Source organism: Halomonas qaidamensis, assembly GCF_025917315.1.
In the GTDB taxonomy this organism is placed as follows: Bacteria; Pseudomonadota; Gammaproteobacteria; order Pseudomonadales; family Halomonadaceae; genus Vreelandella; species Vreelandella qaidamensis.
This window is the reverse complement of the sequence record NZ_CP080627.1, coordinates 1,326,444-1,384,114: the sequence shown is the minus strand read 5'-3', so window position 1 is coordinate 1,384,114 and position 57,671 is coordinate 1,326,444. Positions and strand designations below refer to the sequence as shown.

The 57,671-nt window shown below is 51.5% G+C and carries 52 protein-coding genes (2 of these 52 cut by a window edge); 20 read left to right on the top strand and 32 right to left on the bottom strand.

The window, feature by feature from the left end; genetic code table 11:
• Together aceE and aceF are read left to right on the top strand one after the other, a co-directional pair.
• A protein-coding gene (gene aceE, locus K1Y77_RS06465) for a pyruvate dehydrogenase (acetyl-transferring), homodimeric type (protein ID WP_264430915.1) crosses the window boundary here: on the top strand, window positions 1-1,255 show its 3' portion. The gene continues 1,418 nt to the left of window position 1, outside the view; 1,255 of the gene's 2,673 nt are visible here — the last part of the coding sequence; its start codon lies off the left edge, out of view; it ends in the stop codon at window positions 1,253-1,255.
• A 58-nt stretch (window positions 1,256-1,313) separates the two neighbouring features.
• On the top strand, window positions 1,314-3,026 hold the full coding sequence (gene aceF / locus K1Y77_RS06460; RefSeq protein WP_264430913.1) for a dihydrolipoyllysine-residue acetyltransferase: 1,713 nt from the start codon (window positions 1,314-1,316) through the stop codon (window positions 3,024-3,026).
• Window positions 3,027-3,150: 124 nt separating this feature from the next.
• Here the strand turns inward: aceF and K1Y77_RS06455 are convergent, their stop codons facing one another.
• The 8 genes from K1Y77_RS06455 to uraH all read right to left on the bottom strand — a co-directional run bounded on the left by K1Y77_RS06455 (window position 3,151) and on the right by uraH (window position 12,070).
• Window positions 3,151-3,882 (bottom strand): GntR family transcriptional regulator, encoded by a 732-nt coding sequence (locus K1Y77_RS06455; protein ID WP_264430912.1) that lies wholly within the window; start codon window positions 3,880-3,882, stop codon window positions 3,151-3,153.
• A gap of 123 nt (window positions 3,883-4,005) precedes the next feature.
• Complete coding sequence (locus K1Y77_RS06450) at window positions 4,006-5,328, bottom strand: glycerate kinase type-2 family protein (protein WP_264430910.1); 1,323 nt, start codon at window positions 5,326-5,328, stop codon at window positions 4,006-4,008.
• A 115-nt stretch (window positions 5,329-5,443) separates the two neighbouring features.
• Window positions 5,444-6,328: a 2-hydroxy-3-oxopropionate reductase gene (locus tag K1Y77_RS06445; protein WP_264018441.1), complete on the bottom strand. Its 885-nt coding sequence runs from the start codon at window positions 6,326-6,328 to the stop codon at window positions 5,444-5,446.
• A 109-nt stretch (window positions 6,329-6,437) separates the two neighbouring features.
• Window positions 6,438-7,214, bottom strand: coding sequence for a hydroxypyruvate isomerase (hyi, locus tag K1Y77_RS06440; protein WP_264430907.1), 777 nt, complete (start codon window positions 7,212-7,214; stop codon window positions 6,438-6,440).
• A gap of 68 nt (window positions 7,215-7,282) precedes the next feature.
• The gene (gcl, locus tag K1Y77_RS06435) at window positions 7,283-9,070 is read right to left on the bottom strand and encodes a glyoxylate carboligase (protein ID WP_030068973.1); all 1,788 of its coding nucleotides are present in this window, start codon (window positions 9,068-9,070) and stop codon (window positions 7,283-7,285) included.
• A gap of 353 nt (window positions 9,071-9,423) precedes the next feature.
• Window positions 9,424-10,221, bottom strand: coding sequence for an IclR family transcriptional regulator (locus K1Y77_RS06430; protein ID WP_264430904.1), 798 nt, complete (start codon window positions 10,219-10,221; stop codon window positions 9,424-9,426).
• 194 nt (window positions 10,222-10,415) lie between these two features.
• A complete protein-coding gene (locus K1Y77_RS06425; protein ID WP_264430903.1) occupies window positions 10,416-11,615 on the bottom strand; it encodes a urate hydroxylase PuuD in 1,200 nt (399 codons plus the stop codon).
• Window positions 11,616-11,707: 92 nt separating this feature from the next.
• Window positions 11,708-12,070, bottom strand: a complete 363-nt coding sequence (gene uraH, locus K1Y77_RS06420; protein ID WP_264430901.1) for a hydroxyisourate hydrolase — start codon at window positions 12,068-12,070, stop codon at window positions 11,708-11,710.
• Between the two features lie 515 nt (window positions 12,071-12,585).
• Here uraH and K1Y77_RS06415 point away from each other — a divergent pair.
• From K1Y77_RS06415 to K1Y77_RS06400, 4 genes are all read left to right on the top strand, one after another.
• The gene (locus tag K1Y77_RS06415; RefSeq protein ID WP_264430900.1) at window positions 12,586-14,040 is read left to right on the top strand and encodes a uracil-xanthine permease family protein; all 1,455 of its coding nucleotides are present in this window, start codon (window positions 12,586-12,588) and stop codon (window positions 14,038-14,040) included.
• Between the two features lie 138 nt (window positions 14,041-14,178).
• Window positions 14,179-15,816: a methyl-accepting chemotaxis protein gene (locus K1Y77_RS06410; protein WP_264430898.1), complete on the top strand. Its 1,638-nt coding sequence runs from the start codon at window positions 14,179-14,181 to the stop codon at window positions 15,814-15,816.
• A gap of 77 nt (window positions 15,817-15,893) precedes the next feature.
• On the top strand, window positions 15,894-16,970 hold the full coding sequence (locus K1Y77_RS06405) for a PA0069 family radical SAM protein (RefSeq protein ID WP_264430896.1): 1,077 nt from the start codon (window positions 15,894-15,896) through the stop codon (window positions 16,968-16,970).
• A 43-nt stretch (window positions 16,971-17,013) separates the two neighbouring features.
• Window positions 17,014-17,310, top strand: a complete 297-nt coding sequence (locus tag K1Y77_RS06400; RefSeq protein WP_030068959.1) for a winged helix-turn-helix domain-containing protein — start codon at window positions 17,014-17,016, stop codon at window positions 17,308-17,310.
• An 8-nt stretch (window positions 17,311-17,318) separates the two neighbouring features.
• On the opposite strand, the gene K1Y77_RS06395 is transcribed toward K1Y77_RS06400, so the two are convergent.
• The 4 genes from K1Y77_RS06395 to coxB are packed head-to-tail and all read right to left on the bottom strand — an operon-like array spanning window position 17,319 to window position 23,477.
• Window positions 17,319-19,511: a heavy metal translocating P-type ATPase gene (locus tag K1Y77_RS06395; RefSeq protein WP_264430895.1), complete on the bottom strand. Its 2,193-nt coding sequence runs from the start codon at window positions 19,509-19,511 to the stop codon at window positions 17,319-17,321.
• A gap of 23 nt (window positions 19,512-19,534) precedes the next feature.
• The gene (locus tag K1Y77_RS06390; RefSeq protein ID WP_264018450.1) at window positions 19,535-19,891 is read right to left on the bottom strand and encodes a hypothetical protein; all 357 of its coding nucleotides are present in this window, start codon (window positions 19,889-19,891) and stop codon (window positions 19,535-19,537) included.
• Window positions 19,891-22,416: a cytochrome c oxidase subunit I gene (ctaD, locus tag K1Y77_RS06385; protein WP_030068951.1), complete on the bottom strand. Its 2,526-nt coding sequence runs from the start codon at window positions 22,414-22,416 to the stop codon at window positions 19,891-19,893. The genes K1Y77_RS06390 and ctaD overlap by 1 nt, the downstream gene beginning before the upstream one ends.
• Window positions 22,413-23,477 (bottom strand): cytochrome c oxidase subunit II, encoded by a 1,065-nt coding sequence (gene coxB, locus K1Y77_RS06380; protein ID WP_264018452.1) that lies wholly within the window; start codon window positions 23,475-23,477, stop codon window positions 22,413-22,415. Before coxB ends, ctaD begins: the two co-directional genes overlap by 4 nt.
• A gap of 68 nt (window positions 23,478-23,545) precedes the next feature.
• On the opposite strand from coxB, the gene K1Y77_RS06375 reads away from it, so the two are divergent.
• Window positions 23,546-24,013: a DUF2231 domain-containing protein gene (locus K1Y77_RS06375; RefSeq protein ID WP_264430890.1), complete on the top strand. Its 468-nt coding sequence runs from the start codon at window positions 23,546-23,548 to the stop codon at window positions 24,011-24,013.
• Window positions 24,014-24,053: 40 nt separating this feature from the next.
• Here the strand turns inward: K1Y77_RS06375 and K1Y77_RS06370 are convergent, their stop codons facing one another.
• The 8 genes from K1Y77_RS06370 to K1Y77_RS06335 form a co-directional block, all read right to left on the bottom strand.
• The gene (locus K1Y77_RS06370; RefSeq protein WP_264018455.1) at window positions 24,054-24,479 is read right to left on the bottom strand and encodes a CopD family protein; all 426 of its coding nucleotides are present in this window, start codon (window positions 24,477-24,479) and stop codon (window positions 24,054-24,056) included.
• 141 nt (window positions 24,480-24,620) lie between these two features.
• On the bottom strand, window positions 24,621-25,487 hold the full coding sequence (locus tag K1Y77_RS06365) for a DUF2797 domain-containing protein (RefSeq protein WP_264430888.1): 867 nt from the start codon (window positions 25,485-25,487) through the stop codon (window positions 24,621-24,623).
• Entirely contained in the window at window positions 25,471-25,755 is a 285-nt protein-coding gene (locus tag K1Y77_RS06360; RefSeq protein ID WP_030068939.1) for a YeaC family protein, read from the bottom strand. Before K1Y77_RS06360 ends, K1Y77_RS06365 begins: the two co-directional genes overlap by 17 nt.
• An 11-nt stretch (window positions 25,756-25,766) precedes the next feature.
• Window positions 25,767-26,618 carry a rhomboid family intramembrane serine protease gene (locus K1Y77_RS06355; RefSeq protein ID WP_264430886.1) on the bottom strand — a complete coding sequence of 284 codons (852 nt, stop codon included), beginning with the start codon at window positions 26,616-26,618 and terminating at the stop codon, window positions 25,767-25,769.
• Between the two features lie 207 nt (window positions 26,619-26,825).
• Entirely contained in the window at window positions 26,826-27,812 is a 987-nt protein-coding gene (locus tag K1Y77_RS06350; RefSeq protein ID WP_030068934.1) for a metallophosphoesterase, read from the bottom strand.
• A gap of 1 nt (window position 27,813) precedes the next feature.
• The gene (locus K1Y77_RS06345) at window positions 27,814-28,806 is read right to left on the bottom strand and encodes an NAD(+) kinase (RefSeq protein WP_264018456.1); all 993 of its coding nucleotides are present in this window, start codon (window positions 28,804-28,806) and stop codon (window positions 27,814-27,816) included.
• A gap of 116 nt (window positions 28,807-28,922) precedes the next feature.
• Window positions 28,923-29,792 carry a carboxylate/amino acid/amine transporter gene (locus K1Y77_RS06340; protein ID WP_030068930.1) on the bottom strand — a complete coding sequence of 290 codons (870 nt, stop codon included), beginning with the start codon at window positions 29,790-29,792 and terminating at the stop codon, window positions 28,923-28,925.
• A gap of 85 nt (window positions 29,793-29,877) precedes the next feature.
• Window positions 29,878-30,408, bottom strand: a complete 531-nt coding sequence (locus K1Y77_RS06335; protein ID WP_030068928.1) for a YqaE/Pmp3 family membrane protein — start codon at window positions 30,406-30,408, stop codon at window positions 29,878-29,880.
• A gap of 195 nt (window positions 30,409-30,603) precedes the next feature.
• Between K1Y77_RS06335 and K1Y77_RS06330 the strand changes: the two genes are divergently transcribed.
• From K1Y77_RS06330 to K1Y77_RS06295, 8 genes are all read left to right on the top strand, one after another.
• Window positions 30,604-31,011 (top strand): CBS domain-containing protein, encoded by a 408-nt coding sequence (locus K1Y77_RS06330; RefSeq protein WP_030068926.1) that lies wholly within the window; start codon window positions 30,604-30,606, stop codon window positions 31,009-31,011.
• A 395-nt stretch (window positions 31,012-31,406) separates the two neighbouring features.
• Complete coding sequence (locus tag K1Y77_RS06325; RefSeq protein WP_030068924.1) at window positions 31,407-31,766, top strand: hypothetical protein; 360 nt, start codon at window positions 31,407-31,409, stop codon at window positions 31,764-31,766.
• 26 nt (window positions 31,767-31,792) lie between these two features.
• Entirely contained in the window at window positions 31,793-32,692 is a 900-nt protein-coding gene (locus K1Y77_RS06320; protein ID WP_264018458.1) for an AraC family transcriptional regulator, read from the top strand.
• A gap of 242 nt (window positions 32,693-32,934) precedes the next feature.
• Window positions 32,935-36,126, top strand: a complete 3,192-nt coding sequence (gene putA / locus K1Y77_RS06315; protein ID WP_264430883.1) for a bifunctional proline dehydrogenase/L-glutamate gamma-semialdehyde dehydrogenase PutA — start codon at window positions 32,935-32,937, stop codon at window positions 36,124-36,126.
• 296 nt (window positions 36,127-36,422) lie between these two features.
• Window positions 36,423-37,913 (top strand): sodium/proline symporter PutP, encoded by a 1,491-nt coding sequence (gene putP / locus K1Y77_RS06310; protein ID WP_030068916.1) that lies wholly within the window; start codon window positions 36,423-36,425, stop codon window positions 37,911-37,913.
• Window positions 37,914-38,049: 136 nt separating this feature from the next.
• Window positions 38,050-41,715, top strand: coding sequence for a bifunctional proline dehydrogenase/L-glutamate gamma-semialdehyde dehydrogenase PutA (putA, locus tag K1Y77_RS06305; RefSeq protein WP_264430881.1), 3,666 nt, complete (start codon window positions 38,050-38,052; stop codon window positions 41,713-41,715).
• Between the two features lie 150 nt (window positions 41,716-41,865).
• The gene (putP, locus tag K1Y77_RS06300) at window positions 41,866-43,356 is read left to right on the top strand and encodes a sodium/proline symporter PutP (protein WP_030068911.1); all 1,491 of its coding nucleotides are present in this window, start codon (window positions 41,866-41,868) and stop codon (window positions 43,354-43,356) included.
• Window positions 43,357-43,651: 295 nt separating this feature from the next.
• Window positions 43,652-44,278, top strand: a complete 627-nt coding sequence (locus K1Y77_RS06295) for an OmpW/AlkL family protein (RefSeq protein WP_030068909.1) — start codon at window positions 43,652-43,654, stop codon at window positions 44,276-44,278.
• 156 nt (window positions 44,279-44,434) lie between these two features.
• On the opposite strand, the gene K1Y77_RS06290 is transcribed toward K1Y77_RS06295, so the two are convergent.
• Window positions 44,435-44,767 (bottom strand): YqcC family protein, encoded by a 333-nt coding sequence (locus tag K1Y77_RS06290; protein WP_030068907.1) that lies wholly within the window; start codon window positions 44,765-44,767, stop codon window positions 44,435-44,437.
• Between the two features lie 285 nt (window positions 44,768-45,052).
• On the opposite strand from K1Y77_RS06290, the gene K1Y77_RS06285 reads away from it, so the two are divergent.
• From K1Y77_RS06285 to K1Y77_RS06270, 4 genes are all read left to right on the top strand, one after another.
• Entirely contained in the window at window positions 45,053-46,105 is a 1,053-nt protein-coding gene (locus K1Y77_RS06285) for a DUF3549 family protein (RefSeq protein WP_264430878.1), read from the top strand.
• 86 nt (window positions 46,106-46,191) lie between these two features.
• Complete coding sequence (locus K1Y77_RS06280; RefSeq protein ID WP_030068904.1) at window positions 46,192-46,632, top strand: ATP-dependent zinc protease family protein; 441 nt, start codon at window positions 46,192-46,194, stop codon at window positions 46,630-46,632.
• A 46-nt stretch (window positions 46,633-46,678) separates the two neighbouring features.
• Window positions 46,679-47,587 (top strand): 30S ribosomal protein S6--L-glutamate ligase, encoded by a 909-nt coding sequence (rimK, locus tag K1Y77_RS06275; protein WP_009724955.1) that lies wholly within the window; start codon window positions 46,679-46,681, stop codon window positions 47,585-47,587.
• A gap of 87 nt (window positions 47,588-47,674) precedes the next feature.
• Window positions 47,675-48,121 (top strand): hypothetical protein, encoded by a 447-nt coding sequence (locus tag K1Y77_RS06270; protein ID WP_030068901.1) that lies wholly within the window; start codon window positions 47,675-47,677, stop codon window positions 48,119-48,121.
• A gap of 1 nt (window position 48,122) precedes the next feature.
• Here K1Y77_RS06270 and K1Y77_RS06265 read toward each other — a convergent pair whose 3' ends face one another.
• From K1Y77_RS06265 to K1Y77_RS06215, 11 genes are all read right to left on the bottom strand, one after another.
• Window positions 48,123-48,902 carry a SanA/YdcF family protein gene (locus tag K1Y77_RS06265; protein ID WP_030068899.1) on the bottom strand — a complete coding sequence of 260 codons (780 nt, stop codon included), beginning with the start codon at window positions 48,900-48,902 and terminating at the stop codon, window positions 48,123-48,125.
• An 18-nt stretch (window positions 48,903-48,920) separates the two neighbouring features.
• The gene (gene sufT, locus K1Y77_RS06260) at window positions 48,921-49,490 is read right to left on the bottom strand and encodes a putative Fe-S cluster assembly protein SufT (RefSeq protein ID WP_030068896.1); all 570 of its coding nucleotides are present in this window, start codon (window positions 49,488-49,490) and stop codon (window positions 48,921-48,923) included.
• 22 nt (window positions 49,491-49,512) lie between these two features.
• Window positions 49,513-50,778: a cysteine desulfurase gene (locus tag K1Y77_RS06255; RefSeq protein ID WP_264430874.1), complete on the bottom strand. Its 1,266-nt coding sequence runs from the start codon at window positions 50,776-50,778 to the stop codon at window positions 49,513-49,515.
• A 32-nt stretch (window positions 50,779-50,810) separates the two neighbouring features.
• Window positions 50,811-52,151 carry a Fe-S cluster assembly protein SufD gene (gene sufD, locus K1Y77_RS06250; protein ID WP_264018465.1) on the bottom strand — a complete coding sequence of 447 codons (1,341 nt, stop codon included), beginning with the start codon at window positions 52,149-52,151 and terminating at the stop codon, window positions 50,811-50,813.
• Window positions 52,148-52,897: a Fe-S cluster assembly ATPase SufC gene (gene sufC / locus K1Y77_RS06245; protein WP_030068890.1), complete on the bottom strand. Its 750-nt coding sequence runs from the start codon at window positions 52,895-52,897 to the stop codon at window positions 52,148-52,150. The genes sufD and sufC overlap by 4 nt, the downstream gene beginning before the upstream one ends.
• A 69-nt stretch (window positions 52,898-52,966) precedes the next feature.
• Complete coding sequence (gene sufB, locus K1Y77_RS06240; protein ID WP_030068888.1) at window positions 52,967-54,409, bottom strand: Fe-S cluster assembly protein SufB; 1,443 nt, start codon at window positions 54,407-54,409, stop codon at window positions 52,967-52,969.
• Window positions 54,410-54,480: 71 nt separating this feature from the next.
• Window positions 54,481-54,939, bottom strand: a complete 459-nt coding sequence (locus K1Y77_RS06235) for an SUF system Fe-S cluster assembly regulator (protein WP_009724947.1) — start codon at window positions 54,937-54,939, stop codon at window positions 54,481-54,483.
• Between the two features lie 269 nt (window positions 54,940-55,208).
• The gene (locus tag K1Y77_RS06230; RefSeq protein ID WP_030068884.1) at window positions 55,209-55,550 is read right to left on the bottom strand and encodes a zinc ribbon domain-containing protein YjdM; all 342 of its coding nucleotides are present in this window, start codon (window positions 55,548-55,550) and stop codon (window positions 55,209-55,211) included.
• A gap of 87 nt (window positions 55,551-55,637) precedes the next feature.
• Window positions 55,638-56,114 carry a YbhB/YbcL family Raf kinase inhibitor-like protein gene (locus tag K1Y77_RS06225; RefSeq protein ID WP_030068882.1) on the bottom strand — a complete coding sequence of 159 codons (477 nt, stop codon included), beginning with the start codon at window positions 56,112-56,114 and terminating at the stop codon, window positions 55,638-55,640.
• Between the two features lie 69 nt (window positions 56,115-56,183).
• Entirely contained in the window at window positions 56,184-56,741 is a 558-nt protein-coding gene (locus K1Y77_RS06220; RefSeq protein WP_264430870.1) for a hypothetical protein, read from the bottom strand.
• A 28-nt stretch (window positions 56,742-56,769) separates the two neighbouring features.
• Window positions 56,770-57,144 (bottom strand): thiol-disulfide oxidoreductase DCC family protein, encoded by a 375-nt coding sequence (locus tag K1Y77_RS06215; RefSeq protein WP_030068877.1) that lies wholly within the window; start codon window positions 57,142-57,144, stop codon window positions 56,770-56,772.
• Between the two features lie 80 nt (window positions 57,145-57,224).
• Here K1Y77_RS06215 and K1Y77_RS06210 point away from each other — a divergent pair, with 80 nt between their 5' ends.
• Window positions 57,225-57,671: the 5' portion of a flavodoxin family protein gene (locus K1Y77_RS06210; RefSeq protein ID WP_264430867.1), read on the top strand. It continues 15 nt past the right edge of the window; only the first 447 of its 462 coding nucleotides appear in the window; its start codon is at window positions 57,225-57,227; its stop codon lies beyond the right edge, outside the window.

Genomic DNA, 57,671 nt, shown 5'->3' with positions numbered 1-57,671 from the left:
GCTGGAAATCCCCAGCCTAGAAGACAAAACCTTTGCCTCGCAAATGGGCGGTTCCAAAGGGCGCGAAGTCTCGACCACCATGGCGTTTGTGCGCGTTCTCAACGGCTTGGTGAAGGATAAGAAGCTTGGCAAGCACGTGGTGCCGATTATTCCAGACGAAGCACGTACCTTCGGCATGGAAGGCATGTTCCGCCAGTTGGGCATTTACACCTCCGAAGGGCAGAAGTACGAGCCGGTCGATAAAGGCCAGATCATGTACTACCGCGAGGACCAGAAAGGTCAGGTCCTCGAAGAGGGGATTAGTGAGGCCGGCGCGATGTCCGCGTGGATTGCCGCCGCGACGTCCTACAGCAACAACAACGTCACCCTGCTGCCGTTCTACATCTACTACTCGATGTTCGGCTTCCAGCGCATTGGTGATTTGGCCTGGGCCGCCGGTGACCTACAAGCCCGCGGCTTTATGGTCGGCGGCACCGCTGGGCGTACCACGCTCAACGGCGAAGGTCTGCAGCACCAGGATGGCCACAGCTTGATTCAAGCCTCCACCATCCCCAACTGCCGCAGCTATGACCCCACCTATGCCCACGAAGTGGCGGTCATCCTCCAGGATGGTCTGAAGCGCATGTTCACCGACAAAGAGAACTGCTTCTACTACCTGACGGTGATGAACGAAAACTACGAGCATCCGGTCATCGACAACGTGCCTACCGACGATATCGTCAAAGGCATGTACCTGCTCAACGAAACGCAGGGCAATAAAGGCCGCGTACAGCTGATGGGCTCCGGCACCATTCTGCGCGAAGTCGAAGCCGCCGCAGAACTGCTGGCCAACGACTGGGGCATTGGCGCGGATATCTGGAGCGTCACCAGTTTTAACGAACTGCGCCGCGAAGCACTACTGCTGGAGCGTGAAGCCTTCTTAAACCCGGACGTTGAGGCCACCAAGCCCCACGTCACGAAGTGCCTGGAAGGTCGTGACGGTCCGGTGATTGCCTCCACCGACTACATGAAGCTCTACGCTGACCAGGTACGTGCCTGGGTGCCGAGCGAGTACACCGTGCTGGGTACAGACGGCTTCGGCCGTTCCGACACCCGCGAGAAGCTGCGCTACTTCTTTGAAGTAGACCGCTACTTCGTCACCGTCGCGGCGCTGCGTGCGCTGGCAGACCGCGGTGAGCTTGATCGTAAGCATGTCGGCGAAGCGCTGAAGAAATATGGCATCGATGCCAACAAGCCGAACCCGCTGACCAGCTAAACCGCTGCCCGGCGGGCAGATGCCCGCCGGCTCGATCCGATTTGGAAGGAGCGCGACCTTGAGTAGCGAAATCATCAAAGTTCCCGATATCGGTGGCGATACCGATGTCGAAATCATCGAGATTGCGGTGTCAGAAGGCGACGTCATTGAAGCGGAAGACACCCTAATCACCCTGGAATCTGACAAAGCCAGCATGGACGTCCCGGCCCCGAAAGGCGGCAAGGTGCTCAAAGTGCTGGTCAAAGAAGGCGATACCGTCTCGGAAGGTGACGACATCGTTGAGCTGGAGGTTGAAGGCGGTAGCGATGCCAAGCCGGAAGCAGCGGCTGACAGCTCCTCCGACGAAGCCCCCGCACCGAAGCAGGAAGACGCCCCCGCACCGGCAGCGAAGAAAGCCGGTGGCGGTAAACAAACGGTCGATATTAAAGTGCCGGACTTGGGTGGTTCAGACAACGTTGAGATCATCGAAGTGGCAGTCAGCGCCGGCGATGACGTCAACGCCGAAGACACTCTGATCACCCTCGAGTCGGATAAAGCCTCGATGGATGTACCCAGCCCGCACGGCGGTAAGATCGTTGCGCTCACGGTGAAAGAAGGCGATACCGTCTCGGAAGGCGACGTGATCGGCCAGATGGAAATCGCGGACGAAGGCGGTGATGCATCGGCTGAAGAAGAAGACGCGCCGCAAGCCGCTAGCCAAGCCAGCAGCGCGCCGGAAGAAGAGTCTGCCGTTGAAGAACCTGTCGCTGAAGAACCTGTCGCTAAAGAGCCAGCAAAACAAGCTTCTTCTCCTGAAGGCTCCCCGAGTCCGGAAGCACAAATCGCTGATAATCAGCCACGGGATAGTCAGCTGGTGCACGCAGGCCCCGCCGTTCGGATGCTGGCCCGTGAACTAAATGTCGATCTTCGTCTTGTTAAGCCTAGTGGCCCGAAAGACCGGGTGCTGAAAGAAGATGTACAGGCCTACGTGAAGCAGGCCATTGCCAACCAAGGTAAAGCACAAACAGCGACTTCCCCAGCAGCGAGTGGTGGTGCTGGCATTCCCGCGATCCCAGAAGTCGACTTCAGTCAGTTTGGCGAGATAGAAGAAAAGCCGATGGGCCGCCTGCTTAAGATGGGCGCGACCAATCTGCACCGCAGCTGGCTCAATGTACCTCACGTGACGCAGTTCGATGAGGCCGACATTACCGAGCTTGAAAGCTTCCGTAAAGCTATGAAAGCCGAGGCCGAAGCCCAAGGCGCCAAGCTGACACCGTTGCCGTTTATGGTTAAAGCCTGTGCCTTTGCACTGCGTAAGTTCCCCCAGTTTAACGTCAGCCTCAAAGGCGACGGCGAAACGCTGGTATGGAAAAACTACGTGCATATTGGGATTGCCGTGGATACGCCTGATGGTCTGATGGTGCCGGTAGTGCGCAATGCCGATAAAAAATCCTTGATTGAGATTGCCAAGGAGATGGCGGAGCTAGGTAAGAAAGCGCAAACCAAGAAGCTTAAGCGTGATGAGATGACCGGTGGCTGCTTCACCATTTCGAGCCTTGGCTCAATTGGTGGAACCGCGTTCACGCCGATCGTTAATGCGCCGGAAGTGGCGATCTTGGGGGTGTCGAAAGCGCAGATGAAACCGGTATGGGATGGCAGTACCTTCCAGCCGCGTCTGATGATGCCGTTGTCGCTCTCCTACGATCACCGCGCAATTAACGGTGCGGATGCCGCCCGCTTTACGGCCTTCCTGGCCGATGTATTGACGGACATTCGCCGATTACTGCTGTAATCGTCTCTAAGTAAGCTACAAGCGGCGCCCAATGGGCGCCGCTTTTTTGAGACATCAGTTTGGAGGATTGAAATCTATTTTATTCGCGAAAACCCAGGGTTACCGAAAGCCTAGGGTTAGCGAATCACGCCCTAACAGATTTACCGCCTAGAATAGTCATCAAATCGTCGTTTTCTGGCTCTTTAGACGACAGCACCAGCAAAGACTCTAGGCTATTAAGGTGAGTGTATATCGCCTGCTTAGCCGCCTCAGCATCACCACTCGCCAAGTGCCCAAGCAAGTTCGCATGATCTCCTTCCAAGTAGCAAGAAGACAGTCCCGGACGCTTATAGAGAGCGATAACAATTGACGTGCGCAAGACGAGATCGGTCAGCATCGCACCCAAGATACGATTAGGGGCATGCTGCGCAAGGAGGTGGTGAATATTGAGGGAATGCTCAATGCGTGACGGTTCGTCACTGTTTTCAAACGCCTGCTTTTCAAGTGCGACCTGCTTCTCTAATGCCTTGTAAGTCGCAACATCCAGCTTACCCGCCAACAGTGAGACAATTTCACCTTCCACTAACCTACGCGCGGAAAACGTCTCTCGCGTTTCGTCAATCGAAGGCGCTCTGACGCGGGCAACCTGATTCGGTCGTTGGTCGATAACATGTTCAGCATCAAGCCGTGTTAACGCTTTACGCACCACTGAACGGCTGACGCCAAATACATCGCCTATGGTGACTTCAGGCAGTTTTGTATTTGGTGCCAGTCGCTGCATCAGTACCGCAGACCGGATGTGTTCAACAATATCTTGATCGCTAACGCGACCTTCTTTCGTTTTGGTAAAACCTTTCTTGTGCCAGCCGAGGGTCATGGCCTAACTCTCTAATGAACCTCGACGAAACTTATCATGTTTACCCCTCGGACAACCACTCAGAACCACGCAAAACAATGCCTTAACGGGTAATTGGATAGTTAAGCGGGTACAACGTCAGTCTTACGACGGGTTGGGTAGAATAAGAATCGCTCGGAAATCGTTAACATTGGTTCGGGTTGGCCCCGTTACCACGAGGTCATCTAAAGCTTCAAAGAAACTGTACGCATCATTACGGTCAAGGTAATCCTGGGCAGAAAGCGTTAATGCCTTAGCCCGCTGCCAGCATTCAGGCCCAATTAACGCGCCAGCATTATCTTCAGAGCCATCAATTCCATCGGTATCAATAGCAATCGCATAAATACCATCACATCCTTTTAGCGTATCAAAAAGCCCCAGCAGGTACTCAACATTACGCCCTCCTCGACCATTACCACGCACGGTAACGCTAGTTTCGCCACCTGACAGTACCAGCAGCGGACGAGTTATTTCAGCCTGCAACTTGCACGCCATACGCCCTTGGGCAATGCCTAAATCTCTTGCTTCCCCTTCAAGGTCATCACCTAACACTCTTACCTCTAAACCACTCTCTTCGGCACTGAGTTGGGCGGCCTTCAGTGCGTCCCGCGCACGGGCTAGGATAGTCGATTTATCCCGTGCAAATCCTTGGTTCCAGGTCTGAGGCGCACGATGATCGGCCATTAAATGGCGTTTCACGTGCTCAGGCACCTCAAGCTCATGGCGGTTTAATATTGCCAACGCATCTAACGACGTTGTGTTATCCGGCAGTGTCGGGCCTGAGGCAATTAATGAAGGCACGTCACCAGGAACATCTGAAATAAGTAACGTCACCACTTGCGCGGGGTGCGCAGCAGTGGCTAACCGCCCGCCTTTAATCGCCGATAAGTGGCGCCTTACGGTGTTGATTTCACGGATCGGTGCACCACACCGAAGCAGCGCCTTATTAAGAGCCTGCTTGTCTTCTAATGAAATGCCGTCCGCCGGCAGGGTCATTAACGCAGAGCCGCCGCCTGAGATAAGTGCGATCACTTGATCGTCTTCACCCAGGTCTTTCACTTCATCAAGCATGCGCTTAGCGGCTTGTTCCCCCAGCGTATCAGGCATTGGATGAGAGGCTTCCAGTACATCGATATAGCGACAAGTTGCCCCATGCTGATAACGGGTCACTACTACGCCTGTTAAGTCGACCTCTTCGCCTGACTCACGAGCGCGTTTTTCCCACGCCAACTCTAATGCGCTCGCCATGGCGGCAGCAGCCTTACCCGCGCCCACGACGACAGTTCGTCCTGGCGGTTTTTCAGGCAACTGGGCAGTTAATAAGCTATCGGGATGCACGGCAGCAATGGCCGTTTCGGCCAGTTGATTCAGCCACTGGCGGGTTGCCTCTTCACTGGTAAAAGGCGCCAAGCGAACATGGGAATTCATCAAAAGACTCCTCGGGCAGGGACAGGAGAAGGGCTCAGAAAGGAGCTTAGAAAAGAACGCAAACAAAGAACTTAATGGCAGGCCAACAGACGCTGGCCTGCCTGACAAAAGCGCGTTATTGGCCAACCTCATGGTCTGCCAGCTTCTCTAAAGCGCGCACAATACCTGCGTGATCCCAGTCTTCGCCCCCATTGGCGGCACACGCTTGGAACAACTGCTGTGCATTGGCGGTGCCTGGCAATGACAGATTTAACGTCCTGGCACCTTCTAACGCCAAGTTGAGATCTTTCTGGTGCAGACGAACGCGGAACCCAGGCTCAAAGGTGCGTTTGATCATGCGCTCGCCATGAACATCGAGAATTTTCGATTGAGCTAAACCGCCCATTAATGATTCACGCACTTTAGCGACATCAGCACCTGCTTTAGAGGCAAACAGCAACCCTTCTGCCACTGCTTCAATGGTCAGTGCTACCACAATCTGGTTAGCCACTTTGCACGTCTGACCTGCACCGTGGCCGCCAATGTGGGTAATCGTCTTCCCAACAACGTCCAGGTATGGCTTGGCTCGCTCAAACCCTTCGGTTGTTGCACCCACCATGATGGTAAGCGCGGCGTTAATCGCGCCACCTTCACCACCAGAAACCGGCGCATCGACAAACTCCCCGCCTGCCTCGGTAATCCGCTTGGCAAATGCCTGAGTCTGCATCGGGGCAATGGAGCTCATATCGATCACCAGCGTGCCGGGCTTCAGGCCTTCAATCACGCCTTCCTCACCAAATAACACGCTTTCGACATCGGGCGTGTCGGGCACCATGGTGATAATGACGTCAGACGCTTCAGCCACCGCTTTGGGTGAAGCGACTTCACTCATGCCTTTTTCGGCAAGCGCAGCATCCAAGGTGCCGCGTTTAACGGTCACCAACGAGTGGCCAGCGTCGAGCAGGTGGCCCGCCATAGGACGACCCATAATGCCTAGACCAATAAAACCGATGTTACTCATAATTGTTCTCCATTCGCGTCTTTCAGAAACCAATCTATTGTTTTCAAATGATTTAGATTTCTTGAATTATCGACTATCTACTCACTTGCCTGCTTTAAGTCACACAGGGTTAACGCGTCTTATCTAACCAACCCAAACCTTCTACCGTCGTGGTCTTGGGCTTGTACTCGCAGCCGATCCAGCCGTCATAGCCAAGCTGCTGTAGGTGGCTAAATAAGAAGGGATAATTGATCTCACCCGTTCCTGGCTCATGGCGTCCCGGGTTGTCCGCCAACTGCACGTGAGCGATACGTGCAAAATGCTTTTCAATAGTGGGCGCAAGATCACCCTCCATGATTTGCATGTGGTAGATGTCATACTGCAGCTTTAAGTTATCGCTGCCGACTTCGTCAAAAAGTGCCAACGCCTGTTCGGTGCGATTAAGGAAAAAGCCTGGGATGTCACGGGTGTTGATAGGTTCTGCAAGCAGCAAAATGCCGGCTGCTTTGAGTTTTTCGGCAGCGTAGCGAAGGTTTTCGACCAAGGTACGGTGAGCTTCAGCATTACTAACGCCCTCAGGCTGAATACCCGCAAGGCAGTTCACCTGCTTGCACTCAAGCGTAGTGGCATAGTCGATCGCTTTATCCACACCGGCGCGAAACTCTTCTACCCGGTCGGGATGACAAGCAATGCCTCGCTCGCCTGCTCCCCAATCCCCCGCCGGCAAGTTGTGCAGCACTTGGGTTAGGCCATTCGCATCCAAGCGCTGCTTGATGTCAGCTGCCGCATAGTCATAGGGAAAAAGGTACTCAACCCCTTTAAAACCCGCCTTTGCGGCGGCCTCAAAGCGATCAAGAAAATCGACTTCAGTGAACAGCATACTGAGATTCGCGGCAAACTTAGCCATAGTGGTCTCCTAACGTTTTAGCGTCTTAATAACGACTTCAGCGACTTGCCTGGAAGCACCTTGGTGCGTTACGTCAGGCTGGCAATAGAGCTCGGTGCATCGGTAAGGTTTTCAGCTAACGCTTCGAACTCATTAACCCCATCAAGGTCAGTACCCATCGAGATATTGGTAACGCGCTCTAGAATAATTTCCACCACCACCGGCACACGGTATTGGCGCATTAGCTCACGCGCTTTCTCTAACGCAGGTGCAATCTCATCGGGTGTAGTGACACGCAGCGCTTTACAGCCAAGGCCTTCAGCAACCGACACGTGGTCTACGCCGTACTCAGCAAGCGCCGCTTCTTCGTCGGTGTAGTTAATGTTCTTGAACGAGAGCTGGACACAGTAATCCATGTCGAAGCCACGCTGGGCCTGACGAATCAAACCGAGGTAGGAGTTGTTCACCAGCACGTGGATATACGGCAAGTTAAACTGTGCGCCAACCGCTAGCTCCTCCACCATAAACTGGAAGTCGTAATCGCCAGACAGCGCGACCACTTCGGCCTCAGGGTCCGCACGGCAAACACCCAGTGCCGCAGGCACTGTCCAGCCTAGCGGCCCAGCTTGGCCACAGTTAATCCAGTGCCGAGGCTTGTACACGTGTAGGAACTGAGCGCCGGCAATCTGAGACAAACCGATGGTGCTGATATAGCGCGCATTTTTACCAAACACCTTGTTCATCTCTTCGTAAACACGCTGGGGTTTCACCGGCACATTATCGAAGTGCGTTTTGCGCAGTAGCGTGCGCTTACGCTCCTGACACTCTTGGGCCCATGCACTACGGTTTTTAAGCTGGCCGCTGGCCTTCATTTCACGAGCAACGTCGATAAACAGATCTAAGGCGAGCTTCGCGTCAGAAACGATGCCGTAGTCAGGCCCAAAAATACGGCCTATTTGCGTAGGCTCGATATCAACGTGAACAAACTTTCTATCTTTTGTATACGTTTCAACATTGCCAGTGTGTCGGTTAGCCCACCGATTACCAATCCCCATGACAAAGTCAGAGGCCAACATGGTCGCATTGCCGTATCGGTGCGACGTTTGCAGCCCTACCATGCCTGCCATTAACGGGTGGTCATCCGGGATCGTTCCCCACCCCATCAGCGTCGGGATCACCGGTACGCCGGTTAGCTCAGCAAATTCAACTAATTGCTCGGCAGCATCGGCATTAATAATGCCACCACCAGCCACGATCAGCGGCTTATCGGCTTCGTTGAGCATCGTCAGTGCTTTTTCAATTTGGGCGCGAGATGCTGAGGGTTTATAAGCCGGAAGTGATTCGTAGGTGTCCGGGTCGAACTCGATTTCGCTCATCTGTACATCGATGGGAAGATCGATCAATACCGGCCCAGGACGGCTAGAGCGCATGATCTGGAAGGCTTTCTGGAACGCACGCGGCACCTGAGCAGGCTCCATCACGGTGACGGACCATTTGGTCACCGGGCCAGCAATCGTCTGAATGTCGACGGCCTGGAAGTCTTCTTTATGCATCTTGGCGCGCGGTGCTTGGCCAGTGATACATAGAATCGGAATTGAATCAGCACTGGCGGAATACAGGCCCGTAATCATATCCGTGCCAGCGGGGCCAGAGGTACCGATGCATACACCAATGTTGCCAGCGGTTGTACGGGTATACCCTTCCGCCATGTGTGAGGCACCTTCCACGTGGCGTGCTAGCACATGGTCTACCCCACCCACTTTACGCATCGCAGCGTAGAAAGGGTTGATCGCAGCACCTGGAACACCAAAGGCAACATCAACACCTTCTTTTTTCAGGACGTGAATGGCGGCTTCTGCAGCTGTCATTTTAGCCATCACAACTTCTCCTCGAAGATTGAATACATTTAGTATTCATTTTTGTATTTAATTTTGTATACGAGACAATATTCAAAGTATGCGCCATCCGATGCACTGTCAATATTTAATGGAAAATATTTCCATTAAATTCAATAGACGCAATAAAAGTTATTTAAAATCAATTATTTAATATGAATTAAGCTGAATATAAACACGTACAAGGAAACACAAGCGTTGCTAACGGAGCGCTCTCGGTATTAGTAAAAACAGGCATGCCAATCGGACCGGTGCTTTTGCATCCAGTCCATACAGTGGTAAAAATTTTGTAGATTTAACCCCTGCGCGCAGCGTGCTATTGCCGCCTACAACACTTAATCATCGCGTTTCGCAAGGGCTTGGTCGTGTCCTAGCATGTCGGATATTGTTCTCGCGGCCTCTTGCACCAACGTTTGCAATTTGGTTCGCTCATCCTCTGCAAATTCATGCACAGGCACCATAATACTAACGACGCCCTCTACTACCCCATCATGGTTATAGAGCGGGTAGGCGATCGATGAAATACCAAAGTGATAGTAAGAATCTGCAATGACATAACCACGCTGACGGTCTTCCTGAACTAAGTCCCACAGAACATCACGCCGGATGGGTGCACCGAGTTCTTTATTAAGCAGTTGATCATCAGGATAGAGCGATTCAAATTCCTCTTTTGAGAGATCTGTCAGAAGCAGTCGCCCTAATGAAGTACAGTGCAGCGGAATCCGTGTTCCTACACTAACGCGACGAATCGTGGCGTTAGTGGCGCCCACACGGGCCACGTAAACGGCATCCCTTCCATCCCGAACGGCAATGTGACTTGAGCAGCCGGTCTGCTCACATAGCGACTCAATAACCGGATGACCTACCTGCACAACATCTAATGAGGCCACATATTCAAAGCCCAGCTTTAGCACGTTAACGCCCAGTGAATACAACCCAGTTACCGGGTGATGACGAAGAAACCCCATATGCTCCAAGGTCTGTACTGCCCGATACGACGTCGACTGGGGATAGCCAACGCGTTTAACGATCTCGGCAAAACTCATCTCACGATGATGACGATTGAGCTCCATTAAAATCGTTAGCCCTCGTTCAAGCGCGGGAATTAAATGCTTTTTTTCCTTATTACTCATGGCGGGTTAACTCACTTCGTTATTGGCATTATTGAGATAACGTGAAAACCCCAACGCCTGCGCAAACCTACCATTGGCCGATTGTCATTACGGCTACAAAGTAACCTTGCGCATTCGTTGAGGAACTCCGTTGAGACAGCAGCTATCACTCCTGCTCGAAGTGCTAGCTGCTGACATAACAACGAGCGAGCTAGTTACTCAGACCACTCTCCAATCAACGCGCGCTCTTCATCTGTCATATTGGTCATGTTGCCAAGGGGCATGTAACCACTGGCCACCACTTGCTGAATGCTCTCCTTTTGACGAACGATTTGGTCAAGGTTGTCATACGCAAAGCCAGCAGGAGGTGCAGAAAAACCGGGCTGCGTTGGCGACTGGGCATGGCACGCAACACAGCGCTGTTCAATGACTGCTTGCACGTCGGTAATGTCCGGCACGCTTTCTGAACCAGCATTAGTCTGTTGATTAGCGGGCATCCCTATCCAAAACGCCACCATAATCAAGAGGACACCTGCTGCCGGATAGCCAGGCTGTATTTTTCCAGCGTGCATCAACACGAAGTACTGACGAATTAATGCACCCGCAAAAATCAGCAACGCCATGATGACCCAGGCATGGGCATGAGAGTAGGCGAAAGAGTAGTGATTACTGATCATTAATAAGACAACGGGTAACGTAAAGTACGTATTGTGTACCGAACGTTGCTTACCACGTTTGCCGTCTAACGGATTTGGCGTTTCGCCTGCTTTCATCGCTTTAACAATGCGGCGCTGCCCAGGAATGATCCAAAAGAACACGTTGGCTGACATCGCCGTTGCCATAACAGCCCCGGTCAATAGAAATGCGGCCCGACCTGAGAACATTTGAGTACTCAAGTACGCCACCACCACCATCATGATCGCAACACCAATACTTAATAGGCCATCGCGCTCCATGTTGGGGCTGATGCGCTTACACATTTCGTTGTAAACCACCCAACCCAATAACAAAAAGGTCAGCGCCAAAACATTGGCCTGCCAGCCCGTCATATTGGCAGCCCACTCCCAACTACTATTGGGATTAACCAAATAAAAGCCAGGATTAAACATGTACAAAATAATGAATAAAGCGAAGCCAGATAACCAAGTGGTATAAGCCTTCCAGAAAGACCAGTGGAGGTCATCAGGCAGCTTTTCCGGGCTGGTGGCATATTTCTGATTGTGATAGAAGCCGCCACCGTGCACGGCCCACATCTCACCAAACACGCCTTTTTTGCGGCAGTTTTCATCTTTGGGGGATTTTAAGCCGTTATCTAGCATGACAAAGTAGATAGACTCACCAATCCAGGCAATCGCGGCAATAACGTGTAGCCAGCGAAGCATAAAATTAGAAAAATCAATTAAGTAGGACAGCATGTCGGCTTCCTCGCCTCATTTGTTTGTTGTTAGTCGGCAGCGTTAGTTTGTTTATCAGGGCTATTTTTATCAGGGCTATTTATCAAGACTCTTTAGCTGCCGCGATACGTTGAGTAGGCATAGGGCGATAGCAACAGTGGCACGTGATAGTGCTGTGTGGCGTCATTGACCCCGAAGCGAAGCGGTATCACATTTAAAAAGGCAGGCTCGTTATCATTCGCAACGCGGCCAGCCCGACTGGCGAAGTAATCGCCCGCATGAAATTCCAACTCGTACTCCCCTTCTTGTAGCTCAGCGCCATCTAATAGGGGATGGTCACAGCGGCCATCATCATTGGTGATTACCGTTTTAAGGAAGCTGCGTTCACCTTTAACGACACGGTACAGATCAATTTTAACTCCCTCGCCTGGGCAGCCTTGCGCAGTGTCTAACACATGAGTTGTCACGTAACCCATTGTTTTCTCCTATATTTTATTAATGTAATTAGGGCTATTACCCTGCTTTTCCCAATGCCTTACTAATAATAAGCAGCTCAACAGCGGGTAAGACTTGGCATAGCCCAGAGTCCGATGACTACATTTTTATATAAAAAATCGACACATTTCAAAGAATTTTTGTATACATTTTTATCAGGAAGCGTTGTTCACCCTGTCCAGCGCCAAAATTTTGACGCCACCTTAGCTGCTCAGGTTTTCTTTCCTAGGCGACAATCAGGCATGCAAACATAGGAGTCCCCTGGAAAGAGAAACCTGAAAAAATTTAAAAATCAAAAACTTAAATAACAATACTGATGAGCGTAGCAGAGAAATCATCATGCTATTTGCCCTATCAAGAATCGCTATTAGCCAAATAGATGAGCATAAACAGGGCGAAATTATTTATTTTCAGCAGTTTTTTTGTGTACAGTATTAACTTCAAAAATGAACAATAATTTTAAATCATTGAATACAACAACAATGGAGAGTCCCTTATGAGTGACGCAATTGCCTCGTCGGAAGAGCGAGCGCGAATAGATGGAAAGAGCACCTCCCTCTTTGATTTTTATGGAAAACCTAAATTTCTAAAGGTGCTACCGCTTTCTCTACAGCACCTGCTGGCCATGATTGCTGGCGTGATAACACCGCCTATTATCGTTGCCGGAGTCGTTGGCGCGAGCGTCGAAGAAAAGCTCCTGCTTATCCAGATAGCGGTGCTGGCATCCGGTGTCTGCACCGTATTCCATCTATACGGTGTGTGGAAATTCGGTGCGCGCTTACCTGCTATCTTTGGTGTCGGCTTTGCCTACGTGCCGACACTTGTGGCGGTTGGCGCTCAATATGGGATTGAAGGAATACTTGGCGCCCAGTTGATTGGCGGTATGACCATGGTCGTGGTGGGCTACTTCATCCAATATATTCGCCACCTGTTCCCCCCTGTCGTGGCAGGAACAGTGGTATTGGTAATCGGTCTATCGCTATATGACATCGCTATTCGCTATATGGCGGGCAGTGGAAACGTCAATGCTGCCAATTTTGGTGACCCCATTAATTGGATCGTCGCGGTGGTTACGCTGCTCACTGTTTTGATTGCCGCTCAGTTTGGTAAAGGGGTGATTAAGCTCTCAGCCATTATTGTGGGCATTGTGGTGGGCTATTTACTTTCCCTATCGCTGGGTTTGGTTAGTTTCGACAACGTAGCCAATGCATCCTGGATAGCCGTTCCCAAAGTAATGCCATTTGAAATGGAGTTTCACGCAGCAGCTATTGCTTCGATGGTCGTCATTTGTATTATCAATTCTGTTCAGACCATTGGTGATTTATCTGCCACGACCGTTGGCGGCATGAACCGTGAGCTAAAAACAAAAGAGCTTACCGGCGGCCTACTCGGCAATGGTTTAACCACTACCATTAGCTCTTTCTTCGGTGCCCTGCCCACCTCAACGTTCAGCCAGAATGTTGGCATCGTAGCCATGACCAAGGTAATTAGCCGGTACGTACTAGCGCTGGCAGGTATCTTTATGATTTTAGCGGGCCTTAGTCCGAAATTCGGCGCGATGATCACGACGATTCCTTACCCCGTTCTAGGTGGTGCAACAATTACCGTGTTTGGCATGATCACCATGACCGGCATCCAATTGCTGGTTAAAGATGAGATGTCTGCACGTAACATGACCATTGTTGGCCTTTCCCTAGCACTAAGCTTAGGAATCGCTGCTGAACCAACGGCAATTGAGCAGTTTCCTGCGGTATTAAGAGACTTGATTGGTGGTGCCCCCATCGTTGTGGCTGCCATTACAGCTTTCACGCTGAATATCGTCCTACCCAAAAAATCTCTTTCAGATGAGGCAAAAGAAAGAGAAAAGATTGCTAACGAAGATAAAAACACGAAGGAAGAAGCCAATAACCAGGGTGATAACCTTAGCCAACGCAGCGTTCATGCTGACTAATAATGTGCTAATCAGCAACATCGCCAATCTTTAAAACAGTATTAAATCAACGTAGGTTCGACGTTTTGGAACTGCCGCTAGCCCGGCAGTTCTATTTTTTTATCACGGCACTTGATAAACATGCGAACAGGATGACACATGCATCGCTTAAACAATCTGACAATGAGAATGAGCTGGTCACTTGTTTTATGCTCATTTTTAATACTACTGTTACTGCTTAGTGGCACTGGCCTCTACGCGGTCAATCATAGCCAGGAAAGTATCGAGCAATTTACCAACGTCAATGTCAACCAACAATCGACACTTAACAGAACCAATTCGTCGATACAAAATGTACGTTTACAAATGGGCCGTTTGTACGAAGAGTTACTCGAAGCCCCCTCCTCTCTGTCGACAGTGGAGAGACGTCAACAAGCTGACGAAATACGCAACCTGCTTGAAAACGCAGGCAATGTGTTCGCTGAATTTCTTTCTTTATCGTTCAACCCTTCTCATGAGCACTTCATTCGTGAAATAGATAGTAGCTTCAATAACATGATGAGCAACCAGCTACTTCCTCAACTTGACTCGCTTTACCAAGGGGACACTACTAGCTATCAACGCTTGCGCAATGGTACCCATGATGCCTATGCCACCTTTTATAAAGACGCCGTCAATTTTTTTCATACCGTAGAAGAAGAAGGTAATAAACGTTTGGATAACTTCTCTTCAGTGGTGAACTTAGCTAATTCAACTATCGTTACTGTATTCATCATCGCATTAATCATTACCGCCATTGTCTACTGGGGCGTAAGCGTCAACTTAATTCGCCCAATGCAGCGTATCAACGAGCATTTTCAACATATTGCTAAAGGCGATCTTTCTAGAGAAATTGAAGTGCATGGACGAAATGAAATCGGCATTCTCTTCAACTCGCTACGCAACATGCAAAAAGACCTGTTGGAAACGGTGGCAACCGTGCGCCATAGCAGTGAAGAGGTCTTTGCCAGTGCGCGGGAAATTGCGTTAGGCAACCAAGATCTCGCCTCGCGAACCGAGCGTCAGTCGGCTTCATTAACACAAACTGCCTCCAGCATTGAAGAAATGACGGCCACCATGGAACGCAACAGTGACAACGCAGCCCAAGCTAACCGTGTTGCTCAAGAAGCTGCGCATAATGCACAGCAAGGTGGTGATGTGGTGACTCATGTGGTTAGTAAAATGCATGAGATACGTCATAGCTCGCAACAGATTACCGACATAATTGGCCTAATTAACTCAATCGCTTTTCAGACCAATATTTTGGCGCTCAATGCATCCGTTGAAGCAGCCCGAGCAGGTGAACATGGTCGGGGGTTTGCCGTGGTAGCCAGTGAAGTTCGCCTGCTGGCAACACGCAGCGCTGATGCCGCGGCGGATATCCGTCAATTGATTGCAACGTCAGTAAGCCAGATAGAAACAGGCACGCAACAAGCGGATCTAGCCAGTGAGTCCATGGTCGCCATTATGGAATCCGTTAAGCGTGTTACTACCCTAATGGATGAGATCGCGGTGGCTAGCGAGGAGCAACGTATCGGCATCAACGAAGTTAATAGTGCTGTTGGTGAAATGGAACAAACGACTCAGCAGAATGCTGCCATGGTGGAGCAAGCCAGCACTTCTGCGACTCATTTAGAACATGAAGCTGAGCGGTTAACCGAGGTTGTACTTAGGTTTAAACTCAACGCCAGCGATGAAAATACCCAGTCACGCGTTCGGCTGGCTTCGTTAACTCACCAAGCCATACCTTGCGCATAGCGTTAAACGCCATATACTGTATATATAGCCATATATACAGTATATGGTAATTATCGACCGTGCAGAGGTGGCAACTAATGGCTTCTTCCCCTTCTAGCGCTACCGTGTACAAAGGGCGCGGTGCGACCTACGACCCACATAACCGTTTCGCACCAACTTGCAGCGTGGTAGAGGATGATGGCTGGTGGCATGAGGAGGCCACTGCTTCACTTGCAACAGAGGTACGCGAGGAGGCCAGCAAGAGTGCGCTTTCATGGAACCGTTCACCGGATTTACCCTTTGACCGCTCACTCAATCCATATCGCGGCTGCGAGCATGGCTGCATTTACTGCTACGCTCGCCCTTCCCACGCTTATTGGGATTTATCACCGGGGCTGGACTTTGAAACCAGGTTGATCGCCCGCACAGGATTAGTTGAGCACTTAACAGACGAGCTTAGCCACCCTCATTATGTATGCCGCCCTATCAACCTTTCCGGCAACACCGACTGCTATCAGCCGTTGGAAGCGAAATACCAAACAACTCGTCGTTTACTAGAATTACTACTGGCATGCAGGCATCCGGTCACCCTAGTCACAAAAAGTACACTAATACTGCGGGATTTAGACCTGCTCGCAGAGATGGCCGAGCACCGGTTAGTGCGGGTGTTTGTTAGCCTGACAAGCCTGGATGCCAACCTAAAGCGTACCTTGGAACCCCGTGCGGCCTCACCTCAAGCGCGCTTAAAAGTGATTCGCGAGCTCAACACCGCAGGTATTCCAGTGGGTACGTTGGTCTCACCGATTATTCCTGGCCTTACTGATCACGAAATTGAGCGCATTCTAGAAGCGGCCAGCCGGGCTGGCGCGCGCACCGCAACGTGGATGCTGCTGCGCCTGCCCCATGAAGTCGCACCGATGTTTGAAGCATGGCTACAAGCCCACTACCCCGAGCGAGCCGCTAAGGTAATGAGCCTAATTCGCCAATGCCGAAGCGGCAAAAATTATGATGCGCAATTTGGCACACGCTTTCGTGGCGAAGGTGTATTTGCTGACTTGATCGCCCAGCGCTTTCATCGCGCCAGCCGCCAGTGGAACATGCAGCCACGCACCGAACAGGGTCTGAACACCCGCGACTTTCGTCCACCACGGGCGCAAGGGGATTTATTCATTTAAGCTAAGCCTCTTGATCTAGCAGCTTCCCGCAAAAGGAAACCCAATGACCTCGCTTAGCAAGACCAAATCAAGCTTCTACCGCCGCTTGTATGTGGCGCATTTAATTGAGCAAGGCGTCGCAAACGTACCAGCGTTAATCGAAGCCACCGGTATGCCTCGTCGTACTGCGCAGGACACTATCAGCTCACTTGCGGAGCTGGATATCGAGTGCGTATTCGAGAAAGGCGAAGGTCAGCGCCATAATATTGGCCACTATCAGATACGGGACTGGGGGGCGATAGATCCTCGCTGGGTTGCTACTCATGCGGAACGGCTAAAGCAGTCTCTTGGTTACGCTTAAACACTGATTCATTGTTCCAGCTCTGACCATGCTAATCGTGCGGCGTTAAGCGTCACGCTGAGCGAACTTATGGCCATGGCGAGTACTGCTATTAATGGCGGAATAGCCATAACCACCACCACGCCAAGTGCCAAGGTGTTATAAAGAGCTGAAAAGAAAAGATTTTGCTCCATAACGCGCCGCGTACGCTTGGCGATGTTGAGCAGTTTTACTACCCCTCCGACCCCTGGCGACATTAACTGGGCGGATGCTCCCTCACGAGCAGCTTCGCTGGCACTCAGTGGGGCAATGCTAACGTCTGCTGCCGCCATGCTTAGCGTATCGTTTACGCCATCTCCTACAAAAAGTGTTGGCGATGGTAACCCGCATAATAGCCGTGCCTTGGCTTCCGGTGAGCGCTGGGCATAGCACGCTTCACTTGGAAGCCCAATACGTTTACCCAGCCAACTAACCGCGCCCTGTCGATCACCGCTGATCATTGCGACCAGATAACCTGACGCGAGCAATCGCTTCACGCTTTGCTCCGCATCGTCTACGGGTTGATCAGTCAGATAGAACGTCGCTAGCCAGCCTGACTCATCCGCCAGCATGACTTGAGAAGCAGACGCTAGCGTGCCATCTGCTGCCTGGGAAGGCACATCAACTTGCTGTCGCGCCAGCCAACGAACGCTGCCTACCATCAAATATTGACGATTTGTGAGCCATACACGGCGACCTTCTCCGGGGAATTCATCAACCTTATATGGTTTAGAGCGCTGGTTATTGTCGCCACCCGACCAGCGCGCCAATGCTTGTGCCAACGGGTGTTCGCTCCCAGCAACGGCGCTGGTGAGCTTGTGCTGCAACGTGTGTTTATCAATGCCATCGCGTACTTGCCAGTGAAGCACCCCATGGCTCCCCGTTGTTAAGGTTCCGGTTTTATCCAGCGCTACTGAATGAATACGCGCCAAGATCTCTAGCGCGGCGGGGTCGCGCAGTGCAATACCTTGCTGCAGAGCCTGGCCGTTACCTGCAAGACTAGCCAAAGGCACCGCCAGCCCAACGGCACAGGGACATGCCACCACGAGCACTGAGAGTGAGCGCACCAGTGCATCCTCCCACCCCAACCCAACGAGTAGCGCACCGATCAACGTCACTAGCGAGAGCGCTAATGCTAAAGGACTTAACCAGGCGGCAAAACGGTCGGCTAGTTTCTGCAGTTCACCTTTTTGGGCTTGATAGCGGCGCATTTCATGACGTAGTCGATCCAATCGGCGTTTACCAGCCCCCGCTGTGACCTGCATTACCAGTGGCGTAGCACCTAGGTAACGACAGCCAGCGTACACTCTCTGCCCTGCATTGAAGTAACGTGGCAAGCTTTCACCGGTTAGTGAGGCGGTATCAATCCATCCGGGAGCATCAAGAATGCCATCTAGCGTCACTAATTCCCCCGGCGCTAGCTTAACGCGCATACCCGCGACTACATCATTGACAGGCAGTAAGACCCAGTCACCCTTTTGCCAAGCGCTTATAGCCGCATCTGGCAACGCCAGTGCATCTAACGCTTTTAGCCCACGGTGGCGGCACAGCGTTTCTACCAGTCGCCCAATAAGCAACAGCACTATCAGCATAACCGCCGTATCGAAATACACCTCCACCGAGCCGCGCCACAACAACCCAATCGACACACTCACTGCACCGATCGCGCCAAGGCTAACCAGCACATCCATCCCTGGACGTTTGGCAAGTAACGTGCGCCAGCCCGCTCGGTAAAACGGCAAGCCCGAATACACCACTACGGGCAGTGCAAAGGCACCCGATATCCAGGCCACCACTTGCTCTATCGATGCGCTCGGTAACGCTCCCACATAAATAAGCAATGAGGCCAACATGGTCCACATACCGAATGCCGCGCCTACTAACAACCGCAAAGTAAGGTAGCGGCTCTCTTGCTCAAGACGTTCATGGGCATCATCAACGGCTTCTAATTCAGTTAGCCGATAGCCTAACCGTTTGACTACCGGCGCAAGCTCCGTCAGATCGACTGAGTTTCGCTCACCTTTCACCCACACAGTTGCCGTGGGGTAGTGAACGCTAGCGTCGATGACCCCAGGCAGACGTGTTAGCGCGCCTTCTACCGCCAGAGCACAGCTGGTACACCACATACCATGCAGGGTGTAGAGGGGAGTGTTATGGCTAGAAGTTTTTTCGTCTTCTGGCATCGAATTAACGTAGGCGCTATGACTTATAGGCAAGGCGGCACACTGATAATCGGCATACCCGCAAACACCACACCGAAAGCGGAAAACAAATACAGCCACGCAGAGACAGTGGCATGAAAACGCTGGCGTCCTTCATGCTGCTTCGCCACTTGGCAACTACCCCAGGAAAGTGCCACAAGCCCCAGGGCAGTAATGAAACTAACACCACCTAGCGCGGCATTAAGACCTGTAAGCGCCCCCGCTTCAGGTGGTGGTGGCGCAACGGCACAGGCTACTGAAAGGCCGCTATAAACCGCCACAAACCATAGGCTCCATAGCGTTAGTCCGATAATTAAGTGGATGGGATGAGTAAAATGTAGTCGTGTCAGTACCATCACCATTACCCTCCTATCATCCGAGGCAGTATCGCCAACGCCCCAACTAACAACCAGAATGTGACCACGTTATAGCGCCAGAGTAGTGCCACTACGGCAGGTTCAAACGGTGCATGCGCACCCACGTAGCCATAACCAACGCGCATGCCTTGTAACACCGTTAAAATAACCGCTAGGCCACCATGAAAAAGCGCGTAAACAAGCCCCACCAGCATTACCGCATCGTGGGTTGTCTGAGTCGGTGAAAGATCGGCTCGCCAAAGCGCCCAGCCAGCCAGCCCCACTTGAAGCGCGCCTAACGCAGCGGCTAAATAGAAACTTGCTCTTAAACCTGCATCACGTTGCTGACGCAGCCCGCGCACCAGCTTCTCTATCACCACACACCCAGCTAAAACCGCCCCCCCAGCTATGCTCATTATCAGCAGAGACAGCGGCGGTATATCTGGCATTTGCCACTCAGGCGAAACAGTCCATAGATAAAACCAGCCAAACAGATAGGAAAGAAAGAACGAACCGTTGGCAATTAAAAACACCGCCATTGCCCAAAGCCCAGGGCCATCCATCGTGCGTGAATGAAGCGGCGGATCGCCTGGCTTTACGCCTGCATCAGGAGCTGCATTCGGATGTGCACCGTTCTCCCACGACCAGCGCAGTAGAAACACGCCAGCAATCACTACAAAGATGCCCGCTAGCGCATAGACACGGGTTAATAAACTAATGCATACCACTGCCAGCGCTGCCGCGGCAAACAGCGGCCACCAGGAGTTACCAGGCAGGTGAATGATTTCACGTACTTTGCCAGTAATCGGATCAGTACCCCACATTTCACGCCTACCGTGGGAAGCCACCGCCAAGCCGTGCATGCCTTTCGCCATGGTATGCGGCAAATTCGGGTCATCCCACAACGGATGCCGCGTTTCTACAGTAGGCAAGCTGACAAAGTTATAAGCGCTTGGGGGCATCGTGTTAGCCCATTCCAGCGTATCGGCGTTCCATGGATTGTGTTTGGCGGGTTTACCAAACCGGAAGTGCAGTGCGATATCCAGCAACACCATGGCAATACCCGCCGATAACACAAAGCTACTGACGGATGAGAGCAGGTTATAAATTTCCCACCCAGAGCCAGCCTCGTAGGTATAAACACGTCTGGGCATTCCTAAAAGGCCCGTCCAATGCATAATCAGAAACGTACCGTTAAAGCCTAAAAAGGTTAGCCAGAACCCCCAGCGCCCAAGGTTTTCAGACGGCATACGTCCGGAAAATAGCGGCAACCAGTAGTAAAGCCCTGCAATCAATGGGAAGAACATGCCACCCACCAATACATAGTGCATGTGGGCCACCACAAAGTGGGTATCGTGCACCTGCCAGTTAAACGGCACCAGCGCTAGCATCACCCCGGTTAAGCCACCGCAAACGAAAATAATCAAAAAGCCCATTACCCAAAGCATGGGTAGTTTCATTTTAGGTTTACCCAGCCACAAGGTAGCCAGCCAAACAAATACTTGAATCGCCGTTGGCACCGCCACCAGCATGCTAGCCGCCGAGAAAAATGCCTGAGCGAGCTGTGGGATGCCCACTGTAAACATGTGGTGTACCCAAAGCCCAAAACTGATAAAGCCCATAATAGCGATGGCAGCTACCACCCACCCATAACCGACAATAGGCCGCCCGGCAAAAACCGGTATTAGCGTGGAAACAATGCCCGCTGCCGGTAGAAAGATGATGTACACCTCAGGATGACCAAATAGCCAAAACAGATGCTGCCACAGTAAGGGATCACCACCTCCCGCAATCTGGAAAAACGGCATACCAACGGCGCGCTCAAGTTCCAGTAATACGCTGCCAAGAATCAACGGCGGAAACCCCACCACGATCATCAGCGCCATGGCCAAGATATACCAAGCGAACAACGGCATTTTATGCAGTGCCATGCCCTGAGTGCGAGTACGCAGTATTGACACTACCAACTCTACACCCGCAGACACTGCGGAAATTTCCACAAACGTGATTCCCAACAGCCAAAAATCAGAGCCCAGATCAGGCGCGAACTCTTTACTACTAAGCGGGGTGTACATAAACCAACCGCTAGAAGGCGCCATTTCAATAATCAGGCTGGAAGTAAGAATAATCCCGCCAAATAAATAGCAGAAATAACCAAGTGACGTTAGCCGAGGGCAGACCAGGTCGCGGGCACCGATCATCTTTGGGATCAGGTAAATCGCCAGCCCTTCCAGCATAGGAATAGCGAACAGAAACATCATCACCGTGCCATGCATGGTGGTGACCTGATTATAAATATCTGGCGACATAAAGTTTTGGTCGGGCATCGCTAACTGGGTTCGCACCAGCATTGCCAAAATGCCGCCAATCAGGAAAAACACCATCCCTGTGACCATAAAACGCAGGCCGAGCGTGGTATGGTTGACGATAGTTAGGGATCTTAAACCTTTGGGGTTACCCCAAATGGTGTGCAAGTCCTCATGCAATTGCTGCGGGTCATGCTCAATGGCTTCTTGATTGACACTTTTCATGGTGACAAGGCCTCCAGCCAAGCACCCAGGGCATCCAAGGTGTCCGTTTCAATATCACTGTGGGTAGGCATCTTATTGCCTGGCTTTAGCGTTTGGTGATGCTGCAACCAGTGACTAACAGCTCCCTCTTCCATGGCAATCACCCCTGCTCCTAGCGTGGCGCGACCGCCCACATCTGAAAGCGTTGGACCGATGCCTCCCTGACTAACGCCCGCTACTTGGTGGCAGCGGGCACAATGTGTCATAAAGGCATCACGCGCGTCGTCGTAGGTAGCATCGGCAACGGACAGTTCGCTAAGCGCCGACTCTTGTCTTGCAGTTAACCATGCCTCGAACTCGCTGCGCGGCAAGGCCTCCACATGCAACTGCATATGGGCGTGGCCCACGCCGCAAAGTTCGGCACACTGCGCACCAAACACCGCGGGCTCATCGGCTTGTAAACGAATTTTATTTACGCGGCCCGGCAACATATCTATTTTCCCCCCCAGCCGAGGCACCCAAAATGCATGAATCACATCAGCACCGCTGACGTGAAAATCCACTGGCTCACCTGCAGGCATCACCAGTTGATTAGCGGTAACAACCTCACCACCTTCAGCGCCGGGATAGCGCACTTCCCACCACCACTGATGACCAATCACCTCAATGACCTCTGGCGGCTCACCCATGGGTAGCGTTAGCATTCGCTGCCCGGCGGGCACGCCAAACAGTAATAGCGCGGTAATAGTGGCCACTGGCAACATGATGCCGCCACCAACAATCCAGCGACGAGCGATGCGGCGCTCCTGGGCAGGTGTACGCAGCACGCTTCTTGGTTTAAAGGCGTAAAGCCAAAGTGCTGTCACCACGATCAGCACAACGGTGGCAAACCCAAGCATTACCCACCAAATTAGCCTCACGTCTCGCGCAGCAGGCCCAGCAGGGTCTAAGATAGACCTATCGCCTGCACAGCCCGCTAAGCTCAGCAGCAGCAAAGTTCCAAGTAAGCAAGCTATTCGCCGGAACCATCGCGACGATAAATATGAAATCATGATGGATATTTCGCTATTGCGTTCCCTCATTAGCGGTTTCCCTGAAGTGCAGTTGATCTGACCGACTCTTTCACTTTGTCTAACCACAGGAAGTGACCATGACACATACTCGCCAACGCTCGATCAAAAGCCGCGCTTCGCTGGCTGGCCACCCGCTTCACCCAGTGATGATTCACTTTCCAGTGGCCGCCCTGATGGCACTGGTCGCTAGCGACCTGGCCTTCTGGTATACCCAAGACCCCTTCTGGCTGCGCAGCGGTTTGTGGTTGGCAGGAGTAGGCGCGTTTGGCGGCTGGATTGCCTCGGTAGCAGGTATTATTGACCTGGTCACTGTGGCGCGAATCCGCCGCCTGATAACTGGCTGGAGCCACGCGATTGTGGCCGTCGTCATGCTTTCGCTGGCGTCTTTGAACTGGCTTTTGCGTTTTACTGAACCCAACGCCGTGCTGCCTTGGGGTTTGGCTATTTCGCTGGTAACTGCCAGCCTGATCGCGTTGGCAGGCTGGCTGGGCGGCCAATTGGTATACGAGCACGCCGTCGGCGTCGAAGTTGAGAAGTTGTCTTAAGGGCACGACCATGGCTATAAATGGGATAACTTTCATCACATTATCCCCAAGCCAATGGTTTAGAAAGCACCAACCCAAGCACACCCAATATGCCCGTTAGCGCGAGCACTAAAGCGCACAGGCTGGCGGCTTTAACACCTGTGAAAATCCCCATTTCCAACCGCAAAATCAGCCAGCCAAAACAGCCGTGGGCAGCCACCATTAGTACTACCGCTCCCAGCTTAAGAATTAACCACCCTCCAAGAAGCCCATTTAGCAAAAACAAAAGCGTGCCAGATGCAATAGCAGCCAAAGCAGCGGGCGTCGCAATGGAGTTGTAGAAAAAACGCGGCATCGGGGGAGTGCCTTGCGCGAAACCAGCGTCTTTACGCAACTGGAGTGCATACAAAAGTAGAGCGGGTAAATAAAGAAGTGCGCCGCACCAGATGACCAGCGCGGCGATGTGCAGCAGTTTTAGCCATGGCATCGAGGCTTCCTTGCGTTGCGTAAGGCAGAATAGGATTTCACCCTAATAACCTTAGTTAACAAAAGCGACTCTGGCTAGGTTCAATAACAAGGATAGGCAGTTATAGTCAGTTAAAAGAAACAGTTAGGGAGAGGATGACGCTTACCCTACAACGATTTCGTAACCGGTGAATTTACGAAGGTTAATAACCCCAGTATCAAAAATTAGGTACTGCCCTTTTACCCCTTGAAGTGTACCTTCAATTAGCGGCTGCTTATCAAAATTATGGGAAGTCACCTTACTAGGAAAAGTCGCCACGGGATAATGAAAGTCCAACGGCGTTTCATCCAAGCTACGAATGGCATCCGCACCGTGCACGTCACGTAATTGCCCTAACCCTTCATTTAACAGGCTGAAAAGACGATCGCGCTCAGCACATAAATCCAGTGGTTTCACATCGCCTTTTAGCATGGCACGCCAGTTAGTGCGGTCGGCCACTTCCTCTTTAAAGAGCATTTCGACAAGACCAGACTGTTGTCGGGTCTTTACCTCAAGAATAGGTAGCGCCTGAATAGCACCTTGATCCAGCCAGCGGGTTGGCATTTGCGTTTTCCGGGTGATGCCCACTTTCAAACCGGAAGAGTTCGCTAAGTAAACAATATGAGGTTGGAAGCAGTGTTTTTCGCCCCACACGGGGTCCCGACAAGTGCCTTGATGATAGTGGCAAGTCTCGGGTTTCATGATGCATGTATCACACTGGGCTAAGCGCTTAAAACAAGGGTAGCAGTAGCCTTGGGCAAAGCTTTTTTTAGTGGCACGCCCACAGTGGGTACAGGCAATTGCACCGCTCCAGGTAAGACGCATCGGCGAGCCGATACGCTCATTCAGTAGCATTCGATGCTCACCCGCACGAAGGTGATACACCACCGGATCACCTAGGCGGCTAGGTACATCCGCCGCCATTTTCTGCAAACACCCTTGCACCGGGGATACTACTGAGGCAAACAAGTCATCAGTCACGCGTGGCATCCCGGGCAAGGCCTGCCATTTCAGGCGTAACGCCTGCACCAGTCGCGCCAGCACCACACGTACGGCGTTCTAGATAACCTACGCGATTCTCTTCAGGAACGTTATTTTCCACTTCAAAGCGTATGACCGCTTCCAAGCACAGTTCCGTCTGCTCAGGCGTTAAATATCGACCATCAGGCCATTTCCGCAACGCAACCGCCTGTTTAAGGCTTTCATAAATAGCGGGCGTCATTTGGTTAATCATTTTATCGAAGGTCATGTCGCTCATCGTAGGCACCTTTAGTGTTTGCTTCGTTTGGAGGAATAATACCAGCCCGTGACCAGCCCCACGAGCAGCCCGCCCAAGTGTGCTTCATTGGCTACGTTACCAAAGCCCACGCTGCCGGCAATATCGGTCATCGTAAATACCATCCAGCCCAGCATGAAGACTACCAACATCTGGGGGACGAAAAATCCGCTTTGCGGGGCACGATAGGACATCAACCACACATGAGCCAGCAAGGCGTAAACAACGCCAGACATACCGCCAAACAACACCGTGCCGGTAATGTACTGGGCGATGTTAGCACCAATACCTGCCACGATAAGCAGTAGCAGCATGATACGACTACCTTGAAGCTGCTCAATTTGACGTCCGAAGTACCAAACCCACATTAGGTTAAAGATCAAATGCATCCAGCCAAAATGTAAGAATGCAGGCGACAATAAACGCCATAATTGACCAGACATTATCGTATCACTAAGGCTGCCATATACGAGCTGACCGCCGGCGACCCCCACCGAAACAATGGTGAGTTTTACAATTAGCAGATCACCAAATATCCCAGTCAGCGCGAACACCGCTAGGCTAATAGCAATCATCAGCGCAGTAACCGGTACTTGGCGCAGCATGGGTAAGAAATGACGGGCTGGGGTCTGGCGGCTCGATCTAGGGGCAGTAGTGATTAGTGGCTCACCTCGCTCCCAGCAGCTAACGAGTACTTTCATTTCATCTTGCTGGCGCGGGTCGGCAACCCATAGCAGTTGGCCGTCTGCCTCATCAGTAATACGGTGACCAATGCGGTAGTGCCACAGCGCCTTACGCAGTTCTTTGGTATCTGCGTCCGTGGGTAAGAGCATTACTGGATGCATGGCAGGTTCCTTTCAACCAATAAATATTAGCGCGACAGCGCGCCGCGTCACCAACGGATAGACGAAAAAAATCCGGCGGAGGGGGCCGCCGGAAAAAAAAGCAAGGGATCATTCAAGGGAACACTTACTCTGATAACCGACAACACCGTTAGTTCAGCTATTTTGAAAAAAATATGTAACGGTATGTAAAGCTAAAAATCACTCCCATTAATCGAAATCTATTTCCCACGGCTTTGGCAGCGCACGCTCTTCTTTTGGTACCTGTATCCACACAAAATGATCGGCATTGAGCTGCGCTTCGCCGCTCCAGCGATAAGCAACCAGTCGGCCAAATTTCACAGCACTGTAATCCAAGCAAGCAATATTGTGTGCTGGCAAGGCAGGAATCCCTTCGCACCAGTAATGACCGATAAATAGGGGTGGCTGTTCAGGGCCATAGTAGCTAAGGCGCTGGCGCTCGGCGTTAGTTAGCGTTCTAGTCTCCAAATCACCAGGAAGGTTATCTGGCTGAAATACTACATCCCCCCATTGTTGAGGGTTAGCCGACCAAAAATGCGCACGAAAACTCTGCCGTGTGAAGCCATCACCAGAATGTATCGCAATGCCTTTAGGTAACGGTATATGAGGGCCGCGGGTTAAGCGATCAAGTATACGAAAGGCTTGCGTTGAGGGGTCGGTGGACTCAACCAAAAAGTGGCTATCCATGCAGGCATTGGGAGCGCGTTGTTTAAGCTGTCTAATCAACTCTTCATCCCAGCAGGCATGAACTATACGAATTCCGTCCAGCTCTAGGCATAAAGGAATGGTCTTAAACCACGCCAGGGTATCTTCCCACTCATTGGTGTAATCGCGGTATTGAGCTAGCGTGGCTTCAATAATACGGTTATGACGCGGTGTATGTTCGCGCAGCCAGCGCTTGTTGCTACCAGGGGGGGCGGGGTGCGTATAAGCCAGAGCATTGTACTCATGGTTACCCATGACAATATGTGCTTCACCCTCTTCAACCATTCGGCGTGCAATCGTAACTGCTAGACGAATACGTGGTCCACGATCGATCAAGTCGCCTAAAAAGATCACTTTTCGGCGAGGGTGTCGATATACCCCACCCCGCTGATGATAGCCAAGCCGCTCTAATAACGCTGCAAGTGTTGCACCACACCCATGTACATCGCCAATTAAATCGTAGCCCTCCATGTTAATCCCCTAGCCGATGGCTCCAGCCGAGCTTGCTGCGCAGCACTTCATAAAAATTATGCCCAATAGGGTGAACTAGCTGTACACGCTCTGGTTTGCGTTGTATGACAAGCACATCGTCTGGTTTAGCCACTGCACGGGTTTGTCCATCGCAACTGATATGGGGATAGGTCTGATTGGTTTCACCAATATGGATACGGATTTCACTGGCAGCGTCAATCACAATAGGACGGCTTGAAAGCGTGTGGGGAAACATGGGGACTAACGTCACCACATCAAGCTTGGGATGCATGATCGGCCCACCCCCCGAAAGAGCATAGGCAGTTGAACCTGTCGGCGTAGCAATAATTAAGCCATCACTACGCTGGCTATACACAAACTGCCCATCAATAAACAGTTCGAACTCAATCATTCGTACCGCTTTACCGGGATGAACCACCACTTCATTGAGCGCAACACCGCTACCTACCGCTTTACCGTTTCGATACAACACGGCATCAAGCAAGAAACGCTCTTCAACTTCAAACTCACCCGCTAACACTTCACCAACCCGGCTTTCCAACTCATCGGGAGAAATATCGGTTAAAAAGCCTAACCGCCCACGGTTGACGCCTAATATTAACGTACCACTAAGGCATAGCGTGCGTGCGGCGCCCAGAAGGCTGCCATCGCCACCAACAACGATGACAAGATCGCATAACTCTCCAAGTATGCGGCGGCTGGCTTCAGGCAGCCCATGATCCGGTAACGCCGTTGCCGTCCGATCCTCAATCAATACTTTATAATCATGGGTAACTAAATAGTTGACCAGCCTTTTGAGCGAATCGACCACTTTATCGCTGCCTAAACGGCCGATTAAGCCTATTGTCTTAAAAGGCGCTGTCTTAAAAGGCGCTGCTTTAGAAGGCCTCGTCTTAAAAGACGTCGTTTCGAAAGGCTGCGTTTGTTGGGCCTGGCTCAAGGGTGCTAAACCTGACGATGGGGTGTTAGACATGGACAACTCTCGCTGGCATCAGCCCACATTATGGAGAGTATGAGGGTATCGAGCAAATTGCCCAGTGTAATGCAGAAACGCAAGCTCCCCTGGGCAAAAACAATGGCTTGAATTAATTAGACAGATATAGCGTGACGGCGCTGTAACCACCAGTGATTTAACCACAGCGAGGCGGCCATGATTGCAGCACCTAAAAGTAGCTTACCGATTTCCGCATCGCGATTCCAGATCACCAAATTAACCACTAGGCCAGCGGGCACTAGCGCATTGTTCATTACCGCTAACGTTCCCGCATCTACTTTAGTGGCGCCTTGGTTCCAGGCGAAATAACCCACTCCAGACGCGACTAATCCAAGCCATGCCAATACGCTCCACTGTACTGGGGTAGTAGGGAGTGCAGCCGTATTACCAAAGAGTAAAAATGCGGGAAGTGCGACCACCATCGCACCAACGAAGAACCAGCCAAAAACGTTATGCCATGCCAAGGTAGGCGGCAAATCAGCGGCTAGCCGCCGATAGCCCACCTGCCCGATTGCAAAACAGAGGTTGGCCCCCTGCACCACTAAAAAGCCCAGCCAGAATCCACTATCAATACCGTCGTAACGAATAACGCCCGCTCCGATTACCGCCAGTATGGCGGTTACTAAATAAATAGGCGTGAAGCGCTTAAACATTAAGTCATCTAGGAGCGCGATATAAATGGGTGTAAAAATCGTAAACAGCAGTACTTCAGGAACCGATAGCAGTAAAAAGGAGTGGTAAAAAAAGGTGTACATGATGCCTAGCTGAACCGCCCCCAACGCCATTAACGCTAAGCGCTGCCTGCCACGTAGCAAGCTGGGGCGTAAAAACGGCAAAAAGACCAGCGTGGCGAGTGTTACTCTGACGAGCACTGCGAAATAGCTATCGACTTGGCCAGCCAAATACACTCCGATCAACGAAAAAGAGAACGCCCACAGCGCCGTTACGCCAACAAGGTAGCCCATCGTAAACCTCAAAAAAAAGGAAAGTTGACGGAGATTATACGCGCTTAACAACAACTGCCAATGGTCCAAACGAGTAATTAACGGATTAGTGCTTTTTTAACCATACAAAGGCATGTACCACACCTGGAATCCAGCCTAATAGCGTCAATACAATGCTAGTAGCAACACGTTTTGCCCCTCCGTCTGTTAACCCGACGGCCAAAGGCGGTAGTAGAATAGCTAGCGCACGGTAAGCAAGCAGTAAAGCAGCGGGCTGAGATGATATTGGCGTTACTCCCGAAGCCGTAGAAGATGACGCTTGATGCTGAATATCCGGCTGCACAGGGGGAGTAAAATGCTCTACCGCCGCCCGTGCTTTTTCAGCCTGCTGTTTCTCTTTAGCAAGCGCTTTTTGATGCGCCTCTTTATCTATTTTCTGCTCTAACGTTTCCGCACCGTCTGCCAAATCATCATGATGGCGCTCCCAATCTTCCCAGTCATGGGGCGTGCCAGACTTAGGCCGCTGGCTACCTGACCCACGCGCCCTTTCCCACGCTTTTTCTTCTAATGTGTTGGGCCGTTCAGGGTCTCTTTCTATGCCAACGCCTTTGCGATTGAGGTATTCACGCGCGTCCATAGTGGCTCCTTGTAGTAGTTGAAATAGCATTTGAAAAAGAGCAAAGCGTTGAATGTAACATTAGTAAGGACAACGCAGGATGAGTTAAATCTTCTACATTAATAAAAATAAAGCACATATCGTTCCTAGCCCCACAGCAACTACCCGGCCCATTTTTAGAGCGAAAATGCGCGTATCACGTTAAGGAGTATCACCATGAATAAAAAAACCCCCGATACCGTGCGCGATGTCATGTCACGGGACTGCTATCGTGTTACTGGTGAGACCTCTATTACCACCTTGGCTCAGGGTTTAGCATTACATCGCTTACCAGGCGCTCCGGTGGTAGATACCTCTGATCGGCTAATTGGTTTTATATCGGAACAGGATGTGATGGGCCGCGTTTTAGACAGTATCTACCACGACGATGAAGCGCCGCTGGTTCGGGAATTAATGCGCCAAGATGTGCTCACAACAACGCCCAACAAAAGCATCACCGATTTGGCACAAGAGATGCTCGGAGCTAAGCCCAAGATTTATCCCGTTGTGGAACAGCAACGTTTAGTCGGCATTGTAACGCGCCGTGATATTTTAATGGCGCTGCTTACTATTCGCCGCCACTAACCGTTATTTATCAGCGATTCTCTGTCTAGTAGCTGCCATCTGCTGGGCCTTGATCTATTCGCTGAAGGCCACGAGCTATCAACCACATGTTCTCTTCGCTGCGGATAGCCACTTATCGACAACACCTTTTCGGTTAAATAAGTGTTTGCGTTAAGTGAAACGACCATCTTAAAAGCAAAAAAAACCGCTGCTTAGTATAAGCAGCGGAAGCAAGGGATCGAAAACAATAGCCAGAACAACACTATTAACGACTGCTATCGCGATGTTGCCTGTAAACCTTCAGACACCGTGCACAGGAAAAGTTCGCAAAACGGCAAAATTTTCGCCTTAAGGAGCAGCACGCGTATACTGGTTTTCAACTTTCAAACGAGTACTGCTACTGCGGGGAGCCTAGTATGGCACTGTACCTATTGGTGTTTGGCGTATGTTTATTGGTGATAGGTGCCGTGCTGTTGATATTAATGACGGTAGGTACACCACGCTACCGCACCGAACCCCATGACCTGCTCGCTTTATTTGACAAAGCGCTGGAAAGCAAGGTCAGTGAAACCGAATGGAATGCCATTATTGGCTACCCCATTCGTCACGATGAGTATCTAGATAGTGTGCGCCGTCGCGCAGCGCATTTAATGGACTCCTACGGGCGCCATTGGCAAATTGCTCGAAGCAAACCGTTACTTAACCAGGAGGGTTACACGGAACTGAAAGCTTTACGTGATCATTTAGCGGCACATACAGCGCTGCGCCAACGCTAATAGGCCAGCAGTGCCGAGGAGACCCCATGCCGAGTACTATTCGTCAAATCCCTTTAGAAAGCGCCACAAAACATCACTCCCACGACTTTCACCAAATAGTCATTACGCTTTGCGGCTCTTCAGAATTTGAAATCGAAGGCCTCGGTGGCCGCGTCAACGCCTTCTCTGGTTGCATTGTTCCTGCTAACCATGAACATTTTTATTCAGGTAACGGCTACAACCGGCAACTAATTCTTGACCTCCCTGAAGATGCGCCAGCTCTGACGGGTGAACACCGCGAGTTAGTGGCCCTGTTTGATGCCCCGCGTTTTTTTGCCTTAGACAACCCATTACGCCACTACCTAGCCTTTGTAGAAAGCGAACTCGCCCAAGGATTTGACACGTCAGCCATGTCTTTTCAGCAGGATCGGCTTGCTGCCACTTTGCTAGGTTCATTAAAAGCTCGTTTGGGCGCAACAGAGAGCACCTCTCAGCGTCGTCTTAATCTTAGTCAAATTGATCGTTTCATTCGCCACCACTTGGCCGATGAGCTAAGAGTCGCTGATTTAGCTAAGCTAGCGTGCCTTAGTGAAGCACACTTCTCTGAGCGCTTTCGCATCCAAACGGGCCTATCGCCCTGGCAATATGTGCGACGCCAGCGCCTACACGCGGCTCGTCAGCTAGTATTACAAAGCCGCCTGCCACTCACCGATATTGCCATTCAAACAGGCTTTGCTAACCAAAGCGCTCTTTCCCACGCTTTTCGGCGTAGCTATGGGGTATCACCCCGCCAATTACGCCAGGGTGCGGGAATAGCCAATACACCTCTTGATTCAGCTGTTCGCTCAACTGCTTATTCAACGGCTTATTCAACGCCGTTAGCGCCTTCCTCGACGCCCACAGGAGCAGCTGCTAAAGCTGGTGCACTCTCATCTCGCTCATCATAAAGCCGTTAGCTGGGTCGCTTAACGCGTAAGTTTGTGTGTTGGCAGCCATTTAGAAACTAAACTAAAGTCTTAAAAAGCGTTTCTTACCGAGAAATTGACACGTTTTGCCATGAAAACGACATACACCTAATGGCAGCTCGCTCTACATTCGTCCGTTATCTTGGGCATAACGCCCTATCATCTCTTTAGTTCGGTTATTTGATTCAGCTTTTCGCTTTCTGTACAGACTTATGGGGGCCTCAATGCTCAATGCCAAGAAAATGCGTGACCCTGCCATCTGGCAAACCGATCTTGATACGCTAATGCAGCGTGTTAGTGATCACTATCTTGTAGATGAGGATGCCTTCGTCAGTGAGCTCATCAAAGTTCTCAATGCTGACAGCGACGATTTCGTACGGATTGAATCGAATACCGCAGCGCTAGTGCGTGATGTTCGTAATATGGATACGGCTGTTGATACGATTGACGAACTATTACAGCAGTACAGCCTGGACACCCATGAAGGCCTAATGTTGATGTGTTTAGCAGAGGCTATGCTACGCATTCCAGATAAAGAGACCGCCGATGCGCTAATTGAAGACCGACTTGGCCCCGCAGATTGGAAGTCTCACGTCGGTAAAAGTGAATCATGGATGGTAAACGCCTCTACATGGGGTCTATTGATGACTGGCCATGTATTGAAGCTTGACCATCCAAAAGAGGGCCAACCTGCCCACTTTATTAACCGCATGGTTAATCGCATGGGCGAACCAGTGATTCGTCGCGCCATGATGGAAGCGATGAAAATCATGGGCAAACAGTTCGTTTTAGGACGCGATATTAATGAAGCACTAAAGCGCTCTAAGCCGCTATTTAATAAAGGCTACACCTACTCCTATGACATGTTGGGAGAGGCAGCGCGCACCCGAGCCGACGCCAAGCGCTACTATGATGACTATGCTCGCGCAATCGAGCAGGTCGGCAAAGCCTGTAAAACACTGGGCGATAAAACCCCTGCACCTTCAGTATCTATCAAGCTGTCTGCCCTTCATCCGCGTTATGAGTTTGGCCGCCGTGAGCAGGTACTTGCCGAACTCGTCGATACGGTTATTCAGTTAGTCACCAAAGCCCGTGAACTTGATGTCGCCGTCACTATCGATGCAGAAGAAGTTGATCGTTTAGAGCTTTCACTAGAAGTTTTCCGTGCGATTTATGAAAGTGACGCAGTGAAAGGATGGGGGCACTTTGGTCTTGTCGTTCAGGCATATTCAAAGCGCGCTTTGCCGGTGCTGCACTATATTAATCGCCTAGCCGAACAACAAGGCGACGAGATCCCGTTGCGTTTAGTAAAAGGTGCTTATTGGGACAGCGAAATCAAAGAGTCTCAACAGCTTGGCGTTGACGGCTATCCGGTATTTACGCGTAAAGCCTGTACCGACGTGGCTTACTTGGCCTGCGCCCAATTCCTGCTATCCAACGATACTCATGGGCGTATTTTCCCTCAGTTTGCTACCCACAACGCTCATACCGTTACCACGATTCTTGAATTAGCCAACCACGATAGCCGCCCGTTTGAATTCCAGCGCTTACATGGCATGGGCGAAGCCCTTTACGACGCGGCTCTCGAGCGTGCTCCTAAAGGCACTTATTGCCGTATTTACGCCCCGGTTGGCGCCCATAAAGACCTACTGCCCTATTTGGTACGTCGTCTACTTGAAAACGGTGCCAACTCCTCTTTTGTTCACCAAATTGTCGATCCAGAAGTCCCCGTAGAGTCATTGTGCCAACATCCCATTGAAACGCTTCGTCAGCAGAAAACGTTCGCCAATAAACGTATTCCACTGCCGAAAGATATTTACGGGCCAAAACGCCGCAACTCTCGCGGGGTCAATCTTAATATCCGTAGCCACTTCTATCCGCTAATGGAAAAGATGGGCACGTTTATGGATAAGCAGTACCTCGCAAAACCGCTGCTGGCCTTTGATGTTGCCGACGATGCCGACAACACCCACCCAGTAACCTCGCCTTTTGACCGACGCAAAACCGTAGGCAGCGTTCAGTGGACTAGCAAAGAGCAGGCAGCCAAAGCGCTCGATGCAGCTTGGCAAGCCTTCCCGCGCTGGGAAACGACCCCAGTGAGCGAACGCGCTGACATTCTGCGCCGCCTGGCCGACCTGATGGAAGAGCACATGCCAGAGCTAATGACGCTCTGTTCACGTGAAGGCGGTAAGTTGCTCACCGACGGTGTCGACGAAATCAAAGAAGCCGTCGACTTCTGCCGCTACTACGCCATGCGTGCTGAAGAAGCGTTTGGCCAACCGATTGAACTGCCTGGCCCAACCGGCGAATCCAACCGTTTGATGATGGGTGGTAAAGGCGTATTTGCAGCGATAAGCCCTTGGAACTTCCCAGTAGCTATCTTCTGTGGCCAGATTGTTGCCGCCGCCGTTGCTGGCAACACTGTGCTTGCCAAACCTGCAGAGCAAACCTCGATTGTTGCCCACCGCGTGATTGAACTGCTGTACGAAGCAGGCATGCCGCGTGATGTGGTTCAGCTACTGCCCGGCGATGGCCCCACAGTGGGCAGCGTGTTGACCTCTGACCCCCGCATTACAGGTGTTGTATTTACCGGTGGCACCGATACAGCGCAGATCATTAACCGCGCGCTTGCCGCACGGGAAAACGCACCGCTACCAACGTTAATTGCCGAAACGGGCGGTATGAACGCAATGATTGTCGACTCAACCGCTTTGCCTGAACAGGTGGTTGTGGATGTGATTCAGTCTGCGTTCCAGAGTGCCGGTCAGCGCTGCTCCGCACTACGGGTACTTTATCTACAAGACGATGTTGCCGACCGGGTGATTGAGATTCTTAAAGGTGCCATGAATGAACTGCGCATTGGTGACCCTCGCGATTTAGGCACTGACGTTGGCCCAGTGATTGATGAAGATGCGCGTAAAGGTCTGATGGCGCATATTGAAAAACTCAAGGGCGAAAACCGATTAGTCGCAGAAACTCCGATGGCGGCGGAACACACCCAAAACGGCACGTTTGTTGCGCCTGCCGCTTTTATCATCGACAGCATTGATGCGCTGACCCGCGAGCAGTTTGGTCCCATTCTGCACATTGTGCGTTACAAGGCCCGCGAACTTGACCGCGTTATCAACGACATTAATGGTCGCGGATATGGCCTTACTTTCGGGGTTCACAGTCGCAATGAGTCTTTTGCCGCTGAAATAGCGCAAAAAATGCGGGTGGGCAATGTGTATATCAACCGGAACATCATCGGCGCGGTAGTTGGCGTACAACCTTTCGGTGGACAAGGCTTATCGGGTACTGGGCCAAAAGCAGGCGGTCCGCACTATCTACAGCGCTTTGTGACTGAAAAAACGATTACCAATAACACCGCTGCTTTAGGTGGCAACGCCTCGCTTCTGGCACTTGGCGATGAGTAAACGATTTATCGCTACTAAGCCTGCGCTTGAAAATAAAGCAGCGCTTATGACTGAAAAATAGTGGAGCGATGACTTCCGCTTTCACAGCCTACCTAGTCTTCGATCATTGATGTATGCCTAGGTAGGCTTTCTTAGGGCCAGCAATATGAATAGAAAAAGAATTCAACAACTATATTTAACAACACTGCTTAACAATAACGGTAACAACAACAAGGCTGCGCTATTACTCGTTTCCTCTCGGTAAGCGCACAAACCTGTCGGCGTTATGTCCGGCCTAATGTACTGAAGGAGTTTTTATGGCTATCGGTGTTTGGATCAGTCTTTTTGCATATTTTGCGCTCATGATCGCCATTGGCGTTTATGCCATGCGCAAAGCAACCTCTTCATCGGAAGATTACATGCTGGGAGGACGAGGCTTAAGTCCACAGGTAGCGGCTCTTTCAGCCGGTGCTTCAGACATGAGCGGCTGGTTGCTGCTGGGGTTACCTGGGGCAATGTTTGTATCCGGTTTAGGCTCAGCCTGGATCGGTATCGGCTTGCTGGTGGGAGCGTTCTTCAACTGGACCCTGGTCGCACCACGGCTTCGTGAACAGACCGTTCACTACGGTAATGCGATCACTATTCCAGCCTTCCTTGCCAATCGCTTCCCGACTCGGGCGCTTTCCCTGCGAACAGTATCCGCTATTGTTATCGTAATTTTCTTTGCAGTTTACACAGCCTCTGGCTTAGTGGCAGGCGGCAAACTGTTTGAAAGTGCGTTTTCCGGCATCTATAACTTTGGCGATATGAGCAACTACGCCATGGGGGTCATGATCACCCTCGGCGTGGTGCTGATTTACACCGTCGTGGGTGGCTTCTTGGCCGTGAGCATGACCGACTTTGTGCAGGGCTGCATCATGATGCTAGCTCTGGTCATCATGCCAGCGGTGGTGCTCTTTGGTGAAGGTGGCGGCGGGTTCTCCCAAGCCACACAGACACTCAATGAAGTCGACCCCACACTGCTTTCCTGGACCTCGGGGCTTACTTTCATTGGCTGGCTGTCAGCGGTTACCTGGGGACTGGGCTATTTCGGTCAACCGCACATCATTGTTCGCTTCATGGCAATTCGGTCACAAAAAGATGTGCCAGTTGCACGTAACATTGGCATGGGCTGGATGCTGATTTCCCTAATTGGCGCGGTTTCTTTAGGTATTTTTGGTCGCGCCTATGCGATTCGTAATGGATTAGATGTCCAGGACCCAGAAACAATCTTTATTATCTTGGCGGAGCTGTTGTTCCACCCGTTGATTACCGGCTTCCTCTACGCAGCTCTACTGGCGGCCATCATGAGCACGATTTCCAGCCAGCTGTTGGTGTCCTCGTCATCATTGACCGAAGACTTCTATCGCCTGTTCCTACATAAAAAAGCGTCCGAGCAACAGTGTGTGGCTGTAGGCCGTGTTTGCGTAGTATTGGTGGGCATTGTGGCCGCTATTATCGCGTCTGATGAAGACTCTCAAGTACTAGGATTAGTCAGTAATGCCTGGGCAGGTTTTGGTGCGGCGTTTGGCCCTCTGATTATTTTATCGTTGATGTGGCCCCGTACAAACGGCAACGGCGCTATCGCGGGCATGGTAGTGGGTGCGGCAACCGTTATGATCTGGATTGCGTTGGGCTGGAACGGTTCGTTTATGGGCGGCCCTGGCGTGTACGAGATTATTCCTGGCTTCATTGCTTCCTTCATTGCCATCCTGGTGGTAAGCAATGCGACTGCTGACTCTGGCGAATATCAGCATATTGAGCGCTAGTAAGCGCACAACACGCTGAAGGTATCCGAAGGGCTCCGGCAGGAGCCCTCTATTATTGTTTTGATTTTTTTGTTTACTGAAAAAATCTAAGTCGACATATCACCGCTAGGTGTCGACCAGCAAGAAGAGACCCATTATGAACAAAGCCAATCTTCATTTGCATGGTGACGTCAGTGATCTACGCGCACGCATCCGCAGTAACTATGACGCTGATGAAGCGGCGGTACTGCACGAGTTAACCAAGCGTATTAAGCTGTCAGAAGACGACCGCCGTCAGGTGGCTGCCGTCGGCGCTAACTACGTTGAGCGTGTCCGCAAGGAAAGATCCCCCTCAATGATGGAGGCGTTCCTCGCTGAGTATGGACTTTCTACGACCGAAGGCGTCGGCCTGATGTGTTTGGCAGAAGCACTGTTGCGTGTGCCTGATGCAGAAACCATCGACGATTTAATCCACGATAAGATAGAGCCGTCCGACTGGGGTGCGCACCTGGGCAAATCGTCCTCGTCGATGGTCAACGCATCGACTTGGGCACTGCTGCTGACCGGCAAGGTGCTGGAAGAAGACCCCAAAGGCCCAACGCGTGCACTGCGCGGTCTGGTACGCCGTATGGGCGAGCCGGTAGTGCGTAAAGCGGTAGGTCAGTCAATGAAGATTCTTGGCCGCCAGTTCGTACTTGGCCAGACCATTGAAGAGGGTATGAAGAATGCCCGTGACCTTGAGAAACAGGGCTACACCTATTCCTATGACATGCTAGGCGAAGCGGCTCGCACTGACGAAGATGCCGTTCGTTATCATGAAGCTTATGCCAAGGCGATCACTGCGATTGCTGAACAGGCTAAGGGAGATGTGCGTGGAAGCCCCGGAATTTCGGTGAAGCTATCAGCGCTGCATCCGCGTTATGAGTACACCCATCGTGATACGGTGATGGCGGAGCTCGTACCGCGCGCGCTGGAACTGGTCAAGCAAGCGGCCAAAGCTAATATCGGTTTCAATATCGACGCCGAGGAGCAGGATCGACTGGACCTGTCTCTCGACGTGATTGAGGCGTTAATGGCCGACCCCAGCTTAGATGACTGGGAGGGCTTTGGAGTCGTTGTACAAGCTTACGGGCGCCGTGCCGCGCCGGTAATTGAGACACTCTACGAACTTGCCGAGCGGTTCAATCGCAAGATCATGGTGCGTTTGGTCAAGGGGGCTTACTGGGATACCGAGATCAAGCTGTCTCAAGAGATGGGTGTGAAAACTTTCCCAGTCTTCACCCGCAAGGTAAATACCGATGTCAGCTACATGGCCTGCGCCCAAATGCTGCTCGACCGTCGCGACCGCATCTATCCGCAGTTCGCGACTCATAACGCCCACACCTGCGCCGCCGTCGTGGAGATGGCGGGCAGCGATAAGGACAGCTACGAGTTCCAGCGCCTGCATGGCATGGGCGAATCGCTACACCACATCGTTAAGGAGACAGAAGGCACCCACTGCCGCATTTACGCGCCGGTTGGCGCACACCGCGACCTGCTCGCCTATCTGGTACGTCGACTGTTAGAAAACGGCGCCAACTCCTCGTTCGTTAACCAAGTGGTGGATAGTTCTATCCCCCCAAGCGAGGTCTCAAAGGATCCAGTTGAAGGGTTTAAACAGCTTGGCAGCGCCATTTCAAGCCCGTTGATCCGCCAACCCGGCGAGCTATTTGAGCCCGATCGCAAAAATTCCAAGGGCTACCGCATTAACGAGCCCGCCTCGATCTTGCCTCTGCTCACTGCTCGTGAAGCGTTTGCCGACAAGACATGGACCGCCGGCCCTATGCTGGTAGGAAACCCTGCTCCCCAAGGTCCGGCTCGTGAAGTTTTCTCCCCCGCTGACAGCTCTCGAGTTATTGGTACGGTGCATGAGGCCACCCCAACGGAGGTAGCCACCGCGCTTGACGCTGCTGAAGGTGGTTTCCGCGAATGGTCAGCGCGCTCGGCGGCCGAGCGCGCTGAGGTACTGCGTCGTACTGCGGACCTCTTTGAGGAGCACATTGCCGAGTTGACCGTCATCACCACTCGTGAAGCCGGTAAAATGATGTTCGACGGCATCGCTGAAGTACGCGAAGCGGTAGATTTTCTACGCTACTACGCCAACGAAGGCGAACGGCTTGAAGCAGAAGAGCCGGGGAGCGCTCGCGGCATCTTCGTCTGCATTAGCCCATGGAATTTTCCGCTGGCGATTACTACCGGACAAATTGCTGCAGCCTTGGTAGCTGGCAATGCGGTACTTGCCAAGCCTGCCGAGCAAACCCCGCTGATCGCCGCCCGCGCCGTCGAACTGATGCGTGAGGCAGGCCTGCCAGAAGCAGCGCTGCAATTGCTGCCTGGCGACGGCCCGACGGTGGGCGGCCCGCTGACTAGCGACTCACGTATTGCTGGCGTTTGTTTTACTGGCTCAACCCCAGTGGCACAGATCATTCATAAGGCGCTGGCTGAGAATGCTGGGCCAGATGCCATACTGATTGCTGAGACTGGCGGCCTTAACTCGATGATCGTGGATTCCACAGCGCTGACCGAGCAGGCGGTGCGCGACATCTTGATTTCTTCCTTCCAATCCGCTGGGCAGCGCTGTTCGGCGCTGCGGATGCTGTATGTTCAAGAAGAAGCCCGTGACCGGTTACTTCACATGCTCTATGGCGCTATGGACGCACTTACCATCGGCGACCCCTGGAATACCGATACCGATGTTTCACCAGTGATTGACGCTGATGCTCAGGCCGAGATAAACGACTATGTAACGGCACATGAGAAGGCTGGCAAAGTACTGAAGAAGCTGTCCTCGCCAGCCACTGGTACCTTCGTTACCCCAGCGGTAATTGAGGTCGGCGGCATTGAGGATCTCGAGCGCGAGATATTCGGCCCGGTTCTGCACGTAGCCACTTTCAAAGCGCGAGACATCGACAAAGTAGTCGATGCTATCAACAGTAAGGGGTACGGGCTGACCTTCGGCCTGCATACCCGTATTGATGACCGTGTGCAGCAAATCGTCGAGCGCATCCATGTTGGCAATGTTTATGTCAACCGCAACCAGATTGGCGCTATCGTCGGCTCACAGCCGTTCGGTGGCGAAGGCCTTTCAGGCACCGGCCCCAAGGCCGGTGGCCCGCTTTATGTTGCTCGCTTTCGCCGCACCGCCACTGCCGAAGGCTACGCGATGCCCGAAGGGAAAACCGTGGCACTCGACACTCTCCAATCGGCCCTCGACGGTTTAGATGCACGTAATTGGGCGGCGAGGCCAGACCGGGTAGAAGTGTTGCGCAAAGCACTTTCCGGCAAGGGTGGAGTGGTCCGCCGGGCGCTGAATGAGACGGCGGCTCTCGATATGACGCCGCAGACCCTTCCTGGGCCAACAGGGGAAAGCAATCGTTTGGCGATGTATCCGAAGGGAGCGGTTCTGTGTCTCGGGCCGACCTTGGATATCGCTGTTGCCCAAGCAGTGCAGGCACTTGGTGCAGGCTGTTCGGCAGTAGTGATCGTGTCAGGTGCATCTCAAGCTATTCAGCCGCTGATGGATGCCGGAGCACCGGTCATTGGGCTAGACGGGAGCATCACAGCCGAGACGCTAAGTGAAGTCAAAGGCATTGCAGCGGTGGCCGCAGCTGGCAAAAGCGACTGGACCCATGAACTGCGTATTGCGCTTGCCAAACGCGACGGTGCTATCGTGCCGCTCGAAATCCAGCCCCTTTCACCGGATCGCTACGTGGTTGAACGCCACTTGTGCATCGACACGACCGCGGCGGGTGGTAACGCTAGTCTGTTGGCAACGGCTGAATAAGCCCCACCAGCTTTATCGACGTTTCCTTTCATTACTGAACGTCGGTAAAGCCAATGTTCTACCGGGAGACGCCCGCACGGGCGTCTCATTAACAAAAACAAGCGCGCACCTGTTGGCGCTAGCTCCATCCTGACGAATGGGAGAACTTTCATGGCTATCGGTGTTTGGATCAGTCTCATTGCTTATTTTTTGCTCATGGTCGCCATTGGCATTTATGCCATGCGCACCTCTACCTCTTCCTCTGAAGATTATATGCTGGGCGGCCGCACCCTCAGCCCCAAAGTAGCGGCACTATCGGCAGGGGCGTCAGATATGAGCGGCTGGTTGCTATTGGGCTTGCCAGGGGCAATGTTCGTATCGGGATTGGGGTCAGCCTGGATCGGGATTGGCTTGCTCGTAGGGGCGTTGTTCAACTGGATTCTGGTCGCCCCGCGCCTGCGTGAGCAAACCGTTCACTACGGTAATGCGATTACCATTCCAGCCTTTCTTGCGAACCGCTTCCCGACACGTGCGCTTTCCCTGCGCATGGTGTCTGCTATCGTGATTGTTGTTTTCTTCTCAGTTTATACAGCATCAGGCTTAGTCGCTGGCGGCAAACTATTTGAAAGCGCATTTTCCGGCATCTATAACTTCGGTGACATGAGTAACTACGGCATGGGGGTCATGATTACTCTTGGTGTCGTGCTTATTTATACGGTGGTCGGTGGCTTCCTCGCTGTGAGCATGACCGACTTCGTGCAGGGCTGCATTATGATGCTAGCCTTGGTCATCATGCCAGCAGTGGTGCTGTTTGGTGAAGGTGGCGGCGGGTTCTCTCAGGCATCACAGACACTTAATGAAGTCGACCCTACCCTCTTATCCTGGACGTCAGGACTAACGTTCATCGGCTGGTTATCTGCCGTTACCTGGGGGCTTGGCTATTTCGGACAACCGCACATTATTGTGCGCTTCATGGCTATTCGGACATTGAAGGATGTTCCTATTGCCCGCAACATTGGTATGGGTTGGATGCTGATTTCACTCATTGGCGCTGTTTCACTGGGGATATTTGGCCGGGCTTATGCCATCCGTAACGGTCTGGATATCGAGGATCCCGAAACGATTTTTATCGTTCTGGCAAATCTGCTGTTTCACCCACTGATTACTGGCTTCCTATATGCAGCACTGCTCGCTGCCATCATGAGCACCGTTTCTAGCCAGCTACTGGTGGCCTCTTCATCGCTAACCGAAGACTTTTATCGTTTGTTCCTACACAAGAGTGCCTCTGAGCAGCAGTGTGTAGCCGTTGGCCGTGTCTGCGTAGTACTGGTGGGCATTGTGGCGGCAATTATTGCAGCTGATGAAAACTCTCAGGTTTTAGGACTAGTCAGTAACGCCTGGGCTGGCTTCGGTGCGGCGTTTGGGCCACTGATTATCTTATCGCTAATGTGGCCACGTACAAACGGCAATGGTGCTATCGCAGGTATGGTAGTAGGTGCGGCAACCGTCATGATCTGGATTGCATTAGGCTGGAATGGCGAATTTATGGGCGGCCCTGGCATCTATGAAATCATCCCTGGCTTCATCGCTTCCTTCATTGCCATCCTAGTGGTGAGCAATGCAACAGCTGATTCGGGTGAATATCAGCATATCGATCGCTAGACGAGCGTTAATTACACATAAGCCTAATCATCGTTAATATGGCCCTGTGTGCTTTCCGTGTCGCTCACACCGACACGGAAGGCTCTAAGTAATATCTTAACTACCTAACCTCACGCCTCCCTGTGGCTTTTTCTGCTATTTTTGCAGGTCTTTTTATCGCTCTTTGCCCTAGGTCAATAACCTGCCTTCTTCTGCCCGATACACTTCTTGTATGGTTTACGTTTCTATTAAACAGTCCACGTTAACCACTCTCACTCAATTGTAACGACCCACGTAAACGGTCAGGAGCAACGCTATGCGCCATAACTCTCTTTCAACACTGGTTGCCACTGGACTCGCAGCGGCCACACTGATGGCAAGCGGCCAAGTTTTAGCTTACGGCGCTGGCGATTTCTTTACTCGCGTGGGCGTTGCCAAAGTGGAACCAACAAGCGACAACGGCTCATTAGCTGGCGGCGCATTCGCGGTTGATGTTCAAGATAAAACCGACTTCGCCTTTACCCTGGGTTACCGCTTCCACGATAAGGTGGGCATCGAGCTACTGGCTGCCCTGCCGTTTGAACACGATATTGCGCTAAACGGCGACAATCTCGCTTCTACCAAACACCTTCCCCCCACGTTAACGCTGCAGTACTACCCGTTAGGTGGTACTGAAGCGCGTGTCCAGCCCTATGTCGGTGCAGGTATTAACTACACCTTTTTCTCTGACGAAGAGCTAGCGATTGGCGAGTTGGAGCTGGACGACTCTTGGGGCGCCGCGGCTCAAGTGGGTATCGATTTACTTATCGATGAGAACTGGGCACTAAACGCGGCAGCGTGGTACATCGATATCGACACTGACGCAACTGTTAATGGTGCCGCAGCAGGCACAGTAGAGATCGATCCGCTGGTGGTAATGGGCGGCTTAAGCTACCGCTTCTAACTCTGAGTGCAAACGATTTCTGCTAGCCGTGTCATCGTATGAAAAATGCCCAGTACCGTTCACGGTGCTGGGCATTATCTTTGGTGTTGCCGTCATTTTGAATAAAGATTGTGCATTAACATTCAGCTCAGCCACTGTTCAGTGGAATATCGCGAACTAGTTGTCAGTCACAATCTGATCAATCCTTTCGACGGCTCTAACAACCAGTAGTTGGTCGCTGGCACGAACCTTTTCCTGCATTAAATAAGCAGCCACTGCCGGTGCTACATCACACTTAGCAGGCATAGCGGATTGGGCTTCAATCATTGCATTTAGTCGAGCAATAAACACAAAGCGAATCCATTGAGGCAACGACATCGTATCGATGCAGAAAGGTTGTTCACTAGCAAAGGCAGAGGCCTCTGGCGTTGGCATACGCCATAAGTTTGCGGCCTTCATAGTGGCTTCAAGCTCAAGAAGCGCGGTTTGAAGCTGTTGATGGACGCTCATAAATACCTTTTTCATTTAGATCAGTAGGCATCTATTATCCCAGTCCTGTGAGTAAGTTGCCAACTGCCTAGCGGAATTTATGCGTTATTCACAGATTCACAGAAAACCTGCAAGAGGCTGTGGATAAACTATGGAAAGATGTCGCTAGCGTTACTCCCACGCGGGTTACACTAAGTTGCGCAATTTTTAACCACTTTAATAATAAAGCGCGGATTATTCAGCGTTTGCGGCTGACAGTGACATAACAGCAAGGTAGAGTGCAGGCTTGAAACGCGGAAGGATGTCATGCAACCAATCCAGACACTTGATGAATTTTTTACACGTAGCGGCGCAGACGTTTCCCTTTACTATATGGGACGACGCGTAGCAGCCTGCCCGCGAGACACGCTAAGGGCATTTGAAAGCGGCGAGATTGCCTGGCCGGAACCGTGGCAACAACAAGCACGGCTTGGCATTGTTTTTCGTTTAGGCGACATGCCTGAGCCGGCCATCTGGTTTTTAGCGCTACCACTAGACGAACAAGGCATGCTCTCACCTGCACAGCGCGATGGCTTTATTAATCGCCTGCTTGAAACCCTTGGCCGAAATGTCACGCAGATAGAAAATAAACCACTAGCTCAGACGGAAACGGCAGATGTGGATCATCTGATGAAGGATAATCCGCTCGCTTTCGCGCCTGACATTATCTTTCAAGCAATGCTCAATGCCCAGGCTACCCACGCGTTAGGATTAGCTGCTAGTCAACATTTAGAGCCTGTAGAAGCCTACCTTAGCAAACAGCAAACCATTGACTGGCAAGCGCTGGGCCTGCAGGGTATCGCTGATTACGTGGTGCGCCTGGACGGGCAAACGTCAGACGCGCTAGCGCTACACCTCCCCTACCTGCCAACTGATGTTATTCACTCGCTTTGCTATTGCTTAGAACATAGGCCGCTTGCTGAATCACTGGTAAGTGCCCTAAGGGCGCGTGGAGAGCAAGCTGCCAGCAATGCTGATATCGAAACCTTGTGCGCCTGCATACGTGCGGTGGGCAGCACATCATCGGCTAGCGTGGGCAGTTGGTATTCAAGTCTATTGAATGATCCTGCTGCTTGTGGCCCAGATGTAATTGCTGCCATCGCTGGTCGCGGCTGGTTACTGTTAGAAGATGCAGATCGGTTGCCACTCTTGTTACAGCGTTTGGCAGAAGACAGTCGTACCAAGTTTAATGCGGTCGTTCGAGACCTTGCATTGATTCCCAGACTTCGGCTACCCGTTATGCTGACATTACGTGACGCATTACCAGGCTCTGCTATACAACAACGACTAAGCGCCATAATGGCTTACGCTAGAAAGTAACTCCTTTTGTATGCAACGCTTAGCGATTAATTAATGTGTCTCACTCGTTTGTTTCACTGTATGAATATATTTGTCAGGAGTAAGCCGTGAAGGAATTACCCTATCAGGCCAAAGCAGTCATCGGCCGCCGCGAAATGGTGACGTTACCTGAATTAGGGCTTCACCTTTGCTGCAAAGCCGATACTGGCGCACGCACCTCTGCTTTGCACGCTGAAGAGATTGATACCCATGAAGATGAAAACGGGCAGCTATGGGTGAGTTTTATTACTCACAGTGGAGGTCCGCAAACGCCGGCTCATCGTTACCAGCTCCATTTACATGACAGGCGACGCGTGACCAGCTCTAATGGGCACAGTGAGTGGCGCTATGTTATTCGCACCCCCATGCAATTGGGTGAACTAAATTTTCCGGTTGAACTAACCCTCACTGACCGTAGCAATATGCGCCACCCCATGCTGCTTGGACGCCGTGCTATGCGGCGTTTGCTGATAGCGCCTGGGGCTGCATTTTTGCACGGCGAGCCTTAAACTAACTTATTAGCCATAGCCACCTTTTTTGGCCCCGGAGCCCTGCATGCATATTGCCCTGCTTTCACGCAATCGCAATCTTTACTCTACTCGTCGCCTTATTGAAGCCGCCGAGCAGCGTGGGCATACTGCTCGCGTGGTAGACACGCTGCGCTGCTATATGAGCATCGCCTCCCACCATCCGTCGATTCATTACAAGGGCGCTGAAATTGAGCCCTTTGATGCTGTTATTCCACGCATTGGTGCCTCGGTTACGTTTTATGGCTGTGCCGTTCTGCGGCAGTTTGAAATGATGGGTACTTACGTCATCAATGATTCCGTTGCCATTACTCGTTCACGGGATAAGCTGCGCTCGTTACAGCTTCTTTCACGGAAAGGACTAGGCTTGCCGATTACCGGTTTCGCCCACTCTCCTGATGACATTCCCGACCTTATTACCATGGTCAAAGGTGCACCGTTAGTCATCAAACTGCTAGAAGGAACACAAGGAATTGGTGTGGTGCTTGCCGAAACCAATCAAGCAGCTGAGTCGGTTATTCAAGCGTTCATGGGCATGAAGACCAATATCATGGTGCAGGAATACATCAAAGAAGCACGCGGTGCTGATATTCGCTGCCTAGTAATTGGTGATAAAGTGGTTGCCTCCATGAAACGCCAGGCAGCCGAAGGTGAATTCCGCTCCAACCTGCACCGTGGTGGCACCGCTAGTGTCATTCGTATTACACCGGAAGAGCGCTCAACTGCTATACGCGCTGCGAAAGCCATGGGGTTGCGCGTTGCAGGCGTTGACTTACTGCGTTCTAACCATGGACCGGTGATTATGGAAGTCAACTCATCACCTGGCTTGCAAGGCATTGAAAATGCCACCGGCAAAGATATTGCTGGCATGATTATTGAGCATATCGAAAAAAATGCCATGCCAGTGCGTAAAGCGCCACCCAAGCCTAAAGGCTAAGCCAGAATGCAAAAATAATCCGCATTAGGGGTGGCAAATTAACGCTGCCGCCCCCACAATCTGCGTCACCGAAGGAGGTAGACGCTCATGTTTCTCGACAATCGCCAAGTGGCGATGGACAGCGTGCTGGAAGCGCTGGCCGATAGCATTGATTATTTCCAGGATAATATCGAACGCCTGCGACCCACTCTGCGTGACGCGCTGAAACCGCACTACACAGAGCGGTTAAAACAGATGCGCAATCTTCAGGAGTTGGCCCGGGCGCACTTGAAGATGCTGCCCCGGGATGCGGACGTAGAGCGCGATGACTTTTTATGGCTATGGAGCCGTCTAAAAAGCTTTGTGGGCAACGACAGTCAGGTATTAATCAATGAGCTGTTAGAACAAGAGCGTGTACTGATGCAGGCCCTATCAACACTGTTTACCCATCCCTTGCCTGACCCTATTGAGCCGGTGGTGGAAGAGTGCATGCAAGGTTGCCGTAAGTTAATACGCGAGCTGTATAACTTACAAAAACGCAAAACGCATCGCTGATCTATTTTCCTGCCACCTGCTCTTGTGGCGGCCGCACTAGTCTTGCAGCGTAGTGATTAACTGCAAGACGATCAGGGTCAAACGCTAAGCGAAACGCTTCACGAACAGTGCTGTTAGCTTTTAATTCAATAGGTTCTGGAGAGCCTAAAAAATATGGCTCTCTCCCCCATATATATAGATCGCCTAACGTCGCAACCCGTGCAGCCCATTCGCGAATCCTTAATCGCCACTCTCCCGCCGTTGATTCTTCTTCTGCAACACAACCGGTAACCTCAAGCCCTAGTGCGCGACCAATAAAAACCGCACGCGGAAGATGCCAACTTTGGGTAACTAACAATGCCTTATCAAGCTGAAAGACATCGCGAGCACGCACAAGCGTGTCGTAAGTACTAAACCCAGCAAAATCCATGGTGAGTTGATCTGCTGGCACACCACGCCGATATAGGTCGCGCCACATAGCGCGAGGCTCGTTATAGGCTTGAGTGCGATTATCCCCAGAGATTAACAAATGACCAACCCGCTGATCGGCAATCAAACGCGCAGACGTTCGCATCCGGGCATGAAAATGGGGGTTTCGAAAGCCACTACGCGTCCAGTTAGAGGTACCAAACACAATTGCCACATCCGCAGCACGACACTCATCAACATGATTATCAATGTAGCGGGCCGTACTGACGACCACCCAGAGATTACCTGCTATAAACAGCAATGCCGCCAGTAGCATTAACGCTCCAAGCGACATTAAAAAACGTTTTGTATAACGTAATAGCAAGCTGTGCATCCAGCTCCCCAGCAGGGGTTAAAACATGCCTAGCTCAAGCTTGGCTTCGTCACTCATCATGTCACGGCTCCAGGGTGGGCTGAAGACAATTTCAGTATGTACCTTGTTGATCTGAGGCGCGCCTAAGATTTTATTACGTGCATCCGCGGCAATAACATCGCCCATTCCACAACCGGGAGCGGTCAGAGTCATGCGAATAGTGACCATCCGCTCGCCATTAATTAAGCGCTCAAGACGGCAACCATAGACCAGCCCTAGATCGACAATGTTAACTGGTATTTCTGGATCAAAGCAGGTGCGTAACTGATCCCATACGAACTGCTCTATTTCCTCATCGTTGGCATCTTCAGGAAGCGTTGGGCGAGGCAAAGGTTCTAGACCTAACGCATCGAGGTGCCGCCCCTCTATCAAGTACAATCGCCCTTCAAAGCCAACGCTCACCGAACTACCTTTGGCTTGCATAACGCTCACGATACTGTCTTCTGCTAAGGTTTCTGTTTTACCAAACGGAATAGCAATAGCGTCGACATCACGTTGAAGCGGCAATTTTTGGCCTCGTTCAAGGCGGGCTACTTGCTCGATATCCATAACGATCCTTAAATGACGGCCTTTAACGTACCATACCAATCACACGATTAAGCGCGGCGACAAAGATATCCACCTCTTCTAAGGTGTTGTAAGCGGCAAAAGAGGCACGGCACGTAGCATCCACACCGAAATGATGGAGTAACGGCTGTGCGCAGTGATGCCCCGTGCGAATAGCCACACCTAACTGGTCAATCAACAAACCGATATCTTGAGAGTGTGCCCCATCAACCACAAATGAGAGCACGCCTGCTTTATTAGGCGCAGTACCTAGAATTCGTAAGCCGTCAATTCGACTTACCTCTTCAGTCGCATGGTTCAGCAAGACAGCTTCCCAGGCGCTAATAGCATCGACACCAACGCTATCCATCCAATCTAAAGCGCTACCAAGGGCGATGACTTCTGCGATCGCTGGCGTGCCTGCTTCAAACTTATGAGGAATTTCTGCGAAAGTGGTAGCAACGTCAAAAGAGACCGTTTTAATCATCTCACCACCGCCCTGCCAAGGTGGCATCGCTTCTAATAAGGCTTTCTTACCGTACAGCACACCCACGCCGGTGGGGCCATACACCTTATGCCCAGAAAACGCATAAAAGTCAGCGTCAATATCCTGCACATCGACCATTTGATGCGGCGTTGCCTGAGCGCCATCGACCAAAATTAACGCACCCTGCTGGTGGGCAAGGGCCGCCATCTCTTTGACTGGGTTAATAGTACCCAACGCATTAGAAACATGGTTAACCGCCACCAGTTTGGTGCGCTCATTAAGCAACGCACGGTACGCTGCTAAATCTAACGCACCGTTGGCCTCAACGGGAATCACCTTGATGGTAAAACCGATTTCAGCTGCCAATAGCTGCCAGGGCACAATATTGGAATGATGCTCCAACATTGAAATGAGCACTTCATCGCCAGCAGCAAGCTGGGTGCGGCCCCAGCTTTGAGCTACCAAATTAATTGCTTCAGTCGTGCCCCGCGTAAAGATGATCTGGCGGGCATCTTCCGCATTGAGAAACGCTTTAACACGGTGCCGTGTGGCTTCAAATGCTGCTGTCGCCTCATCCGACAAGGTGTGCAAACCGCGATGGATATTAGCGTTATAGCGCGAATAGTAGTCGCTAAATACGTCAATAACCTGCTGGGGTGTCTGGCTTGTCGCGGCATTATCGAGATATACCAGCGGCTTACCGTGCACTTCCCGTTTTAGTATCGGAAAGTCGTTGCGCAGCGCCGCGACGTTAAACGCCGCGTTTACAAGCTCAGTAGGTTTCTCAATCACGCTATGGGGCATCGGTGACTCCTTGGCTGGTCGTTGAGTGCGTTTTAGTCGTTGAATGCAGCCGCCGCTTCAACCAACCCCGCTAAATTGAAACGCTCCGGCAGCTTGCCTGCCACCGCTAGCTCTACCCGCTCAGCAATCACATCAAGCGCTACTTGCTCAAGCACTTCACCTGCGAACGCGAGTGTCAACAGTCCACGAGCGGTCGCTTTATCAATTCCGCGGGTACGCAGCGCATAAATCGCGTCTTCGTCCAGCTGACCTGTGGTGGTGCCATGTGAACACTTGACATCATCTGCATAGATTTCAAGCTCAGGCTTAGCATCAATCTGCGCGCGATCAGAAAGCAATAAGTTTTGGTTGCTTTGGAAACCTTCAATCTTCTGACTATCGCGTTTAACGTACACTTTACCGTTAAAAACGCCGTGGGCACGGTCATCCAGAATGCCTTTGTAGTTCTCATTCGAGAACGTCAGCGGCGCATTATGATTAACCTTGGTGTGGTTATCCACATGCTGACGACCTTGGCCGAAAAACAAGCCATAGAAGTTGGTTTCTGCACCCTGGCCATTCAAATCACTAATTAGATCGTTGCGCACCAACGCGCCACCCAGATTCAGGTTAAAGGAGCTGTAGCGGCTATCGCGGCTCTGCTCCACATGAATACTGGCAACATGCAGGTCGCCTAGGGGCGCTTCTTGCAGTTTGTAGTGGTTCAGTATTGCTCCACGATCAAGCATTAACTCGGCGACCACGTTGGTGAAGTTGGCCGCATCGGCCTCACCGATATAGTGTTCAATCAACGTCGCTTCGCTACGCCCTGCTGCTTCTACCAAAATGCGCGGATGACACATCACAGGCGTGCCCGCACGGGATAGAAACTGCAGTAGGATGGGTTTTTCTACTACAGTACCCGGTGCGATACGCACTACGGCACCCTCTTCCGTAAACGCTGTGTTCAGCGCTGCAAACGGGGAGAAATCCACGCCGGTCAGGCGACCCAGGGGCCCACCCACCGCTTCGTGGTTATCAGCTAGTGCTTTGGAAAGCGGCAAGACCTGAACGCTACTTGGCAGTGCTTCTAGGTCCGACAATGCCGCAGAGAAGACGCCATCCACGAAGGTTAAGCGATAAGCGTCCAATGGCAGCGTAAGTGCGGCCGCTTGCGCCTGAGAAAAGTCGGCATTTTCAGCCAGCGCAAAGTTGCCCTGGGCAATCGCGCGTACATCGGTGTATTTCCACTCTTCATCGCGGCGGGTAGGAAACCCCATGGCTTCAAAGCGGGCAGCGCCCGCTTGGCGGCGAGCCGCAATCCAGGTGGGCTCCGCACCGCGCTGTTGGCTACGCGCGTTCAGCGTGTCCAAAAACGTTTGCGTATCGCTCATGCCACAGACTCCTCAATACCTTCATAGCCGTTGGCTTCCAGCTCTTTGGCAAGCTCAGCATCACCGGTTTTGACAATGCGACCGTCAACGAGGACGTGCACTTTATCCGGGACGATGTAGTCGAGCAGGCGCTGGTAGTGCGTGACCAACAAAATAGCTCGCTCTTCAGCGCGCAGGCTGTTGACGCCGTCGGCAACAACTTTCATTGCATCAATATCGAGTCCCGAATCAATTTCATCGAGCATGGCAAGTTTCGGTTGGAGCACTAGCATCTGAAGAATTTCGTTGCGCTTTTTCTCACCACCAGAGAAACCTTCATTGACAGCACGCTGCAGGAAACTGGCATCCATCTTCATAAAGCCCAGCTTCTCTTTTACTAGCTTCATAAATTCAGGTGCTGGCATCTCTCCTTCACCACGCGCGACGCGCTGAGCGTTCAGCGCTGACTTAAGCAGATAGATGTTTTTTACCCCTGGAATTTCCACTGGGTACTGGAAGCCAAGCAGCAAACCCGCTTGGGCGCGCTCTTCAATTTCCATCTCCAGCACATCCTGGCCTTCAAAGGTAACGCTACCTTGAGTCACTTCATAACCATCTTTACCGGCGATAACGGCAGACAAGGTAGATTTACCCGCGCCGTTTGGACCCATAATGGCGTGCACTTCGCCCGCATTGATGGTGAGTGTGAGGCCTTTTAAGATTTCTTTGCCATCGACGGTGACGTGTAAATCATTAACTTGCAACATAATCATAACCTTTTAAATTCTTGCGGGACGCTATCGCGCCCCCCGTAAAATAAGTCGGGTGCGAAGTAATTAACCCACCGCGCCTTCAAGGGTCACATTCAGAAGCGCTTCGGCTTCAACAGCGAACTCCATAGGCAGCTCTTGGAAAACATCTTTACAGAAGCCATTCACAATCATGCTAACTGCATCTTCTTCTGAAATTCCGCGGCTTTGGCAGTAGAAAAGCTGGTCTTCACCAATCTTGGATGTGGTGGCTTCGTGCTCAATCGTAGCGGTGCTGTTACCAATTTCCTGATAGGGGAACGTGTGGGCACCACACTTATCGCCAATCAGCAAGGAGTCGCACTGAGTGAAATTACGCGCTCCTTTGGCACGGGGGCCAATTTTAACCAAGCCACGGTAGGACTGATCGCTTTTGCCCGCGGAAATACCTTTGGCAACAATATAGGAACGGGTGCCTTCACCAATGTGAATCATCTTGGTGCCAGTATCGGCCTGCTGACGGCCGTTAGTCACCGCCACAGAATAGAATTCACCGATACTGTCTTTGCCACGCAAGATACAGGAAGGATACTTCCAGGTAATCGCTGAACCGGTCTCTACCTGTGTCCAGCTAATCCGTGAACGCTCACCGCGACAGTCGCCACGCTTGGTAACAAAGTTGTAAATACCGCCCTTGCCGTTTTCATCACCGGGATACCAGTTCTGAACGGTGGAATACTTAATATAGGCATCATCCAAGGCAACGAGCTCGACGACGGCCGCGTGAAGCTGGTTTTCATCACGCATTGGCGCCGTACAACCCTCCAGATAAGATACCTGAGCACGGCTCTCGCAGATAATCAGGGTGCGCTCGAACTGGCCAGTATTAGCCGCATTAATACGGAAATAGGTCGATAGCTCCATTGGACAGGTAACGCCTTCAGGAACAAATACAAATGAGCCATCGGTAAATACAGCCGAGTTCAATGCAGCAAAGTAGTTATCAGCAACAGGAACGACCGTACCAAGGTACTGCTTGATAAGATCAGGATAATCGCGAATCGCTTCAGAAATTGAGCAGAAAATAACGCCTGCTTCACCTAACTGCTTTTTGAACGTGGTTGCCACAGAGACTGAGTCAAATACCGCGTCTACCGCTACACCTGCAAGCGCTGCACGCTCATGCAGAGGAATACCAAGCTTTTCGTAAGTTTCTAGCAGCTTGGGATCAACTTCATCCAAGCTTTGCGGCCGATCTTCTGGGCGCTTAGGTGCACTGAAATAAGAAATTGATTGGTAATCAATCGGCGGATAGTCAAGATGCGCCCAAGAGGGCTCTTTCATTTTTAGCCACTGACGGTACGCATCTAAGCGCCACTCCAGCATCCATTCCGGCTCGCCTTTCTTATTGGAAATAAAGGCGATGGTGTTTTCATCAAGGCCAGGTGGCAGGGTGTCGCTTTCAATATCGGTTATAAAACCATCTTTATATTCGCGACGAACCAACTGTTCCATTTCTTCGCTTGCCATGGTGATACCCTCCGGGCAGTTGGGTGGCGAGGTCAGCTCGCCGTCAATAGAGATAATATTGCCTAGCCTGTTTAAGCAGATGCCAAGCTAATACTTTGAATCGGTAATTGTACGGGCAGCTTGATTGGCGTTGTGTCGGCTAAGTGTGCCAGCGTCACGCTTTCTAGCAGCGTACGTATCGCTAGCGATACTCGCTGCCAGTTATCAGCCACACCGCAGGTAGCAGCCAGGTCGCATTCGCCTTCAGCTTGACTACATTCTGTCATCGCCACCGGCCCTTCAATGGCCGCGATGATATCGGCAGCAGTAATATGTGACGCGGGCCTCGCCAAACGGTAACCGCCTTGAACACCACGCTGTGACTCCAGAAGCCCAGCTTTTACTAACATTTTGAGTGTTTTACTGACAGTAGGATGAGGCAGCTGCACGGCTTCTGCTAAATCAGCCGCCGCATGCGACGCCTGAGGATGGCGAGCAATTTGTGCCATCACGACAGCGGCATAGTCTGTCAGCCGAGAAAGCTTGAGCATGTTGACTCCCGTTGACCGTCACAGTGGACTCATCTGTTAATTGGGGACCATTTTAGTCCTGTATAAGTTTCATGTGAAGCCCTTCTGCAAAATCCTTATCAATTTGTGCAAAATAACAGCACGTTCGCCACTGTTAGCATCAAAAACAACAATCATTATCATTTAAGAAAACTATCAATCTTCTTAAATGCAAAAAGCCTACGAAGGAGTCGTAGGCTTTTCTAGATAGTATGACAGAGCGCTTTCTTAAGGATACTAGGCTTCAAGTGTTAGGCTTTTTTGACGAACTCGGACTTAAGCTTCATGGGCCCAATGCCGTCAATCTTACAATCAATATCGTGATCACCACCGACTAACCGAATATTTTTAACTTTGGTGCCTACCTTGACCACTAATGAGCTGCCTTTGACCTTAAGATCTTTGATGACAGTGACGGTGTCACCATCAGCCAGACTATTCCCATTAGCATCACGGATACTTGACTCGGCTTCTTCAGCGCCCTCATTAGCGTCCTTTGACCATTCGTTGCCACATTCTGGGCAAACATACTGGATACCATCGTCATAGGTAAATTCAGAGGCACAAGCAGGACAGTTGGGTAGTTCACTCATCGTAGGCTCCATTACTTCAGTCTAATACGCAGGACTTAGAAAGCGATGGAGCCTACACGGGTTTTGCAAAATGTCCAGGAGGGTGTATCAGCCGCGCTGATAGGTACCAACCAATCGGTTCATACCCAACAGGTGGGGTTCAATTTCATTAAGCAACTCTTTAAGCGTTAATCCTTCTGGTAGAGAGGTTTGATGATCCAACGCCAACACCCAAAAGTAGTAAAGATGGCTGCCATGCCCTTCTGGTGGCATTGGGCCACAATAGCCATGGCTTCCTTGGTCATTCATACCTGGCGTCCCTACCGGTGTGTTTTCTGCTAAATCATGAATGTCACCAGGGAGATTATAGAGAACCCAATGAACAAACCCGTAAGTACCGTCTTTTACCAACGGGGCATCAGGGTCGTGACAAATCACTGCAACCCCTTTAGTGCCTTCGGGCACACCGTCCCAAGATAAGGCAGGCGATACATCATCGCCCTCACCCGTATGCTTAGAAGGAATAGGCTGATGGTTGAGAAATGCGCTGCTAGTCACCTGCAGAGAGGATAGTGCAAATGCCATGCTGTTCTCCTAAATGGATAAAACAAAAGAGCATTTTTAGCCTTGTTGAACAGCACAAAGATGTCAACATTAATTCAGCTTAGCTGAATGCCGCTGCCACCACTCACGGGCAATGCGTACATTGTTAGCATTCGCCGCCGAATCTAACACGGAGGGCAACTGTATATAGTCACCTCGAGTTCTCGCCATTAATAGCGGATCTTGGGTGGCAAGATGAAGCGCATATAGAGCTAACATCAACTCATAGTCATCAGTAGTATCAAGGCGCGCAAACAGCAAAGGTACAGCAGGCAAGCCGATTTCTCCTAACCTTTCTGCCGCGATATACCAAGTTCGAGGGTTATCTTGGCCGCCATACTGCGAGACAAACCGCCTGTCTGCTAATCGGCTAACATAGTAGGCCGCTTTCTCTTCAGGGCTCGTTAACAACGGCGGCGCCCAGTCGGTTACTTGGCGGTCAGCTACGTAGCCGGGTTGTGCTGCTACTGGAGATACCTGAGCCACGGCAGGTGACACTTCCTGAGCGATGGCATCAGGTGTTTGAGGGGAGGCTGACTGACCAGCGCACCCCGCTAACATAGCCAACATTGCGTATGCTGGCACTAACCATAGAGGACACTGCTTCATGATAAATTCCCTATATCAATATCCATACTTATTCAGACCAACGCCCTTCCCGCTTTAGGCGCTTTTTTACCCAGCAATCATAATACCAGCGTAAGGCTTTTTTGATTCCCGGCAGGCCAATAAGCCATGCAATTGGCACAAGCAGTGGAATACGCATCATCAGCAAGCGGTAGGCATCGATACCTTCAATAAGAGTGCCATCAGCTTTTTCGATATGCAGCGAGCGTAAAGCAGCGTTTGGTGTCACCCCTTTTTCACGCAACTGCCGTTGGTGCTCAGTGACATCACACCAGTTAATCCCGTTGCCATGCTTGCCAGCCCAGCGCTCAAAAAGACGACGATCCTTCCTGCAAATAGGGCAAACAGCATCGTAGAAAACATTGATTGAGGCATTATCAGACATATAGGCTCTCATCGTGGTCATACTTAGCCGTGGAACACGTTGCACTAGCCATGCAAATTATCATTTAACGGGGCGCTATCATGAAACATCTATTAATCGTTGCCCATGCACCCTCACTAAATACCCGTGTCTTGAGCGAAGCCGCAAAACGAGGTGCTAGCCAAGACACCATAGAACAGGTTACTTGCACAGTAAAAACGCCGTTTGAGGCTGGACCAGAAGATATTCGCGCCTGCGATGGCATTTTACTCGGCACAACGGAAAACCTGGGCTATATGAGCGGCGCACTCAAGGATTTCTTTAATCGTAGCTACTATCCCATCCTAGAAGAAAAACAAGGGCTTCCATGCGCACTTTATATTCGTGCGGGTATCGATGGCACTGGCACAAGGCGAGCGGTTGAAAGCATTGTGACAGGGCTACGCTGGCGCTGGGTTCAGGAACCACTAACGTTACGTGGTCAATGGCAGGACACTTTTGCCGACCAAGTAGAAGAGCTAGGCCTTTACATGGCAGCGGGACTGGAT

Bases quoted from the DNA above. Each gene is read 5' to 3' on its own strand.
- K1Y77_RS06395 (WP_264430895.1), bottom strand. From the start codon at position 19,511: ATGCCAGAAGACGAAAAAACTTCTAGCCATAACACTCCCCTCTACACC.
- K1Y77_RS06390 (WP_264018450.1), bottom strand. From the start codon at position 19,891: ATGGTGATGGTACTGACACGACTACATTTTACTCATCCCATCCACTTA.
- K1Y77_RS06375 (WP_264430890.1), top strand. From the start codon at position 23,546: ATGACACATACTCGCCAACGCTCGATCAAAAGCCGCGCTTCGCTGGCT.
- sufC (WP_030068890.1), bottom strand. From the start codon at position 52,897: ATGTTGCAAGTTAATGATTTACACGTCACCGTCGATGGCAAAGAAATC.
- K1Y77_RS06455 (WP_264430912.1), bottom strand. From the start codon at position 3,882: ATGACCCTCGGCTGGCACAAGAAAGGTTTTACCAAAACGAAAGAAGGT.
- coxB (WP_264018452.1), bottom strand. From the start codon at position 23,477: ATGAGGGAACGCAATAGCGAAATATCCATCATGATTTCATATTTATCG.
- K1Y77_RS06230 (WP_030068884.1), bottom strand. From the start codon at position 55,550: ATGAGTGAACTACCCAACTGTCCTGCTTGTGCCTCTGAATTTACCTAT.
- putP (WP_030068911.1), top strand. From the start codon at position 41,866: ATGGCTATCGGTGTTTGGATCAGTCTCATTGCTTATTTTTTGCTCATG.
- K1Y77_RS06215 (WP_030068877.1), bottom strand. From the start codon at position 57,144: ATGTCTGATAATGCCTCAATCAATGTTTTCTACGATGCTGTTTGCCCT.
- K1Y77_RS06415 (WP_264430900.1), top strand. From the start codon at position 12,586: ATGAGTGACGCAATTGCCTCGTCGGAAGAGCGAGCGCGAATAGATGGA.
- putA (WP_264430883.1), top strand. From the start codon at position 32,935: ATGCTCAATGCCAAGAAAATGCGTGACCCTGCCATCTGGCAAACCGAT.
- sufD (WP_264018465.1), bottom strand. From the start codon at position 52,151: ATGAGCGATACGCAAACGTTTTTGGACACGCTGAACGCGCGTAGCCAA.
- K1Y77_RS06450 (WP_264430910.1), bottom strand. From the start codon at position 5,328: ATGAATTCCCATGTTCGCTTGGCGCCTTTTACCAGTGAAGAGGCAACC.
- gcl (WP_030068973.1), bottom strand. From the start codon at position 9,070: ATGGCTAAAATGACAGCTGCAGAAGCCGCCATTCACGTCCTGAAAAAA.
- K1Y77_RS06285 (WP_264430878.1), top strand. From the start codon at position 45,053: ATGCAACCAATCCAGACACTTGATGAATTTTTTACACGTAGCGGCGCA.
- K1Y77_RS06325 (WP_030068924.1), top strand. From the start codon at position 31,407: ATGGCACTGTACCTATTGGTGTTTGGCGTATGTTTATTGGTGATAGGT.
- uraH (WP_264430901.1), bottom strand. From the start codon at position 12,070: ATGGGTTACGTGACAACTCATGTGTTAGACACTGCGCAAGGCTGCCCA.
- K1Y77_RS06255 (WP_264430874.1), bottom strand. From the start codon at position 50,778: ATGCCCCATAGCGTGATTGAGAAACCTACTGAGCTTGTAAACGCGGCG.
- sufT (WP_030068896.1), bottom strand. From the start codon at position 49,490: ATGGATATCGAGCAAGTAGCCCGCCTTGAACGAGGCCAAAAATTGCCG.
- K1Y77_RS06290 (WP_030068907.1), bottom strand. From the start codon at position 44,767: ATGAGCGTCCATCAACAGCTTCAAACCGCGCTTCTTGAGCTTGAAGCC.
- K1Y77_RS06350 (WP_030068934.1), bottom strand. From the start codon at position 27,812: ATGGAGGGCTACGATTTAATTGGCGATGTACATGGGTGTGGTGCAACA.
- K1Y77_RS06355 (WP_264430886.1), bottom strand. From the start codon at position 26,618: ATGCATCCAGTAATGCTCTTACCCACGGACGCAGATACCAAAGAACTG.
- K1Y77_RS06295 (WP_030068909.1), top strand. From the start codon at position 43,652: ATGCGCCATAACTCTCTTTCAACACTGGTTGCCACTGGACTCGCAGCG.
- ctaD (WP_030068951.1), bottom strand. From the start codon at position 22,416: ATGAAAAGTGTCAATCAAGAAGCCATTGAGCATGACCCGCAGCAATTG.
- K1Y77_RS06340 (WP_030068930.1), bottom strand. From the start codon at position 29,792: ATGGGCTACCTTGTTGGCGTAACGGCGCTGTGGGCGTTCTCTTTTTCG.
- K1Y77_RS06425 (WP_264430903.1), bottom strand. From the start codon at position 11,615: ATGCTGTCCTACTTAATTGATTTTTCTAATTTTATGCTTCGCTGGCTA.
- K1Y77_RS06360 (WP_030068939.1), bottom strand. From the start codon at position 25,755: ATGAGCGACATGACCTTCGATAAAATGATTAACCAAATGACGCCCGCT.
- K1Y77_RS06225 (WP_030068882.1), bottom strand. From the start codon at position 56,114: ATGGCATTTGCACTATCCTCTCTGCAGGTGACTAGCAGCGCATTTCTC.
- K1Y77_RS06345 (WP_264018456.1), bottom strand. From the start codon at position 28,806: ATGTCTAACACCCCATCGTCAGGTTTAGCACCCTTGAGCCAGGCCCAA.
- putP (WP_030068916.1), top strand. From the start codon at position 36,423: ATGGCTATCGGTGTTTGGATCAGTCTTTTTGCATATTTTGCGCTCATG.
- K1Y77_RS06365 (WP_264430888.1), bottom strand. From the start codon at position 25,487: ATGCCACGCGTGACTGATGACTTGTTTGCCTCAGTAGTATCCCCGGTG.
- K1Y77_RS06405 (WP_264430896.1), top strand. From the start codon at position 15,894: ATGGCTTCTTCCCCTTCTAGCGCTACCGTGTACAAAGGGCGCGGTGCG.
- sufB (WP_030068888.1), bottom strand. From the start codon at position 54,409: ATGGCAAGCGAAGAAATGGAACAGTTGGTTCGTCGCGAATATAAAGAT.
- K1Y77_RS06320 (WP_264018458.1), top strand. From the start codon at position 31,793: ATGCCGAGTACTATTCGTCAAATCCCTTTAGAAAGCGCCACAAAACAT.
- K1Y77_RS06370 (WP_264018455.1), bottom strand. From the start codon at position 24,479: ATGCCATGGCTAAAACTGCTGCACATCGCCGCGCTGGTCATCTGGTGC.
- K1Y77_RS06400 (WP_030068959.1), top strand. From the start codon at position 17,014: ATGACCTCGCTTAGCAAGACCAAATCAAGCTTCTACCGCCGCTTGTAT.
- K1Y77_RS06410 (WP_264430898.1), top strand. From the start codon at position 14,179: ATGCATCGCTTAAACAATCTGACAATGAGAATGAGCTGGTCACTTGTT.
- K1Y77_RS06220 (WP_264430870.1), bottom strand. From the start codon at position 56,741: ATGAAGCAGTGTCCTCTATGGTTAGTGCCAGCATACGCAATGTTGGCT.
- K1Y77_RS06330 (WP_030068926.1), top strand. From the start codon at position 30,604: ATGAATAAAAAAACCCCCGATACCGTGCGCGATGTCATGTCACGGGAC.
- rimK (WP_009724955.1), top strand. From the start codon at position 46,679: ATGCATATTGCCCTGCTTTCACGCAATCGCAATCTTTACTCTACTCGT.
- K1Y77_RS06430 (WP_264430904.1), bottom strand. From the start codon at position 10,221: ATGAGTAATAAGGAAAAAAAGCATTTAATTCCCGCGCTTGAACGAGGG.
- K1Y77_RS06335 (WP_030068928.1), bottom strand. From the start codon at position 30,408: ATGGACGCGCGTGAATACCTCAATCGCAAAGGCGTTGGCATAGAAAGA.
- K1Y77_RS06235 (WP_009724947.1), bottom strand. From the start codon at position 54,939: ATGCTCAAGCTTTCTCGGCTGACAGACTATGCCGCTGTCGTGATGGCA.
- hyi (WP_264430907.1), bottom strand. From the start codon at position 7,214: ATGGCTAAGTTTGCCGCGAATCTCAGTATGCTGTTCACTGAAGTCGAT.
- K1Y77_RS06270 (WP_030068901.1), top strand. From the start codon at position 47,675: ATGTTTCTCGACAATCGCCAAGTGGCGATGGACAGCGTGCTGGAAGCG.
- K1Y77_RS06265 (WP_030068899.1), bottom strand. From the start codon at position 48,902: ATGCACAGCTTGCTATTACGTTATACAAAACGTTTTTTAATGTCGCTT.
- K1Y77_RS06445 (WP_264018441.1), bottom strand. From the start codon at position 6,328: ATGAGTAACATCGGTTTTATTGGTCTAGGCATTATGGGTCGTCCTATG.
- putA (WP_264430881.1), top strand. From the start codon at position 38,050: ATGAACAAAGCCAATCTTCATTTGCATGGTGACGTCAGTGATCTACGC.